At 38.6% G+C, this 57,671-nt stretch carries 52 protein-coding genes, 1 other RNA gene and 2 pseudogenes (1 of these 55 running past the window's edge); 16 read left to right on the top strand and 39 right to left on the bottom strand.

Annotation, left to right across the window (positions count from 1 at the left end; genetic code table 11):
• The 5 genes from ABDV70_RS10910 to ABDV70_RS10890 all read right to left on the bottom strand — a co-directional run.
• Positions 1 to 854: the 5' portion of a hypothetical protein gene (locus tag ABDV70_RS10910; protein WP_343597721.1), read on the bottom strand. 13 nt of this gene lie to the left of the window's left edge; only the first 854 of its 867 coding nucleotides appear in the window; the start codon lies at positions 852 to 854; its stop codon lies beyond the left edge, outside the window.
• 9 nt (positions 855 to 863) lie between these two features.
• Entirely contained in the window at positions 864 to 2,081 is a 1,218-nt protein-coding gene (locus ABDV70_RS10905; protein WP_343597719.1) for a hypothetical protein, read from the bottom strand.
• Positions 2,082 to 2,095: 14 nt separating this feature from the next.
• On the bottom strand, positions 2,096 to 2,734 hold the full coding sequence (locus ABDV70_RS10900; protein ID WP_335957024.1) for a hypothetical protein: 639 nt from the start codon (positions 2,732 to 2,734) through the stop codon (positions 2,096 to 2,098).
• Positions 2,727 to 6,452, bottom strand: a complete 3,726-nt coding sequence (locus ABDV70_RS10895; protein ID WP_343597718.1) for an ATP-binding protein — start codon at positions 6,450 to 6,452, stop codon at positions 2,727 to 2,729. Before ABDV70_RS10895 ends, ABDV70_RS10900 begins: the two co-directional genes overlap by 8 nt.
• Positions 6,453 to 6,978: 526 nt before the next feature.
• A protein-coding gene (locus tag ABDV70_RS10890; RefSeq protein ID WP_343597717.1) for an IS5 family transposase occupies positions 6,979 to 7,792 on the bottom strand; the annotation gives its coding sequence in 2 pieces (ribosomal slippage) (positions 6,979 to 7,414 and positions 7,413 to 7,792; 816 coding nt in all).
• A 102-nt stretch (positions 7,793 to 7,894) separates the two neighbouring features.
• Here ABDV70_RS10890 and ABDV70_RS10885 point away from each other — a divergent pair.
• Genes ABDV70_RS10885 through ABDV70_RS10865 form a run of 5 tightly spaced genes read left to right on the top strand, consistent with a single transcriptional unit; the run spans position 7,895 to position 10,672 of the window.
• Positions 7,895 to 8,884 (top strand): hypothetical protein, encoded by a 990-nt coding sequence (locus ABDV70_RS10885; protein WP_343597715.1) that lies wholly within the window; start codon positions 7,895 to 7,897, stop codon positions 8,882 to 8,884.
• A complete protein-coding gene (locus ABDV70_RS10880) occupies positions 8,881 to 9,294 on the top strand; it encodes a hypothetical protein (protein ID WP_343597713.1) in 414 nt (137 codons plus the stop codon). Before ABDV70_RS10885 ends, ABDV70_RS10880 begins: the two co-directional genes overlap by 4 nt.
• A gap of 27 nt (positions 9,295 to 9,321) precedes the next feature.
• Positions 9,322 to 9,510 (top strand): hypothetical protein, encoded by a 189-nt coding sequence (locus ABDV70_RS10875; protein ID WP_343597711.1) that lies wholly within the window; start codon positions 9,322 to 9,324, stop codon positions 9,508 to 9,510.
• Complete coding sequence (locus ABDV70_RS10870; protein WP_343597709.1) at positions 9,494 to 9,973, top strand: hypothetical protein; 480 nt, start codon at positions 9,494 to 9,496, stop codon at positions 9,971 to 9,973. Before ABDV70_RS10875 ends, ABDV70_RS10870 begins: the two co-directional genes overlap by 17 nt.
• Before the next feature lie 6 nt (positions 9,974 to 9,979).
• Complete coding sequence (locus ABDV70_RS10865) at positions 9,980 to 10,672, top strand: hypothetical protein (RefSeq protein ID WP_343597707.1); 693 nt, start codon at positions 9,980 to 9,982, stop codon at positions 10,670 to 10,672.
• On the opposite strand, the pseudogene ABDV70_RS10860 reads toward ABDV70_RS10865, so the two are convergent.
• Positions 10,634 to 10,783, bottom strand: a pseudogene (locus tag ABDV70_RS10860) (XRE family transcriptional regulator); the annotation flags it as partial. The gene ABDV70_RS10865 and the pseudogene ABDV70_RS10860 overlap by 39 nt on opposite strands.
• Before the next feature lie 26 nt (positions 10,784 to 10,809).
• Positions 10,810 to 12,027, bottom strand: coding sequence for a GGDEF domain-containing protein (locus ABDV70_RS10855; RefSeq protein ID WP_343597705.1), 1,218 nt, complete (start codon positions 12,025 to 12,027; stop codon positions 10,810 to 10,812).
• Positions 12,028 to 12,342: 315 nt separating this feature from the next.
• Here ABDV70_RS10855 and ABDV70_RS10850 point away from each other — a divergent pair, with 315 nt between their 5' ends.
• Positions 12,343 to 13,098, top strand: coding sequence for an iron-containing redox enzyme family protein (locus ABDV70_RS10850; protein WP_343597704.1), 756 nt, complete (start codon positions 12,343 to 12,345; stop codon positions 13,096 to 13,098).
• A gap of 79 nt (positions 13,099 to 13,177) precedes the next feature.
• Here ABDV70_RS10850 and mprF read toward each other — a convergent pair whose 3' ends face one another.
• The 13 genes and pseudogenes from mprF to ABDV70_RS10785 form a co-directional block, all read right to left on the bottom strand.
• The gene (mprF, locus tag ABDV70_RS10845) at positions 13,178 to 15,748 is read right to left on the bottom strand and encodes a bifunctional lysylphosphatidylglycerol flippase/synthetase MprF (RefSeq protein WP_343597702.1); all 2,571 of its coding nucleotides are present in this window, start codon (positions 15,746 to 15,748) and stop codon (positions 13,178 to 13,180) included.
• 77 nt (positions 15,749 to 15,825) lie between these two features.
• Positions 15,826 to 16,245 (bottom strand): NUDIX domain-containing protein, encoded by a 420-nt coding sequence (locus ABDV70_RS10840; RefSeq protein ID WP_343597700.1) that lies wholly within the window; start codon positions 16,243 to 16,245, stop codon positions 15,826 to 15,828.
• Positions 16,246 to 16,421: 176 nt separating this feature from the next.
• Positions 16,422 to 16,733, bottom strand: coding sequence for a hypothetical protein (locus ABDV70_RS10835; RefSeq protein WP_343597698.1), 312 nt, complete (start codon positions 16,731 to 16,733; stop codon positions 16,422 to 16,424).
• A 74-nt stretch (positions 16,734 to 16,807) separates the two neighbouring features.
• A complete protein-coding gene (locus tag ABDV70_RS10830) occupies positions 16,808 to 18,856 on the bottom strand; it encodes a TonB-dependent copper receptor (RefSeq protein WP_343597696.1) in 2,049 nt (682 codons plus the stop codon).
• Between the two features lie 81 nt (positions 18,857 to 18,937).
• Positions 18,938 to 19,408 (bottom strand): DUF2946 family protein, encoded by a 471-nt coding sequence (locus ABDV70_RS10825; RefSeq protein ID WP_343597694.1) that lies wholly within the window; start codon positions 19,406 to 19,408, stop codon positions 18,938 to 18,940.
• A gap of 47 nt (positions 19,409 to 19,455) precedes the next feature.
• Positions 19,456 to 19,998, bottom strand: a complete 543-nt coding sequence (locus tag ABDV70_RS10820) for a transglycosylase SLT domain-containing protein (protein WP_343597692.1) — start codon at positions 19,996 to 19,998, stop codon at positions 19,456 to 19,458.
• A 323-nt stretch (positions 19,999 to 20,321) separates the two neighbouring features.
• On the bottom strand, positions 20,322 to 21,446 hold the full coding sequence (locus ABDV70_RS10815) for a Fic family protein (RefSeq protein WP_343597691.1): 1,125 nt from the start codon (positions 21,444 to 21,446) through the stop codon (positions 20,322 to 20,324).
• 469 nt (positions 21,447 to 21,915) lie between these two features.
• Positions 21,916 to 22,293 (bottom strand): annotated as a pseudogene (locus tag ABDV70_RS10810) (Arm DNA-binding domain-containing protein); the annotation flags it as partial.
• Between the two features lie 362 nt (positions 22,294 to 22,655).
• Positions 22,656 to 23,462 (bottom strand): hypothetical protein, encoded by an 807-nt coding sequence (locus ABDV70_RS10805; protein ID WP_343597689.1) that lies wholly within the window; start codon positions 23,460 to 23,462, stop codon positions 22,656 to 22,658.
• A 269-nt stretch (positions 23,463 to 23,731) separates the two neighbouring features.
• Positions 23,732 to 24,325: a hypothetical protein gene (locus ABDV70_RS10800; RefSeq protein WP_343597687.1), complete on the bottom strand. Its 594-nt coding sequence runs from the start codon at positions 24,323 to 24,325 to the stop codon at positions 23,732 to 23,734.
• Entirely contained in the window at positions 24,309 to 24,485 is a 177-nt protein-coding gene (locus tag ABDV70_RS10795; RefSeq protein WP_343597685.1) for a hypothetical protein, read from the bottom strand. The genes ABDV70_RS10800 and ABDV70_RS10795 overlap by 17 nt, the downstream gene beginning before the upstream one ends.
• A 3-nt stretch (positions 24,486 to 24,488) precedes the next feature.
• Entirely contained in the window at positions 24,489 to 24,734 is a 246-nt protein-coding gene (locus tag ABDV70_RS10790; protein ID WP_343597683.1) for a hypothetical protein, read from the bottom strand.
• A 207-nt stretch (positions 24,735 to 24,941) separates the two neighbouring features.
• Positions 24,942 to 25,625 carry a helix-turn-helix transcriptional regulator gene (locus tag ABDV70_RS10785; RefSeq protein WP_343597682.1) on the bottom strand — a complete coding sequence of 228 codons (684 nt, stop codon included), beginning with the start codon at positions 25,623 to 25,625 and terminating at the stop codon, positions 24,942 to 24,944.
• A gap of 276 nt (positions 25,626 to 25,901) precedes the next feature.
• On the opposite strand from ABDV70_RS10785, the gene ABDV70_RS10780 reads away from it, so the two are divergent.
• Positions 25,902 to 26,624, top strand: a complete 723-nt coding sequence (locus ABDV70_RS10780) for a hypothetical protein (protein WP_343597681.1) — start codon at positions 25,902 to 25,904, stop codon at positions 26,622 to 26,624.
• A gap of 31 nt (positions 26,625 to 26,655) precedes the next feature.
• Here ABDV70_RS10780 and ABDV70_RS10775 read toward each other — a convergent pair whose 3' ends face one another.
• The 12 genes from ABDV70_RS10775 to ssrA all read right to left on the bottom strand — a co-directional run bounded on the left by ABDV70_RS10775 (position 26,656) and on the right by ssrA (position 37,637).
• Entirely contained in the window at positions 26,656 to 28,722 is a 2,067-nt protein-coding gene (locus tag ABDV70_RS10775; RefSeq protein WP_343597679.1) for a hypothetical protein, read from the bottom strand.
• Between the two features lie 335 nt (positions 28,723 to 29,057).
• On the bottom strand, positions 29,058 to 29,873 hold the full coding sequence (locus ABDV70_RS10770; protein ID WP_343597678.1) for a hypothetical protein: 816 nt from the start codon (positions 29,871 to 29,873) through the stop codon (positions 29,058 to 29,060).
• Between the two features lie 449 nt (positions 29,874 to 30,322).
• A complete protein-coding gene (locus ABDV70_RS10765) occupies positions 30,323 to 32,746 on the bottom strand; it encodes a DUF927 domain-containing protein (RefSeq protein WP_343597676.1) in 2,424 nt (807 codons plus the stop codon).
• Complete coding sequence (locus tag ABDV70_RS10760; protein WP_343597674.1) at positions 32,743 to 33,093, bottom strand: hypothetical protein; 351 nt, start codon at positions 33,091 to 33,093, stop codon at positions 32,743 to 32,745. Before ABDV70_RS10760 ends, ABDV70_RS10765 begins: the two co-directional genes overlap by 4 nt.
• Positions 33,094 to 33,095: 2 nt before the next feature.
• Complete coding sequence (locus ABDV70_RS10755; protein WP_343597740.1) at positions 33,096 to 33,440, bottom strand: hypothetical protein; 345 nt, start codon at positions 33,438 to 33,440, stop codon at positions 33,096 to 33,098.
• A 149-nt stretch (positions 33,441 to 33,589) separates the two neighbouring features.
• Positions 33,590 to 34,297, bottom strand: a complete 708-nt coding sequence (locus ABDV70_RS10750) for a Rha family transcriptional regulator (protein WP_343597673.1) — start codon at positions 34,295 to 34,297, stop codon at positions 33,590 to 33,592.
• A 9-nt stretch (positions 34,298 to 34,306) separates the two neighbouring features.
• Positions 34,307 to 34,675: a hypothetical protein gene (locus ABDV70_RS10745; RefSeq protein ID WP_343597671.1), complete on the bottom strand. Its 369-nt coding sequence runs from the start codon at positions 34,673 to 34,675 to the stop codon at positions 34,307 to 34,309.
• Positions 34,668 to 35,177, bottom strand: a complete 510-nt coding sequence (locus tag ABDV70_RS10740; RefSeq protein ID WP_343597670.1) for a BRO family protein — start codon at positions 35,175 to 35,177, stop codon at positions 34,668 to 34,670. The genes ABDV70_RS10745 and ABDV70_RS10740 overlap by 8 nt, the downstream gene beginning before the upstream one ends.
• A complete protein-coding gene (locus ABDV70_RS10735) occupies positions 35,174 to 35,389 on the bottom strand; it encodes a helix-turn-helix domain-containing protein (RefSeq protein ID WP_343597739.1) in 216 nt (71 codons plus the stop codon). Before ABDV70_RS10735 ends, ABDV70_RS10740 begins: the two co-directional genes overlap by 4 nt.
• Positions 35,390 to 35,391: 2 nt before the next feature.
• Positions 35,392 to 35,601: a transcriptional regulator gene (locus ABDV70_RS10730; RefSeq protein WP_343597668.1), complete on the bottom strand. Its 210-nt coding sequence runs from the start codon at positions 35,599 to 35,601 to the stop codon at positions 35,392 to 35,394.
• A gap of 270 nt (positions 35,602 to 35,871) precedes the next feature.
• Complete coding sequence (locus tag ABDV70_RS10725; protein WP_343597667.1) at positions 35,872 to 37,098, bottom strand: tyrosine-type recombinase/integrase; 1,227 nt, start codon at positions 37,096 to 37,098, stop codon at positions 35,872 to 35,874.
• A 179-nt stretch (positions 37,099 to 37,277) separates the two neighbouring features.
• Positions 37,278 to 37,637: a transfer-messenger RNA gene (gene ssrA / locus ABDV70_RS10720) on the bottom strand.
• 129 nt (positions 37,638 to 37,766) lie between these two features.
• On the opposite strand from ssrA, the gene glpK reads away from it, so the two are divergent.
• Positions 37,767 to 39,257, top strand: a complete 1,491-nt coding sequence (gene glpK, locus ABDV70_RS10715) for a glycerol kinase GlpK (RefSeq protein WP_343597666.1) — start codon at positions 37,767 to 37,769, stop codon at positions 39,255 to 39,257.
• A 38-nt stretch (positions 39,258 to 39,295) separates the two neighbouring features.
• On the opposite strand, the gene ABDV70_RS10710 is transcribed toward glpK, so the two are convergent.
• The 3 genes from ABDV70_RS10710 to ABDV70_RS10700 form a co-directional block, all read right to left on the bottom strand.
• Positions 39,296 to 40,828 (bottom strand): DHA2 family efflux MFS transporter permease subunit, encoded by a 1,533-nt coding sequence (locus ABDV70_RS10710; RefSeq protein ID WP_343597665.1) that lies wholly within the window; start codon positions 40,826 to 40,828, stop codon positions 39,296 to 39,298.
• 1 nt (position 40,829) lies between these two features.
• Entirely contained in the window at positions 40,830 to 41,975 is a 1,146-nt protein-coding gene (locus ABDV70_RS10705; protein WP_343597664.1) for an HlyD family efflux transporter periplasmic adaptor subunit, read from the bottom strand.
• A gap of 263 nt (positions 41,976 to 42,238) precedes the next feature.
• On the bottom strand, positions 42,239 to 42,736 hold the full coding sequence (locus ABDV70_RS10700) for a thioesterase family protein (RefSeq protein ID WP_343597663.1): 498 nt from the start codon (positions 42,734 to 42,736) through the stop codon (positions 42,239 to 42,241).
• Between the two features lie 100 nt (positions 42,737 to 42,836).
• Here ABDV70_RS10700 and hemB point away from each other — a divergent pair, with 100 nt between their 5' ends.
• Positions 42,837 to 43,847 (top strand): porphobilinogen synthase, encoded by a 1,011-nt coding sequence (gene hemB, locus ABDV70_RS10695; RefSeq protein ID WP_343597661.1) that lies wholly within the window; start codon positions 42,837 to 42,839, stop codon positions 43,845 to 43,847.
• A 30-nt stretch (positions 43,848 to 43,877) separates the two neighbouring features.
• The gene (thiO, locus tag ABDV70_RS10690) at positions 43,878 to 45,005 is read left to right on the top strand and encodes a glycine oxidase ThiO (RefSeq protein ID WP_343597659.1); all 1,128 of its coding nucleotides are present in this window, start codon (positions 43,878 to 43,880) and stop codon (positions 45,003 to 45,005) included.
• 39 nt (positions 45,006 to 45,044) lie between these two features.
• Here thiO and ABDV70_RS10685 read toward each other — a convergent pair whose 3' ends face one another.
• Positions 45,045 to 45,506, bottom strand: coding sequence for an ABZJ_00895 family protein (locus ABDV70_RS10685; RefSeq protein ID WP_343597657.1), 462 nt, complete (start codon positions 45,504 to 45,506; stop codon positions 45,045 to 45,047).
• A 940-nt stretch (positions 45,507 to 46,446) separates the two neighbouring features.
• On the opposite strand from ABDV70_RS10685, the gene ABDV70_RS10680 reads away from it, so the two are divergent.
• The 3 genes from ABDV70_RS10680 (at position 46,447) to ABDV70_RS10670 (ending at position 51,710) form a co-directional block, all read left to right on the top strand.
• Complete coding sequence (locus tag ABDV70_RS10680; protein ID WP_343597655.1) at positions 46,447 to 46,749, top strand: hypothetical protein; 303 nt, start codon at positions 46,447 to 46,449, stop codon at positions 46,747 to 46,749.
• A 156-nt stretch (positions 46,750 to 46,905) separates the two neighbouring features.
• The gene (locus ABDV70_RS10675) at positions 46,906 to 48,159 is read left to right on the top strand and encodes an exonuclease SbcCD subunit D C-terminal domain-containing protein (RefSeq protein ID WP_343597654.1); all 1,254 of its coding nucleotides are present in this window, start codon (positions 46,906 to 46,908) and stop codon (positions 48,157 to 48,159) included.
• Between the two features lie 5 nt (positions 48,160 to 48,164).
• Complete coding sequence (locus ABDV70_RS10670) at positions 48,165 to 51,710, top strand: AAA family ATPase (protein WP_343597653.1); 3,546 nt, start codon at positions 48,165 to 48,167, stop codon at positions 51,708 to 51,710.
• A 39-nt stretch (positions 51,711 to 51,749) separates the two neighbouring features.
• Here the strand turns inward: ABDV70_RS10670 and ABDV70_RS10665 are convergent, their stop codons facing one another.
• The gene (locus tag ABDV70_RS10665; protein ID WP_343597652.1) at positions 51,750 to 52,166 is read right to left on the bottom strand and encodes an acyl-CoA thioesterase; all 417 of its coding nucleotides are present in this window, start codon (positions 52,164 to 52,166) and stop codon (positions 51,750 to 51,752) included.
• Between the two features lie 9 nt (positions 52,167 to 52,175).
• Positions 52,176 to 52,601, bottom strand: a complete 426-nt coding sequence (gene trxC / locus ABDV70_RS10660) for a thioredoxin TrxC (protein WP_343597650.1) — start codon at positions 52,599 to 52,601, stop codon at positions 52,176 to 52,178.
• Between the two features lie 221 nt (positions 52,602 to 52,822).
• Between trxC and ABDV70_RS10655 the strand changes: the two genes are divergently transcribed.
• The 3 genes from ABDV70_RS10655 (at position 52,823) to ABDV70_RS10645 (ending at position 56,267) form a co-directional block, all read left to right on the top strand.
• Positions 52,823 to 53,158: a TIGR01244 family sulfur transferase gene (locus ABDV70_RS10655; protein WP_343597648.1), complete on the top strand. Its 336-nt coding sequence runs from the start codon at positions 52,823 to 52,825 to the stop codon at positions 53,156 to 53,158.
• Between the two features lie 504 nt (positions 53,159 to 53,662).
• Positions 53,663 to 55,042: a dihydrolipoyl dehydrogenase gene (locus tag ABDV70_RS10650; protein WP_343597647.1), complete on the top strand. Its 1,380-nt coding sequence runs from the start codon at positions 53,663 to 53,665 to the stop codon at positions 55,040 to 55,042.
• A 172-nt stretch (positions 55,043 to 55,214) separates the two neighbouring features.
• Positions 55,215 to 56,267 carry a 5'-methylthioadenosine/S-adenosylhomocysteine nucleosidase gene (locus ABDV70_RS10645; protein ID WP_343597645.1) on the top strand — a complete coding sequence of 351 codons (1,053 nt, stop codon included), beginning with the start codon at positions 55,215 to 55,217 and terminating at the stop codon, positions 56,265 to 56,267.
• Between the two features lie 76 nt (positions 56,268 to 56,343).
• On the opposite strand, the gene ABDV70_RS10640 is transcribed toward ABDV70_RS10645, so the two are convergent.
• Positions 56,344 to 57,276 (bottom strand): sensor domain-containing diguanylate cyclase, encoded by a 933-nt coding sequence (locus ABDV70_RS10640; protein ID WP_343597643.1) that lies wholly within the window; start codon positions 57,274 to 57,276, stop codon positions 56,344 to 56,346.
• Positions 57,277 to 57,671 lie beyond the last annotated feature (395 nt).

The following is a 57,671-nucleotide window of genomic DNA, read 5'->3' as shown; positions in this document are numbered from 1 at the left end:
ATGATATCCAAGCCATTCATTAGATGGACGTTCTCCTGCATGATCGCCAATTTCTTTTTTTTCATATGCTGAAAAATATCATTTAAAATAGTATACTTAGCAAAAGTTTCATCAAAATTTATAGATTGTGATATCTGCTTAAGATAAATTTGCAATCCATTTGATGAATGTTCCTCATCTAAGTTTTGCCAATCCTTTGGCACGACGATGTATATATCACGGCTTGAGATGTAATTTAAAACTATCAAAAGCCCACTAGGATCGAAATCAGAGTAAACTGCAATTTTAGCTGTATCAGCTAATCTTTCTAACAGCTCATTAACCAACTTAATATTCTTTCCTTGTCCGCGATATAGAAAGAGGCTACCCTGCCATTGCTCTGGCAAATACTGGTGCCATTTATATAAGTGGACCATCATGTCGCCATTTTCTACAATAACCAGTTGTTTAATAGCACTAGTATCTACTTCGTTAATATCTATTGTGGCTAGAAACTTCGGATGTGATATATCTAACATACCACTTTTCAGAGGTAATGCCGCATTGACAGATGCAAAGACTAGATAATCTGAAAAAACAGATTTATTAGTGTCCTTTTCATTAATACTGTATTTAACATGTTCAAATCGAGATAATCCCTTTGGAATGTTAATATCAGCTTCAACTTTCCTATATTGCTTATAAATCTGATCTAACCTCACAAAGTCTAAATCATCTAGATGCAAATCACGGCCTCTAACCCTGCCAATTGCCTCAGAGTCATGTAGCATTCGCCACGTATTATTCAACGATACTTTTTTCGTTCTATTGAGCAATGCCTGTTGAATAACATTTAATTGAGTACCAGTAATCATGACAACCTGTTAAATACGTTTAATTACGACATCTTGAACTAACCAGTTGCCGTTATAATTAGGAATGATATTTTCGATAAAATGCATATCTAATACCCCAGCATAATATTCATAATTATCACGATACGAACTGACAAGATGCAATACCCAAGAATTGATTTCAACTTCTGGCTTTAAGTCTTGATAACATTGTACAGCAGTGAGCTCAACTGGCCCTTGAGGATGCATCAACGCCTCAAAGAAATGGTTTGATGCAACCTCTAGCGCTGAGGGTTCTACCAGAACTTCTGCATCTAACTGTATTTCTACCTCAACAATTTCTTTTTCAGCTTCTTTTGTTGTCTTCTCTCTATTTTCACTCGCTTTTCGTGCGATTAGCTCCAATGTTTCCTGTGCTCTGTATGAACCTAAATCAGCATAGGCCGTGAATTGTGGTTTATAAACTCGAAAAAAAGGGCTAGGTGCAGTGCTTTGATCTAATATAGAATTTAGCTGTTTACCAGCCAAAAAACTATGTACAGCATCAATCATGGAATTACGTTTCTGAATTTCTAAATCTTTCTTCCATCGGAGTAGATATTCATTCAATACATGCCCTGCATTAATCAGTTCTTTATGGCACTTAAAAACGATCGGTGTTAACCGTTTGGTAATCAGACGTTCAATCTCTTTGTCTCCAACACCAAGTTGAGCCAGTTTGTCTGGTGACAGCTGAACCATGATATCGCTTAATGGCTTTAAATCCTGAATTGCTTTTTCATTAGCTCTAATGCGGACTTCCAGATCACTAATAATCAATAATTTTTCATGAACTTGGCTAGAAAAATGAACATAGTCTTCAACAAGTACATTAGACAGCTCTAGGAGCGCATCGATTAATTCTCCTTGGTCATATTTTGCATCTTCATAGTTTCTCTGTTTAGAAAAAGCATACGAGTGTGCGCATTCCTCTATTCGGATTATGAGCGATGCAATCTGACCAGGACTATTCTTAATACGTCCTCTGCGATCAAAATGAGATACAAACCGTAATACGTTACTTTGAATGATAAAACCATCAAGATCACGATAGCCTAATCCAGCTTTAGCTAACGACTCAATTTTATTTTCAATATCATAAGTACAGTCGATGATGCCATGTTGGTGTTTAATGGCATGTCCTATTAAATCAATATTATTTGTTAATAAACGACATGGCACTAACGCTGGATGATTTTGATCTGACATAATTCAATCCTGTATTATAAAAGAGCATCTTGCTTTAGTTGACTATCTGAGTCTGACTTAATTTGTTCACATGCTGCAATATACTCTAACTGTTCATAGAACAAAGACCATTTAGCCGTAGCGACATAAACTGAACCAGTGTCACTACCAGTATTAAATAAATAATTTTCAGCGGTCAGATATTTCAGCACGCTCTCCAAGTGCTCTTGAGATGAACTAGCAGTATTGGAACGTCCTAGTTTTTTAATAATTTCTTTCAAACGACTTTGTAGATACTCTGATTGCTCAATCGCTGAGAGTAAATGGCCTTTAGTTATAATATCGTTATAAGCAAGAGGTTTACTTTCTGAGTGCAGAGAGCGGCACAAGCGTACCCATTCTACAAGCGGTTCAATTTTGCTGACGAAAGCATTAAAATGTGACTCTATGCTATCTTGAACCTTACGCTGTTGGACATTCAGATATACTGCATAAAACCCATATCCATCATGAGTTTTTACACATTTACGGTCAATCTTGTGCAGAAAATCATTCATCTCATCAAAAAAGACATTATCTAGCAGCCGTTGATAATGTAGCGTAAAGCAAAGGTTATCTATAACTTCACCACTAATGAGTAGGTGAACAATCTCGGAAAAAGCTTCGTTATTCATCAGCGATCTCCATGATTTGAGTATTAATTTTATTGCTAGATTGATGCTGATTTAATAATGGATTATCTTGAACAATTGACCTAGCAATGTAGTGTCGGACACCCATTTTTTTATCTATGTCATTCTTACAAGTGAAATATTTCCCTAAAATATCGTCCATTTTGGGTTGAGCGCAAACCAAATTAATGTTTCGCTCACGCATGAAATCTAGCAATTTACCGCAATTTACCGTGTCAATCTGACCCAACTCATCGATTGGTAAATGAATAATAACATCTGGATCAGGACATAACTTTCTTGCTAAGGCGGTAAAAATCACCAAAATAGCTAAACGTGAGATGCCCGTACTACTAGAGTTTTCAAAGTCATTATCATTTCTTACCTCAACATATCGATCATTTTCAGTGAAGTTAATATTTAACTCAACCAAAGAGCCAATATCATTCGTTATGGACTTAGAACTATCTAACACACGTAACGCCCTATCAAACGAATCAAGAAGTGAGTCATCTGGCAGGGCATTAAAGTTATCTGCTGACGGTTCCCACTCCATCACAAATTGTTTTAAATCGCTGTTAAAACCACATCTATCAATCTTTGGTTCCAGTTTAATGTTAATTTCGTCCAAAAAAGTAAATGGGTTAGTACCGTTAATTTGATTGCTTAGCTCACGTGATACTGTTTCCACCTTATTTTTAAACTGGCGTAAAGACTGATAATAGCTGACAAAGGAATTTGAGATCACTTCAAATACATGGATGACTACTTCTACTTTCTGAGGAATATCATAATGGTACATTTCCTCAACTTCACTCATTGCACTCAGATAATACGGAGCACTGTCTACTCTAAAAGCATATTTCGACATTCGATTTAGCCACTGTTGTTCAAGTTCACTACCTGTGGCCGCTTTTAATGCTTTCAATACAGCATAATAAGCATCTTTGAGCGCTTTCAATTGCAGCTTAAAACCATCCAACTTTTCATGAGTGTTATCAATAAACCATTCAAAATCTAAAGGTAGGTTGTCATGTATCGCTTTAAATTCTGGAAAATCATCCAGTTTCTCGGAGATTAATTTAACCAAATTCGACAGTTTTTTCTGGTTAGTATCTATTTGAACAAGTTTATTATTGATTGTGGTAATTTCTAAGCCAGCCTTTTCTTCTATGTCCTTTAGTTTCTGGTCAATTGCACCCACCCGAACAACCAGACGCTTTAATTCAGTTTCAAATTCAAATTTATTAGTTTCTAAGTCATTTTTTTGAGAAAACTCAGTTTCCAACCACTTTTTATATTCAGTAATTTTAGCGGCATATGACATTATCAAATCGACTTTTTTATGCGCAGCAATTTGCCTATTTTCCGCATTCTGAATAGCATCTGTATCTGCTGATTCAGTTTTCAATGCACGTTTTTTAGCTTGTTCCAATTCTTTAATTTGTTGTTCTTTATTCGTCTCTATACTGATTATTTGAGTTTGTAGGATAGCTAGATTATTGTCATTGGCCATATTCAGATTGTCAAAAGATACTTTTAAATGCTCCAATTGTTTCTTATGGCTAAACTCCAGTTCTGCTTTTGCATTTTTGTGGTCGTTACGCATCAGCTTTTCATTTTCTTGTTCTTGTTTTAATGCTTTGCGCGATTCTCTACTTCTTAATGTGCATTGACTGAGTATGGATTCCTGTAAAGTTTTAACTGCTTGTTCAGCCTCATCAACGCGACTTTTCCTACGTTGTAATTCAGTACTAGCCTCTGTCAACTCTGTATCTAGAGCAGTCTTTTCCTTATATCTGGCTTTAGCAATAGCTTCACTATCATCTCTAGTTTTCTTAGCAATTTGGGTGATTTCGATCTGACGATTTAAACGTATCTTCAACTCATCAATTGACTCAGCCTGTTGAGGAATAGGAAGTAAACTAGTATCCAAATTTAGACCATAAAAAGAATCATTTAAACCATTTATCACCCACTCGGGTTTTAGATCTTTACGCGCCAATAATTCAGGCGAAATAACCTTTGCAATAGTATGTTTCCAGTTCTGATCTTCACTGTCTCGTAGGAAGCTAATTAAAGTGTTCTCCGAATTAATTTCTTTACGTAATTCCTCTATTTTAATTTCATGTTGTTTATAAACCCGTTCAGCAATTTCAAAGTCCTTTTGTGTTAAAGTCACAGCTCTTCCTGTTGCTTCAACTTGCTCAGTTAATTTCTGGTGTTTGGATTGTTGTTCCAAATATTCAATTGAACGTTGCTGCGCTAACATTTTAGAATTGGTAATTTGCTGGGCTTCTTCATCAGTTGACTTCTGATTAGACTCAATCTCATCAAAGAGTTTATTTATTCGCTCTAAAACTGTTTCCAGTGCCAATTCTTGCACATTTTCTAACTTCTTTAACTCTCCAGCATTCAAGTCGCGGCGCTCATCAAGTGCAGCATCACGTTGACGAATTACCTCCTCCTTTTTGTCCTTCAAATCATCAACTTTAAGACGAATAGCTTTTATCGAAGTGATGCTATTCTGAAGCACTGTACTTTTGTTGCTTTCAAAGTTATTGATAATTTGTTGATGCGACTCCTGCAAGTGCTGTAAATGTGTTTTGGCCTCTCTCAACTCTTGTTCATATACTTGCAGTGAGTCATATTCGGTTATTTTTTGGAGAATATTGATCCGTTGATATTCATCTTGTTGTTCTTCAAGTAAAATTAAATTCCTCGAGCAACTAGTTAACTTACCACTTAAATCAGCGGTCATTGAACTAATCCTATTTTTCTCCTGCAACAATTGTTGAGATTCTTCATCTGCCCTCTGCTTGATGACTGTGATTTGTTGTTCTTTATCAGAATATTCTTCAGCGAATTGAACTTGCATTTGTTGTGATTGAGCTCGAGCCGTGGCCAAATCACTTAAAGTTGTTCTGATAACATGCTGCTGTTTTATGCCATCTTCTAGTTTTACTTTTTCTTTGTTGAATGCATTTAAACTCCTAATATCACGGATAATTGTTATATTTTTTTCATGTTCTGGTTTTTTTGTTATTGAAACATCATCACTTAAAAAGGATTCGACAAGCATGTTCTTAAAACTGACGATCAACTGTCCCTTATTAACTGGAACACGAGAGAACTCGCCAAGAAACTTTAACTCATGTTTCGTATCACAAATCGAAAAGTCAGCAGCAGCGACTCGTAAGCTTCGGTCCCTTCGCAGACGCTCTTTATCATTATGCAAGATTGCAGCGTAATCCAAACTATTATCGAATTGATTACTGACTTTAATTCCATCAGCTCTAATCGTATTCAAAATCGTTGATGCATCAGCACCCGCAGTAAACAAAACATTATATTTTTCGGAAAATAAAGTTTCGTCTAATCCTCCCTGCACAATGCGATAACAATGCTTCTCACTACTATGTCTATACATAACAACACAACACAGACCTGATTTACGCAAATACTCAAACACAATCATGCTTTGATAATTAGGTAAGTAATAATCCAGGAAATTACTTTTGCCAGCACTCCTGCTGACCATTTGATTTGGTTTTGCTCCGTTAAAGATTGGAATTAGGTGCAGCAGTGAGGTTTTACCAGCACCATTAGCACCGGTAATGTTTGTGTGACCATCACACTTAACCAATGAACGCTTACTTCTGATGTAAGAGTTATGCAACACAATGTTTTTTAAGCCATAATTATTGATATTGCTCTGCATAAAAATATCCGTTTAGCTAAGTGATCGCCATTCTAAACATTATCAGAAATAATTAGATATATGACTATTAACCATCAATTAACGCGACATAGCACGTCGTGTTAATTGATGGTTAATCAGGGTGTTATCTCCCTACTAACTATAGGATCCATCCTGTTTACGAACATATACTAACGATATATAGCGATCATCTTTTAGCATTAAACTGAAACGCTTCCTAAGTTACTTATGAAAGAACAGCTTTTTATAAAATGACAGCTTATGTGTCGCAAAACTCTGAAAATGACAACATATGTGTCGTGTGACGTTACGTCACGCCGTCACGCGACACATGAGTTGTCATTGAGAAAACCGCCATTCATGGCGGTTTTTTATCAACAAGATTATTTTATTCTCTTATAAATTAAATAATACTTATATTCTTATCAGACATTTAAATTTTGATAGTTTTATCTAAAAATTTCTTTTAATATTTTATTTTAGAAACATAAACATCAAATAGATCATATTAGGTCTTTTTCATAAATCATTTTTCACTCAACTCTCTATTATAAATTCCCGCAATTAAATTAAATCTCAACCCCAGTCTTTTTCCTCGGTTTCGATAACGTCCAACAAGAATCTTAAAGGTTTTGAGCCTGCCAAATACATGCTCAATTCCAATTCTTCTTTTATTGATTTCTCGGTTGTAAATTTTGAGTTCAGGATTCAGTTTACAGCGCTTTTTCGCTTTTAAAGGGAACAGGCTATTCGGATACAATTTATAAATTCCCTGATAACCTTTATCTGTAAGGAGAAAAGCTCCAACTGGTATATGATTTAAGTTACGTTTGAATAGCTCAAAATCATGCATAGCACCATGACAACCACATAAACTCAGAATTTTCCGAGTTTTGTAGTGAATTATCATCTGTACTTTAAAGGTGTGTGCCTTTTTCTTGCCACTATAACTTTTCTTCTGTTTTTTTAGGCCTTTGGATTGGAATTTCTGTGGCATCTACAATCACCACATTCCAGTCTATCCCTTCACCATCAGGTAATTCTTTTGGTAAATTAAATAGTCTAGACTGAATCAGGCAATCTTCAACATGACGTACAATTCGGGAAGCCGTCGGCTCTGAAACACCATAACTTGTGGCAACGTGAAATAAAGTGCGATATTCCCGCCAATAGCTGAGACAAAGTAAAACCTGATCTTCAATGCCAAGCTTGGTTGGTCTACCTTTCATTGGGATCTGCTTTTTCATGTATTCCACGATTAAATCAAAGGTTGACCATGAGATGCCTGTGTATCGCTTAAACTGAGTTTCAGGAAGCTTTTTAAAGTCGAGATATTTCATGGGGCGATTATGCTTCAAAATCTGAAACTTTGCAGAATGATTTTTTAATCTAAAAGTTGGGTGTTTTTTGATTTATGAAAGAGGTCTATTTAAGGAAAAATAATGGCCGAAACCGAAAAAATAGCTCAAATGGCAGAAATTCTATCAAATGATCTATTTTCTGAATTTCTGTGGAATAGAACAGGAACTACAAATCATAATTGGCCATGTGAAAATCCAGAAGTACATGGAAATAAAACCCATCCATCTGATGTAGTTTTTTATTATGATGAGCCCTATTCTCAATCAAGAACTTATATTAATTGCGATTTGAAAAGTTATGCCAAGGGAACGATTAAGGGAACTACTATAAAAGATGCAATTGTTAGTTTAGCCAAGCAAGTTTCATGCGCTGAGAAAAGTTCTGAATGGCATGAGTTATACATTCATGATCATGTTACACCTGAAATTTGCGGACTACTTTTTGTATATAATCATGATGGAGAATACGATAAAGATTTTTCTAATATTCTTTCAAGCATTAAAGTCGAGGATTTAGATATTCCAAAAGGCTCTAAAATTTTTGTTTTAGGTCCTCAAGATATTTTTTGGTTAGATAATATTCGACATGACTTATGCATTTTAAGAGGGAAATCAGGACCTGATAAAATACCTAACAATGATCTCTGTAGATTTTTCTACCCCCAACTAGTAAGAAAAACGAATGTACAACCAGAAAAAGCAAAAGCAGCAAGATTAGAAATGCTTAGTGGACCTTGGATTATCTTAGAATTCAAAAAAGATAAATACCGTAAAGGGTTTATAATCTATTACAGAAGAAAAGGTGAAAAAACTGATGAATTCATCTACTTAATTGATTACTTAAGGCACTACCAAGTTCTATCTGAAGATACCGATATTCAGATTCGTACATTAGATTCTTCTCCTACTGCTTCAGCAATTTTTGGAAAAGCCGTAGATCGCTATATTGAGGAAATGACCGAAAGTAATCAAGATAGCGACTTTGCTAAGCTAGTTAGAGACATCAAGTTTTCTTCAATGCCACAAGTTAAGAGTACATTTTCAGAAATTGAGATAGGAATGAATCTATGAGCAAACAATCTTTTCAACAACTATGTGCCACTGACCATGATATCTTTTCTTTGTTAACTTCTGGAAAACAACGGTTAACTGATGTCACTTTGAATGAATTAGCTAGAGATAGAGGAATTTTTTTCTCTCCCAAATCGACCCGTAATGATCTAATTGAAGAGCTTTCGATATGGACACATGACTATTATGACATCACAGGATTAATCGAAAAGAGAGATTATAAAAAGCGTAATGAAAAAATGACCTCTGTTATCTTACCTATTGAACTTTCTGTAGATGAAATGAAAGATATAGTAAAGGAATATAAAGAGGATACGCACAATAATGATAATGTAACATCTCATCAAAAAGGTAATGATGCTGTTGTAATAAATACTGAATACGATTATTCAAAAACCCGACTTATTTAAAGACAGCGTAAAGATGCAAGTATCCATATGGAAAGTAAAAATGGACAAACAGTAATACGCATGCCCGCATCAGAAAAGGCATTGAATATAGTTGAGCTTATTAAAGACAAAGTCGAAACTTTTAAAAAAATTGAAATTCCTATTAAGAAAATTGAAGTTGAGAATCTTCTAAATCCTGAAGAAAGAAATCGTTTTTTTTTTGAAATTGATCTCTGATATTAAAGACTTTGAATTATTGACAGTAACTAATTTAAAAGTAGATAAATTTGAAGATGAAGATACTCCAGATGAAGATGATGATGAAAATTTAGAAATTAAACAAAATATGATTGGTGTTATTGAAAGTGCTGTATTCAGTGGCCAAAATTTAGTTGCATCCGAACAATATGTGCAACTTATTGAAGATGGTTTCTTTATCACCTCTATAACTTGGCGTGCAAAGCAAATAAAAGATCCTTATCATTTAGTTCAATTTGAGACATCTTTTGAAAATGGTAGACAAGGTACTGGATTTAAATATAGTGCTAAATATTCAAATCGAATAGCGAACTCCACTGACTACACTAAAAACTTTAAACCTACTGATGGCGACTTGAAATTTTACCTTTTAAACTTAATTGAAGTTTCTGCACGAAAATCACTAGAAGACTTATCTCCAACGCCCTTAGATGGAGAGTAATTAAAGATGAGTAGATATCAATGGTTTAAAACCAAATGGCCTCTTTCAATGTCAGAGCTGGCACAAAAATTAAAAAAATTCTCGTTTGATAAAAATCAAACTAGTGGATTTATACTGGATAGAGTAAGAGAAAGTTATATTGAAGCAAGATATATAGAAAAATTAGAAATTAATGAAACAATTAAAGATCCTTTTGGTAAAGAGCTATTTTACAATAAGATTCTATATAAAGAATGCTTGTTACGAATATCAGATGATACGCCAATTGGATTGGAATTTTTAAATCCTCCTAAAGGTATACAAGGTTTAATCAGTAAACTATCTCAAGCATCAGATTTCAAACTTACTATCACTCCTTTAAAAATTGATTTACTAAAATGGATTGATGCTTTAGATATTCTTATTGAAGAAAAAGCCAATATTAAGTCAATAGAGATATCTGGCTTAGATTTAGGCTCTGGAGTATCCGCAAAAACAGTTATTAAAGGCCCAAACAATGTATTAAATGCAACTAATTCATTAACTATAGATAGGAGCTATAAACTAGAGAAGATTCAAGCAGCATATAAAAATTTTGGTAATATCATTATTACAATTAATGGTTGTGCAAAAATTGACAAAGATATTTATCATGGAAATATTCAAATCATTAGAAATTCTTTATCTTCTATGATCGTTGAGCCCTTTGATAAAAATTGAAATATCCATTTCTAAGAAATGCAACCAATCTATTAACTCAATCGCATCAAGCCTCCTTTCCAATATTTCTACTTTAGATACATAAGACTGAGGCTTCCCCAAATGCTGAGCTGGACTGTTCCCAGTATCACAGGACATTAAACATTTTCCTTTTTAACAATCATTTTATATTGGTTACGCCCATTAATCTTTGCAATATAAAGCGCGTTATCTGCCTCTGTAAGTAACTCATCAATACTATTTTTCTCACTCGGAACAGTAACCGCAATCCCAACACTAATCGTAACATGATCCGAAATATCACTATCTGGATGAGGAATATGACTATCTCGAACGGAAGTAATTAAACGATCAACCAATATTTGTGCCTGTTTCTCATTTGTCGATGGAAACAATAAAAAGAACTCTTCCCCACCATAACGTGCAGCCAACTCCCCCGCACGACACGCCATTGATGAAATTATAGTGGCGGTTTTTTTTAAGCACTTATCGCCTTCTATATGTCCTAAGCTATCGTTATAGCGTTTAAAAAAATCAATATCGACCATCATGATACAAATCAAATTATGCGTTCTTAATGCTCGGTTCCATTCCAGATGCAAAACTTCATCTAAATAACGCCGATTGGCAAGCCCAGTTAGCGCATCTTCACGGGACAAAATTGCCAGATGTTCTGCCTGTGCCGTTAATTCAAGATTATTTAAAGCAATAATACAGTTTTGAATATAACTTTCACGATGTTGTCTGTCTGTCGCATAGGCAACAGCCATACCTAAAATACTGCTAAACGTATAGGTTCGGTTGAGGAAAGTCCATTCAATAGCATCTTTAAAGAATAATGTAATCAATATAGCAAACAGACCGCCAAACCAGCCTGCAATTGAAATCGTATAAAATCGTAGACCAACGAAAGTATATGTAATCAAAACTGCATACATCATAGCAGCATGAAAAAGGACATTATTCTGGCCATTTGGCGTCGTCGTGATCAAAATAAAAGTAATCGCAATCGCTAAGGCCGAGCCAATACCCACATATAAGTCAAAATATTCTTCTAGCTTTTTACTAAAAGATAAGCCCCATGCGATGATGATCACCACACCAACCCAACCATAATAGGCAATCCAGTTTCCTATTTGTTCATCGGGTAGTACCTGACCAATACCAACACATAAAAAGAGATACAAAATCAGGATAATAGGAGCACGATAGCGAAACTCATATGTAGCCGCTTTTCGATATTTTTTTTGGTAATCTTGTTCTAGAGGGGTTGGAAATCGGACATAGTTCAACCAACGATTCTTATTTTGAGCTATATATTGTTTATCAAATATCGTGGTTCCATCTAACTTCATCTATACCCAAACCTTGTCTAGACCGACCTTTCTATACTTTGCTTATTCATTATTTCTCTATGACAAAGTAAAGAATGTCTCTTATAGGACTTGATAATAAAGTTAAAACATCAAAATTTAAAAGTACTTTTTCAATAAAAAACTCTTTAACTCTCAAAGATTCACCAATCCTTACAGAAACAGAAAAATTTATTGAAAAAGGCTTGTACGCACTCAAAAACAGATATATTTTTTGGTGAAAAAGCTCTAATTTTAATGCGCCCCAAATATCCCTTGTTGCTATGGACAATTTAAACTGATTAGGACGGTAGATTCATGAATGCGAAACAAAAAGTATATGATCTAGAGCTGCAATTAACGCCCCATACAGAATGGTCACAAAAATTTTGGGATGATTTAACACCCGCCAAAGACCGTGTGAGTCATCATCCTCTCTTTATCGAGATGGCAAATGGAAAACTGAGTTTAGAGTGCTTTCGCTACACTCTGCTTAATTTTTATCCATTAGTGGCACATTTCCCTTCTTATATGTCGATGTCTTTGGCAAAAGCAACTGGTTTTGCTGAACAAGGGGTGACTGAAGCGCGCAACTGGCTCATTCAAAATATTAAAGTTGAAGAACGCCATTTAGAATGGTACAGAGACTGGGCGGGTGGTTTCGGTTTATCGGTTGAAACGCTTGATGCTGTACGTCCACCAGCAGCAATGAATGCAGTCAATCATTTCTTATGGGATATTAATTATCGTGGTAGCCTTGCCGAAGGAATTGCAGCAACCAATCTGGCAATTGAATGGGCAACTGGCGACTGGAGTATTCAGGTTTATAAAGGCATTGGAGCCTATACCCATCATCCTGAAGTGCATCTTGGAAAACGGACAATTGCATGGTTGCGTGCACATGCTCATTATGATGATTTGCATCCGCATGAAGCAATGGAGCTGATCAAACGGATTTGTGATGGTAAACCCGATTTACAGCAAAAAGCCTTTTACGCAGCACAAGAAGGTTTGGCATATTATGAATTGGCATTGGATGAGTGTTATAAACTGCAAAAGAAGGCTTGCGCATAAAATATTTGATGTTTGTTGAAACCAAATTAGAAACAATGACAATATCAATCCCGCCATTGTTTCTAATTTTTTGGTTCTGCTATTTGCCAATAATGCCTTTCCAACCACCCGCAATGAGCTGTGTTATGGCTAAAAGTACAAATGGTGCAGATAATCCTGCGGGGCTTGCCAAATAGCGTGACTGCCATTCGGGGTCAAATTTAGCTTTATATTCATACAGCCCTTCAAAATTATAAAATTCTTCGCCCAAATCAAAAATGGTTGTTCCAATTTTATGCCACAGCGGTGCAAGCGGATGTCGTTCTAATCCTGAAAGTGGTGCCATACCTAAATTAAACCATTGATAGCCCTGATCTTTCGCCCAGAGCATTAAACTTGAAAACACAAAGTCCATAATGCCATTCGGTGCAGTTGGATCATAGCGCATTAAATCAATCGATAGCTCTTCCTTATGTTGCGTTTCCCATACGTTGGCAAATGCCATAATTTCATTGTCAGCAGAAATAGCGACAGCCACTCGTGTTCTTTGGATATAGTTTTCATCAAAAAATCCTAAAGAAAATCTTTTTTCACGTACATTTTTCTGTTTTAACCATGCGTCTGAAATCTGCTTTAAACGTGGTAATGCCGCTTCAACTTCCGAATATTCTAAAATTTTAAACTGGTATCCTTGTTTGAACAGGCGGTTTCTTGCGGTGCGTAAATTATTACGTTTGCGTCCATCTAAGCTAAATGAAATTAATGGTACTCGTGCTTCTTGTCCTAGTTTAAGTAAAGTTAAACCGAGGTCTAAATAGAGTGGCAAATCGTTTTCACCCACTTGATAAAATGCAATTTTGGCGCCAAATCGGTCTGCCTGCTCCTTAAACTCCCACAATAATTGTTCATAATCCTCCTGATTTCCAACAGGATCTCCCATTACAATCCAATATTTTGGCGTTACGGCATAGGCTAAAAAGGCAGTCTGCCCTTCACTCCAAAACAACTGTTTATCGCCCAATAAAGCCAAATAACCTTGGGTTCCCTGACATTTAGAAACCAGTTCTGCCGCTTTTTGCAAATCGTGTGAATGGGTCTGATTCAATGCTTTAGGCTTGGCAACTTTTAATAATTGCCAAATCAGTACCACCAAAACCACCACACCAATCACAATCAGTGACCTTAGAAAACGAGAGGCATTGTCTTTATAAGAAAACTGCCACCATAATTGACTGGAATACTCAATATGCCGATAAGAAAACAACCCAAACCAAACAGTTCCGATCAATACCATCACAATCATGCCGAACCAGACTGGATCGTATGAGATCTGCAACAGCGATGATTTTCGATAAAAATAACGATGTGAAAATAACATCACAATGAATAGAACACTGAGAGCCAATATCTCGAACCAGTCAAAACCACGCAATGCCGACGTCAATATGCCAAGACTCAGTAAAATCAACACTCCATACCATGCTGCATCAAGTTTCATATGAATCCCACGTGCTAAAAACAGCAGTAAAATTCCAATCAATGATCCTGTTAAATGCGAAAATTCCACCAGTGACAAAGGGATAAATCGATGCAACCAACGTATTTTTTCAGGCAAAATTGGCAATGAACCTGAAAAAAGCAGATATGCGCCTGTAATAAAAAATAGAATAGAAAGAATTTGAGGCAATGTAGATGGAATCACACGTGCAAGGAACTTTTCCACCTTGGATAATTCTGCTCGATGTCGTCGTACACCTTGGATAAGCAATACCAAGCCTGCAAGCAGTAAAGGCAGAAAATAGTAAATGCTACGATATAAAATCAGTGCAATTGCAATTTCAGAGCGATTTGAAGCGACAAAAAGACCCGATAAACCTAAAAATGTTCCTTCGAATACGCCAATACCGCCCGGTACTTGAGAGATTAGCCCAAGAAATTGCGATAAAATAAAGATTATCAAGAAAATTTCGAAGGTCATTGCAGGGAGATCCTGCACAAATACCCACAAAACCAAAGCAGCAAGTAACAGGTCAGCACATGCCAAAAGTGTTTGTAATATGGCGACTTTCACACTTGGAACAGCAATTGAAATGCCCTTGATCTGGAATGGTTTTTTCCGAAAAATCACCATGCCCCAATAGGCTATCAAAAAGGCAGAACAGAGCACAATCAACAGATAAAACCATGCCATATGCTGAATCATGTTCAATATAGAGCTAGGTGCCAGTGAAATAGCAATCAGTCCTAAACTCACTACGCCAATAAAAAAAGTAACGCTCAGAAATAATGAAATTTTGGCAATATCCCAGCCTTGTACGCCATTTTCACTATAAAACCGATAACGAACCGAACCACCCGCAGCCCATGCATGACCTGTATTATTACTAATGGCGAAGCTGATAAATGAAGTCAGTAAAATATTTGGATAGGAAATTTCTTTATATCCTAATGACCTTAATGCCAATAAATCATAAAAGGACAAAAGAAAATAACTCAACAGCGTCAATAACATCGCGCAGGCCGTTACTGACCACGGCACACTGTTCCAGAGATGAATAAAATGAGGTAAAGCATGATGTTCTAACTGACGATGAATAATAAAAACTGCTATACCAAATAAAACCACAGGCAGCAGAACTATTATTTTTTTAAAAAATTTATTATTAATCATAATATTATCCATTTACGAAAATAGATATGAGAAAACCACCTCACTATTTTTAAATTTAAACCAAATAAATAGCATTTCTAACGGATGCGACCATCATTGAAGCCATCAGCATTTTGTCTAAGCCACGGGAAAATAAAGTCTCGGGTTAACGGGGCTAAAGGAATGTCCTGCGTTTGCTGTGGATCTACCCAACAAATTTCAGCTAACTCTGCTGAAGCATGCGGGACATCATGCAATTTAACCTGAAACACATAGGCATAAAGTTCTGTGCCCGCTTCATTGGCAGCCATGGTTTTAACAAGACCCAAATCCTTTACAATTTCAGCCGTTACCCCTATTTCTTCCTGAATTTCTCGGAGTAATCCATCTCGTGGTTGTTCATCTTTCTCTAACTTGCCACCAACTTGCATAAAATAACGTGTGCCCTGCTTGCGTGCCAATAAGGCTTGCCCCTGATCATTGACAATGATTGCAGCAGCAACCGTAATAATATCCATACATTATCCTTTAGAGCTGATATTTAAAGATTACTTTTTTTGATTCTAACAGGATCTCATTCGAATCCAAAAATCCAGATTCTTCACCTTATTTTTTATGATTTCAAAACTCAAAAATCATTTTTGACTGACAATCAAGCCATGCGTGATGTTCCACGCATGGCTTGATTTTTAAGTTATTGTTTTTTGTGCTGCATATCAGACATGTCCATGTGCTGCATTTCTGATGCTGGCATATCATGCTGGCTCATGTTCGACATATCCATATTTTTCATATCTGAATCATGCATGTCGCCATGCTGCATATCCATTGGCATAGAGGCTTCTTTATCACCTGTTGATCGCCATTGTTTCGCATACTGGTTAATATCTTTGTTGTCAGAATTAACGCTGTACGCCAATAAACCCAAAAACGCAACACCAAGAAGAATCGCGATGATGACCCACATCCAGCCTTTGTTTTTCGATGGTTGTTGATTTGTCGCCATAAGGCACTCCCACTGTTCAATAATTCGATTAACTATCGTTTAGAAGAGACAATTTTTGCCTCTATGATAAATGATTAAAATTTAAAACTCATACGCGCCCAATAATTGCGCCCGATACTATTAAATTGTGTATCTGCTGCATAGCCAAATATGCTAGCCCCAGCTTTATTGAGATGCTCAGCATAGGCCTTATCGAACAGGTTATCTACACCGACTGAAATATCAACACCTTGGGTTAAATGGTAAGTTCCATTTAAAGCCACGGTGGTAAATGCTTTGCTTGGTCCCATGTCGTATCCGACAATATTACCTTCATCAAGACTATAACGATTTTGTTTCGCAACACTTCGAACCAAAAGCCCCAATGTATATTTATCCTGAATATAACGTAAATTGAAACGTCCTTCTAAAGGTGCAATTTGTGGGAGTGGTCTATGGTCTGTCGTATTTTCACCCCAAGCATACATTGTGCTCAAATCTGCCTGAATATGGTCGGTAAATTTATACCCCACGCCTGCTTCTGCACCAGCAATCACGGCATTCACATTACGTGCTGTTGGGTAGGACTGTGATACATTTGGATTTGTATATTTCATTAAAATAAAATCTTGGACCACGCCTGTATATGCAGAAATCCATGCAGTTAAAGCACGACCAGTGTCAAACTGTGTACCAATATCAAGCTGCGTAGTTTTTTCATTTTTTAAACCATTCATCTGATTAATGGTGTATGTTCCAGAGGGCAATTTCGTACTGAATAATTCCCAGAAGTCAGGCACACGTTCAACATAACCAATACCGACATAGTTCTTTAAACCATATTGTGACTGAGCGTTTTCAAACCGTACAAATGTACTCGGAGTGATTTGATTTCGGCTGACTGGATTTGTAATGACATTGGTTTTTGAGGTTTCCATATTGACATGGTCTAAACGCAATCCCGTTACAATCTGGTTTTGACTATTTATATGATAGGTAAACTCACTAAATGCACCATAAGACTGATACGTCATATTACGTGTATATGGCTTGTAAGAATGCATCATGGGACTATCCATACGCATGTCACCACCATGATTCCAGTGCTGAGAATCTACACCACTCACAATATCCCATTTCCCCCATTGCGTCGTCACAGCCAGACGAGAATTTAATGTCTGTCTTGCTAATTCCATCGAGCTCTTTATAGCGATGTTTGGACGATAGGTATAGTTATCCATGATATGGTCATTGTCTGTATAGTCGACCTGCACTTCAATTTTCTTGACATGCTCACTCAAATTTCTTTTTTCAGCATGTAAACCCAAACTTTGACGTTTAAATTGAGCGCCATCCATAGACCGCCCTGCATAAAGCGAGTGTCCATCTCCTTTTCCTGCCGTCACTTCTACCCACGTATCCGCATCGGGTGTCCATCCCATTGCCACATCAGCACTCCAACGCTCCCATGCCGAAGGTACGCTTTGACCCCGCCCATCTTTATAGCTATTTGAAGTTGAACGACTGGCAATCAAGCGTAGATATTTTGTGTCATCTCCAATTGCACCATCAAAATTATGATCTAGTCGACCATAAGACCCCACAAGCACACTAGCATTTCCTTCATCGTTTTTGTCGGCACTTAGTTTAGGAGGAGTCCGATCAAAAATGACGGTCGCTGCTGAACCAGGTGTTGGATAGAGTACCGTTTCAGGCCCTTTGACGACCTTAATTTGATCATAAGTTTCGGGAGAAATATAAGATGTCGGTGCATCCATACGTGCAGGACAAGCACCTAGTTTTTCACTGCCATCCGTCAATACTTTAACACGTGATCCGAACATGCCACGAAACGTAATATCTCCATTGGTTCCACCACTAGAAATCTGGTTAAAACCTAAAATACTTTTTAAATAGGCAGCACCATCTGTTGCAGGGACAGGCTGAATAGGTTGTTTAGGGTCTGCAACCACAACCAGTCCATTTGACTGATTACCTTTTTCAGCAGTTACCACAATTGGGGCAAGTTGTGTTATGAACGGTGATTGATTATCCGTTTCGGTGATGTCCTCTGCATAGCCCAATTGCGTCACGCACGACATTGCCACTGCAAATGCAGATAATGAAAATTTAGGGTAAGACATGATGCTTTACTCTTTTTATAAATGTCATAAATCTCACTCGAAGTCAGTTCACTGCTTCAAGTTCGTTAAAAGTAAAAAGATTTATGCAAAAAGAGGTGGAGCTCTGCCCTGAGGGGTTAAAAAGAGACGCTGAAGAACAAAATAGACATGTTTAAACGCTTGGCGAAAAGCCAATAATCGGATCTGAATACGATCTAAAACTTGCTTAATTTCAAAATCAAGCATCGCAACAACATGACCATAAACCGTACAGTAAATACACTCATGAGAAGGATCGTGCTGTTGGTGATCATGTTGTGTAGAAGACATTGCCGAGTGGTGCATTGACATATCTGACATGTCCATGGATGACATGCTATGCCGAGATTTTTGCTCTAAATGCAAAGCACTGGCAATCGTTTCACACACTGGAGAAATTTGAAATTTTTCTGGTAATAATGGCTGTAGAAATACAGCAATTTGTAAAAATATTGCTGCCCATGCCAAAATAAAAGCAGGCCGAAACAATACAAAAACACCACAGCGTTGTTTAAAGTTGCCAAATTCTAGCATAGGACGCCACAATTTTTAACCTGATTTATCTCGCTTTTTGGATACCGTTAAAGTTCTTTCGCCAATGCTTTTTTGTTTCGCATTACAGCACGTGCATATTTTTTTGCTTTATGTCGTGTCCAGAAACTCGACTTATAACCTGTAGGCCCGACATTATAATAAGCAACTGCCTTGAACCAACTGCCTGCCTGTTGATGATAGTTATTTAAAATTTTGGCATTGCATTGAATATTAGTTGCTTCATCCATTAAGTTCCCCCCACAAGTTTGTTGCCAGTAACTCGGGATAATCTGGGTCAGCCCGACAGCTCCCGTTGGCGACACAGCATAGCTGTTATAACCTGACTCTTGTTTAATCATGGCAGCAATCAGTAATGGTGGAATTGTATATTGATCTGCATTTTGAATAATCATTGGAGATAACCGCTGTGCCTGATCGGGTGACACTCTGTAAGCTTTTTGCAGCCCCGATGACAGTTTTGCTGAACGCGATGCAACCGAACCACTATGCGGCCCAAGCGTTGTACACCCTGTGAACATTGACAGTACTGAGGTGAATAATATGACCTGATATTTGATTTTTATTTGCACATCTTGCCCATTGTAATGATCAAAAGTGGCATTAGTCTAACAAAACCTGTTTTTTAAAATTGTTTTATTTTTTGATTGAATTTTGGGTTTAAAGTGATCAGGTATGTTCAATAATTTGACTTTATTTTGTCTACTCTTCATAGCATTACAATAGTGCAAAATAACGTATAAATTCGGTGCAAAATAAAGTCTAAAAAAGTGCAAAATGAGCCGAAAACTTACATGTATGCTTCATTTTCTTGTATCCCTTTGGTTTCAATAAAAGTGCAATGATACAAGGAGTGATACAAATTACTTGCTGCTAGGCGGTTTTACAGTAATGCTCATTCTGTATGCTCAATATGGTATGGCTCAAATTGATGCTCATCATTGGTCAGTAATGCCAAAAGCTTTGGATGCAAAAATAACTTTTCTTTACCTACATTAATTTCTTCCAACACACCTATTTCAACCAACTTTTTAAGATAGGTTGAAGCTGCTTGGCGTTTTGCTACACCTTTATCGACCAAGTTAGAAATACGGCTATAGGGTTGCTCAAAAATCACATCAACCAACTCCCTAGAGTAGATTTTCTCAGCATGGGTTTTGATGTACTCAATCGTATGTTCTTGTAATTGTCGGATGCTGTTGATTTTGGCAATCGTCCATTCACTGGTATTCTTTACCGCCTGCAACATGAATAAAATCCAGTCTTGCCAGTTCCCTTGTGTAGTGACGTTTAATAAAAATTCATAGTATTTCGCCTTATTCAGAATAATAAAGCGACTTAGGTACAAAATAGGCAAGGTGAGAAGCTTTACATCCATCAGGTAAAGGATATTTAAAATACGTCCTGTACGTCCATTACCATCAATAAAAGGGTGAATCGCTTCAAATTGATAATGAGCAATCGCCATCTTAACTAGTGGGTCGATATCCTCGTGGTAATGCAAAAATGTTTCCCAATTCGCCAATAGCCCACGTATTACATCCTCACCGACTGGTGGCGTATATATCACTTCATTGGTATAACTATTCTTTAATGCCGTGCCTGTAGTTGCTCGAATACCTAAATCTACCCCTCTAATGGTCTGGCATATTTCAATGGCTGTGCCTGTACTTAATGGGCGTTGCTGAATTGCATTAACACCTTGATATAACGCCGTGCGGTAACGTAAGGCTTCTTTGGTTGCATGGTCGGCTTGTTCTTCGTTGCCTTGTGCATGTTGAAAAAGTTTATCTGTTGTCGTGACAATATTCTCAATTTCAGAACTGTCTTTTGCTTCAAGCAAGGGAATAATATTAATTAAAATCGTTTGGTTCGGAATTAACTCGCCTGCCTGCTTTAACTCGGCCAATGCAGAACGTGCCTCAATACAGGCTTTTAAGACAAGCTTACTTTCCACATCTTGAGAAGGTGGCAGAATCGGCAAATTATTATAGGGTTCGCTTGCTTTCCATGTGGTCATGTTTATAAAACACTAAAAAATCGACATGACAATGATGATATGTCGATAACGTAAACATGAGAAGCCCCTCATGTCGATAAAACTGTAAAAAATCGACATGACACTAGCCACGTGTCGATACCATAAACATAAGGTTCAGATTTGGAACCTCACCCTAACCACAACCTAAATCATTAGGAAAATATACCAACATAAAAACAGATAAAACTACTTCTAAGCCTTGTATAATAAGAGTTATAGCATATTTTAAAACCACCTAACTTTTATAGTAAAAATCAGGCTTAAACATGTCAGAAAAGATAAAAAATTGCCTAGATTCACTTCGTCTATGGCAAGTCATACCATGCAAAAGCAAGGTATCTTTGTAGAGGATACAAGTGGCAATTATTACTGGTCAAACATACGAACAAAGGAACAAAGGAACAAAGGAACAGGTAGCATCAGTAAAATATGAGTACAAGAATAGTCAGCTTACCCATCTATTTTGTTTTGTGTCTAACCACTCTCTAGCCAGTACCTCAAAGGTTGCATTGTTATCTCCCAACTCTTTGGCTTTTCGCTCTTGCCTGATGATAATGGGGTTCTCACCTTTGCCGATATCTCCAATAAGCTCTTGGGCTTTTTTACGTGCCAATTGTCCGCCTATTTCAGGATAACCACCTATCCCCAACCATGACCATTTGCCATTAGGCTTTTTATATCGTAACTGCCATGATTTATTGCCATCAGGTTTGACACGGAAATATAAGCCATTGCCGTCTAGCTCTCTATATTCGGTTGGCTCTGCCTCTAGGTTGGCAAGGACGGTATCAGACAATGGACGGCGTTTAATCTCTGTACGCTTCATTTCTTTGTATCCCTTCGGTTTCAATTTTTATTCAAGGATACACGATGAGCAATACTATAAAGTTATGTTTCGGTATATATAGGCAAGAAAAAAGGCTTAATCCCTTTAGAATCAAGCCTTTTGTCTTTAAAACTTGGCATATTTCGCCATGTTTTGGAAGGTATTTGGGATGGCGACAATTGAACTCAACATACAAGCTATTGAATTATATTAAATTTACTACATACCAATTTTAAAGGGATACAAATAGGGATACAAATTACTTGCTGCTAGGAATATTTGACTTCATTTAATCGGGTATTTGTGCCGTTATGGTATTGCTTCCAACTGTTTAATAAAACCTACAATGAACAAATTTTCTCTTACTTATAAAGCTGGATCACATCGCCCCTATCCCACGCTGTTAATGTAATCAGGTTAATCTGGATCTGAGCCGATATGCGATTTCCATTACTATCAACTGGACAATTTAAGGGAGCTTGAACACTTTCAACTATTAACGGTGTATAAGTCTTACCATGCAAAGTTAAGGAAACATAAGGCGGAATAACACTAGGGAATAATCCCTCTAAACCATGATTTATGACATTTTGGCTAAGGGAGTCTTTAGAAAGTGTTTGAGGTAAGGCCCATTGCTGTAATAGGGATATTTGGTTTTCCACCTCAATCTTAGCATCTGCATAGGCAGCAAAATACAAAGTTAAATTTAATCTCAAAGATTGGGTACTTAAAAATATCTGCCGGGTGTTTACTTTCGTTAGGTTTGTTTTACCTTTTAATGAACTCGCCTGATCTTTCAATGTAGATAACAATGGATCTACAAGATCCGCTGCTGTATCGCTAAAATCCTTAATGGCTTTTGATACTGTTCCAAGTGAATCGACCATCTGTCCAGATTGGATGCTTGCCATCAGTGTTGGCAGCTTATGTTCAGGATTAGAGTTTTCAAACGGCGTTTGCCAACTACTCTCAAAATTCTGATCACCATCAACAAAAATACCATATACAGTTGACTCATTAGGAATATCATTCCCCTCATCATCACAAGGCCTAATGAGTGCGACTAAATGTGGTGAAATATTTTCATAAATAATACTTAATCCATCTGTAGGTAATGTCACTGTTGGGGCATTGGCTGCCCTAGCTGTGGCAATTGCTGTATTACCCATGCGATTTTCCTTGCTTAAAATTCAGATACTAAAAGGTAGCTATTTCTCTCGCTACATAAGAACAAAATCACACTGAAAATATGGAAAATTTAACTACCGCTAAAAATCACACTACTATTCGTATTTTTTTTGGTAAAAAATTTCCTTTTGAATCATCATTAATATATGATTTTTATATACTTTCACCGCTAAAAAGTATCGCTAAATTTTCACTTTTAGCGATACCTTTAGCGAAAAATTTAGCGGTACTCTCCAACTTTTAGTTCTTTTCAAACATCCAAATCATATAAAACACGTAATTTAATGTCTTGAGCTTCAGTATAAATTTTCTTCTTACGGCGTTCTAATTCTATATATTTTTCAGAATTTTTATTCAGATCATCTTTGACCTGTTCTTCATTAAAGTTTGCCTGATCAATATCTAAAACAGTCTTAATCTGCTCATCAGTAAAATCCTTTTTCTTTAATGCTTCTATTTTGTGAACGGTATTCTTATGAAAGGATTCAATATCCAAAGTAAGCTTTCTCATCAATGAATGACTTTCTACTGTCCCAAATTTAATAGTTTCTAATTCGTCCTTGTGTTCGGCAAGGTGAAGGTCATAAGATTCCAGTGCTAGCTCACGGCGAACACGCATTTCTCTAAGTTCATCCTCTAACTCACCCATAATCAGGCTAAAAGCTTCCGAAATACTTACATTTTTAGTTGTAGATACTTCAATAATCTTACTAGAAATAAGATTGTTTGAACCATTTCTAGCAAGTTCTGCCATTTTGAGGGCCAAGTGGTAACTAAAGTTAATTGCATTCGCATGGGCAATTACATCTTTATCAGTTGTTAAATTTTCAATCGTTTGAAACATTTTTTGAATCCTGTAATCTTTTTTCAAAAGGTTTAAGTGCATTTTTGCTAACAGTTGCTTTACCTTCAGCTGTACGTGCACCTGTACTTTTATCAAAGGGGCGATTCTTTAAAATCCTTTCCCTTTGTAACTGTCTTGATTCTTCCGTCCAGCGTGGCATAAATCACCCTTTTAACATCGTCTGGCTAATCTGTACTAGGGCTGGCCCTGAAATAACGATAACATCATCGAGCTCTCTATTATCCCGCTTCATTGCTTTCACGATTGAAGAAACACGATTAATCTCATTTGGAGAAATTATTACCCTTCGCTGCACTACAATTTTTACGGATTTACCCAAAGCACTAATCGAGGGAATCACTTCATCAGGTGTATACTGAACGCCTAATACAGCATAATTAATCTTCATGATTAGTTTGTTTCTCCAATATTGCCGAAAACAAACTAATCATAATCTGCCTAATTTAAAGAAAATGACGCACGTACCAAGAATAGAACTCAATGATATTTTCTTAGATTATTTTGGATTTAAAAGGCCCTACGATCATCGTAACTCTATTCTTCTCACCACTAAAAACACCGTTAAATTTCCATTTTTAGTGACACTCGTAAAGTTTTAATCCTTTTTAGGAATGCTAAATACTTCTAAGTGCATTCGTTCACGATAGCTATCACGTTTAGCAATAGAAACCTCTTGTGATTTAATGATCATCTCATTGACATTTGACTCATCACGCTCACACAGATCATCTAAATGGCTATAGAACTTCACTGTACTTTTTGCTAAAAAAACATCGCATTCACGAACTGTATTCATTAATGTAATTAGGGATTCATCACTTACATTTCCCTGTTGTATTTCAGTGATAATTGCTTTCGCATCATGAATAAGTGCCAAAACCCCTGAATTAGGTAAGCTTGCAAGATACTGTGCACCCGCTTCAGAGAATGCATCGCTAATATTTCCGATGATCTTCTCTACCAACGGCGATAATGCATGTGCCATACCGTTATACAACAGCCCCACTCGACTTGCCGTTAGGTCAATCTCTGGTTCAGCAGTAAAACCAAGTATCCAGTCAGCGGATATACCGTACAACAAACAAAGCTCTTGTAATATTTCAGAACTAAGAATAACCCTACCGCTTTCAATTTCGCTGATACGATTTTTCTGACTTGGATTACGTACATTAAAAACTTTAACCATTACCTCTGACTGGGTCATATTAGCTAGATTTCTTGCTGTACAAAGATTTTTTCCAATTTGTACCCATTTATCTTTATTAGATTGAAATGCCATATATACCCTTTATAGATAATCACCAAACTATTTGTCGTTTCATCATCACCTATAGAGCTTGCTAGCTTTACATCACGTACCATTTAATGGCATATGGAACCATATGTTTTATTGCACCTATACTGTGAGATGCTAGTTCTGTTGGCCGATAGCCATATTATCGTCACCTCTTTGGGGAAATAACCCAGGGAGGTTTTTTTATTTGGAATTTTAAATTTTTGAAAAAAATATTAATGCAAAAATCACAACTATTGTCATAATTTAAATGGTTTATGAATGTCTATCTTTGATGATAATAAAGACTATGCCTACCAGTTACCAGATCTAAAATTTTCTTCCGATTCATCAGGTAACGGCGTATGGGGTGGATTTAAAGCAGGAGATGCAAAGAATCTTTTACTAAAATCACTATACCCAATGGGAACAATGAGTATTGCCCATTTTGGTGTGCAGCTCGAACCACTTGAATCTAGTTCACGACTTAATAAAGAAAAAATAGAACTATTTGATCCTTCTTACTTAAACAATCTCTTAAAAGATCCCAGAGAAAGCATAATGGAGCGACATATTCCACTTTTTGATGAATCCTTTAAATTACCGTGGTTGGCCCAAAGTGTTGATTTGTCCATCCTTGATGCTGAAATAGACAGTATTAAAGCGGGTGCATTCAACTTAAATCAGATTACAGGAAATTCTTCAGGTGAAATACAAGTCAATTTCATTGAAACAAGAAATGCAACCATTTTAAATAGTGCCAAATCCATCAAAAATATTATGTTTAATAATGGAGATGGAACACTGGCCTTACCTAAAGATTATTTAATGCGGATTACTATATTTTGTTATGACCGTCATAGCTATAAAACGAAGGTTTTTGAACAGTCGCATATTGTTGCTTTACAGGCTGCTAGCGTTCCTCTCGATGCAACTAGCCAAAACGGAATTGCGATTGTTCCACTAACCTTCATCAAAATGTTCCCTATGTTGGACAATATGTGAAAAAGCCCTTTAACGGGCATTTTATTTAAATTTAAGCCTGCCCAATGCCACCAGAAAACACCATAGCAAAATATGGATTACTTACATCCTGCATAATATCTTTTGTAGCAGAATTGACCACAACGACACCCTCAGGGCCTTTAGAAGATACTCGTGCTATCGCCGTTTCTATCTTTGGTGATTCTGCCTTAGGAATATTTATAGCCTGTGCATTTGTCGTGGACATTGCATCCCTTGCAGGTTTAACGGCAATTTTAGCTTGTCTTGCTTTAGTAGCAGGCTTTTTCGTAATCTCTTCACTAATTGCATTTTGTATAGCACTGGAGGATATTCCAGCATGGTTAATGCCATCATTGTCATAATTCCCCCGACCACTTGAATTTTTAAGAGATGCCCAACGAGGAGACAGCACATTATTCTGAAATTGTTTTACTGTTGCTTTGCCTGCTTTTACTGCATCTAAACCATATTTCCCTTTTCTCATCATGGCATCTGCCATTTTATTTTGATTTTCCGCAGAAAAAACATCGTTATCTGTTAATCCTGCTGCCCGTATATAATCATCAAAACCTGTACGTATAAATTGGTACCGCCCTGCTGCTGAAGAACGCTTTTTAGCGGAAATACCTCGGCTTTTCTGTTCTTTCAAACTTGCTTCTTGTAATTTTTTGACCTCACCAATCGTTAATTGAGAAAGTGGTTTACCGTACATGCTTTCGGCAGTGATTCTTGAGCCTCTAAACATCTTGTCGTAACCTTCCATTCCAGTCGTCCCCACCTCTCCTTTAGCAATTAAATCTAAAAGCGGACTAGCTCCCCCTGAAATGTAATTGACTGCACTTTTGACACCATTTTCTACAGTATCAATTACTTGCTTCCCTTTTTTCTTTGTTTTGTCCCAAGCATCTGAAGCTTTATTCTTAACTCTTTCCCATGCCTCCCCAAACCACTTTGTCACAATCGAAACAAAGGAGTCCCATTTATCCAGGATATTTTTGGCAATATCTGATTTTTCTAATGACTCTACCCACGATTTAAAATACGGCGCAACCGTTGAACCAAGCTTGTCACCAATCCATGAGCCGACCATACCGCCGACAACTGTACCAACAGGGCCAACAATACTGCCAACAAATGCACCAACGCCACCACCTACCAATGAACCTACTGTTCCGCCTTTTTCCGCCGTTGATTGCCCTTTCCAGTCCGAAAATGACAATGCAGCCAATGCAGCACCAAGTAAGGGGACACCACGACCAAATTTAAGAAATTTACCTAACTTTTTAAACCGACCAAGCTTTCCGCCAACACGACCACCTTTGCCTTTGCCCCTACCACGACCTAATCCACCCAGCAGGCGACCAAGTGGGGTGCGACCAAGCAATTTACCAATGCCACTCCCCCCATTTTGTCCTGCATGGTCTGCAATTTGATTCAGTAGTTTAATTTCTTTCTTGTTATGCTCTGACTGTTCCCGCGGTAATGGTTCAGAACGCTTACGCATTTTGGCTAGACCTGTTAGGGGTCTAAAGGCCAGACTCGCAACACGCTTAACAGGACTTAACGCTGTGCTCAATTCATGCAATGCATCTACTGTCGGATCAATACCGCGTGTATCTGCCCCAAATCCTGATACAGTATTGCCAAACCTCCCTACAACATCACTAAATTTAGCTACTGTCGTCACTTCTCCTGCAACAAAACGTCCTTTACTCTTTTTATTAGGTGTAGGTTTTTCGTCTATCTGTTGTGACTGCCCAGCAATAGCCCGTCCTCGATAGTCCTTTTTCTGGTCTTGGTTTTGTTTCTGAACTGGTTCACTATTTATACTAGGTTTTGTTTCTAAACCAATATCATGCTCTTTTAATGTTTGATTTCGCTTTTTAAGTGCATTCGTTTGGGATTGGCTACCTGAATGTAAGTTTTGCACTGCCTGATTCATCAGATCTTCAAAGTTTTTGGCATGTCTTGCTTCATTCATTGCACGTTGTAGCCGACTTACTTCAAAACGGCGTGTTTGTGCTGCTGTTTCTTGCTGTAATAGCCTCAATATCTCTAGGACGTTGCTATCTATAGTCCCTATAGCTTTTGGTGGCATATCTCCTATTAGAAAACCCCTATGATCATAGTTCAAACCACTTTTACCGATAGCCATAAAAAACCCATCAACCCTTAATTTGTAGTACAAAGTACAGGCTTAGGCTAGATGAAACGGTTAAGCGTTCCAAAAGTAAAAAAGTCACATCCCTTCAGACCAAATGGCTCAGTAAAATAACTTACCTACCCAAGATGGAGGATGTGACTTTCAGCTAAGGATTATATATCTAAAAAATGCTGAATGTGAAAATTCCTATAAATCTACTGTAACACTTCCCTTGGAGGGAAATGGTTAATCACAAAATCATAGCTATTTTTAAGAGTAAAAAGGTCAATTCAATGTGTGTTAGTCTTTACTCTAGATCGAATAGTCTTGATAAACTCACTACCCTTGAGTTCAGAAAGATCAAGGCCTAGAGAGCAATTAACTAAAGTAGCAAGACTACTATCTGTTAAATTAAAATCATTTGGTATATGTCCGTAATTTACAGATCTATTATCATTTATTACTTCATAGAATGCTTCCACAAAGTGCGTTAATGTTCCCGCCTTAGTTTTGCTTATCTGGGCTTCAACAATGGAGTCACTGGATTCAACATGTGAATTAACTATATCATTTGCTAATACATCAAGACACTCACTGAGCCTTGGCCAATACTTTGAGTCATATTGTCCTTCTAGCTGTTGAAGTTTATCTCTAACAAAAGTATTAAAATGACCATTGATATTTGAGGCATTCATTATTAATTTCAATACGCTAGAATCTCCGCTACACGAAAACCCTCCTTGCTCTTTCAATGCATTTTTTCGCTGAAGCAATGATGAGAGCAGTCTAGCTGTCTTTTCAATTTTTTTATTTAAGTTTTCAATATTCTTTTTTTTCTCTCTTTCTTGTCCAATTTGTTCTGGGCTAAAAGATGCTGCTAAATGTATCAACCCTTCAAGTAGTGCTTTCAAAGCATTAGGATGATTATTCAACTTCTCATGCAATTCTGAATATGCTTTTTTTAAATCAACACTATTATTAACTAAAAGTCTATTAATAACCTTATCCCAAGTCGAATATATATCATTGTCATTGTTATAGGCTTGAATCTCTAAGAGTATTTCATGGCAACTTTCAACAGCATCATTTGCAGGGTTCAAAGTCATTACGACTCTCCTTGAATATCGATTTGGTAAAGTCTAATCGGTATCATTTAACATGTAGGTATCTGTTCTAAAAAAAATTCACTCCCATTGAGATACCGCTAACACTCATTTAAACCTTTATCCGACTGTAGGAATGTTTACCCTATTATGTGTGTGATTTGAGGTGGACATGGTGGACAAAGTGGACATACCAATATATCTATATGATTTTTAATATCTAATTGTGTCCACTACACGATGAAACAAGACACAAAAAAAGTGGACATACAAAATAAATAAGGTGGACATGATAAATAAGGCTAAAACCACGACCACCTTGTCCACTATATGTCCACCTATTTAAATATCAATATATACAGTAGGTGGACATAAAATAATTAATAAATAACAGCAACTTACTATTAAGTATTCAATCCATGTCCACCTTGTCCACCACATAAACTAATGTTTTAAGTTTCGTTGTCCGTGTTCTGCATTGCTTCAATGCTAAAGTGCATCATGCGTGGGCGTGTTCCATCAGGTAGGGTATTACTAACTTTCTTGGCATACAGTTTTTTATCACCTTCAACCGCCCCTTTAATCCAACCATGTTGAAATAGGATTTTCTTAGCATTGGCTTCATTTATCCCAATGCACATCTCTTGCTTAAACATGGTGCTAGATACAAGGTAAATGCCTTCATCAGCATCATAGTAACCAACACGGTTATGGATCCGTGGCCGTACCACTTCACCGTCAGGCTGCTGAACTACAGTTAAGCGTTCAAAACGACTTGTACCATGTGCTTCAAAGAAGCCTTTGAAATGCTCCAATATCGCCGTTTCTTCAAGGTTTTCACCATTACCTAGTGTGGCAAGCCAAGTATTAAAACATTGGCCTACCGCCTCAAATGCACGTCCCTGTTGCCATGTGGTGATGCCTGCTTGTGTTGCCAATTCGCCTGCAACGGCCACCAATGCAAAACGGCGCAATACTCGTGCTGCTTGGCTGTTTTTGGTGGTGTGTTGGGAAATAAAGTCATCAAGCATGGTTTGTGCCTGTAACATCACTTCGTCTTTATTGGCGGTAAGGTATTCAAGCCATAAAACGCCTGCATAACCGTAGTGCTTGGATGATAATTCATTAATACGGTTGCCCACATCGCTTGAACTGTTGCCGTAATTAATCGTTTCAAATACACCAAACCCTTTACCTGCATCACTGGGGATATGAGCAAAACGCAGTAACAAGCCTGCATCCATTTCAATGCCACCACGGCGTAAATGATTCTCTAGGGTAATCTCGCCAGTAGAGGTATACATCAAGTTAAATTGCTTGGTTTCTCGGTTCTTGCCCGATTTACTGCCTCGTGCTTTACCTTGTGCACCTGTCAGCATATAGACAATATCCGATACCGCTTTAGGAACGGCTTGCCGTAATTCATCAAGGTTTAGAAAATTATCGTTTCTAAGTTCAGCATCATTTTCTAAAGCGTTGTCGGTGGTGCGCCATGACTTGGATACGTCTTTAGGTTTGCCCCATACGCTACAAGCAGCCTTTGTAATGGTACTTTTCCCATCGGTGGACGTACCATAAATATGAAAGCCACCGCTTTCCATGTCCAGTGGTGTGACCAATTGACCTGAAAAGGCACAGGCAAAGGACAATACCGCCAGTGCATGAGGTTCAATTAATCGGCTGAGTTCTTGCCATCCTGCCAAACTGCCCATCGTGCTATAGGGGTCTTTCATTTCACTGTTAAATAGCAGTTGTTCATCTTCATGGTCGCCATAGGTTTTATGGGTAGTCACAAAGGCGTTGCCATACCATCCAGTACGGTCTACACATCGAAAGCGTTGCTCAATCGGGTAGTCTTGAAGGTAATGGATAAACACGTTCTTTTTATGGGTTTGGCGTGGTGGCATTAAGCCATGACTGGCAATTAGCTTCAATGCGTCTTGTGCCTCACCCATAAAATGCTCATAGGGAATAATCAACGTGTGTAGGGTGTTGTCTTTGTCATGAAATTGAATAACACGCTTCCAATTGTCATTTTTAAGGCTGCGAGCCTCACCCAGAATGATTAAAGACTTGGAAATGGCAATTTTAATCTGCTTAGTTTCACCGTTCTCGTCCTGTTTTTCTTTAATTTGATAAAGCCCAGTATCAAGAATATGCAACCATGAACCATCATCCATTTTAAATGGTTTGGCGATATGGCCTTTAGGATGTGCTTGTGCATCCGCCAAGCATTGCTCAAGCATTCCATCCAATTCAACTTGATCCATGACAATAGATGGTGGCTCAGATAAGAACAGCATTGGAATATCCAACTCTCTAAAACGGCGTTGAATGTCATCCTTTTCATGCAAAGCTGCTACGAAATAGAGTTTTTCACACTGCACCGATAATGCCTTGAGCATAGAGGCAGTGATTTTCTTGGCTTGATAGACTGGATATGCCGTTTTGAATGCAAAAACTAAATCCTCTGTAACCAGTAAAGGGGATTGATTCAATTTATCCCGATTAAAGAAATTACCGCCATATCCAAAACACACATCCTTTTCATTCAATGCAGTCGGATTGGTAAAAATACAGCCTGAATATTCAAGATGTTCGTTAAATGTATCCCATACAGCCAAGCCATAAAGTGCATTGTCTGCTGCTTCACCGTACTGGATAGCATTTTCTATTTCAGAACGGCGTATTTCAGGCGGACAACCACCAAACACGGTAAACATTGCTTTTTTTAAATGGCTATTGTTTAATAAGAAACCTGTCTTGTTCTCTAATTCTTCTATTATTGAACTATCTGCAACATTGCCCACGTCCTGTAGTGGGCTTTGTTGTTTTTGGGTAGTGATTAAAGTATCTAAAGAATGCTTAATATTCATGCTACACCCTCCAATTTTTCAATAATTGCTTGTGTTATACCCATTAATCCATTCAAACAATTACACACTTCACTTTCGGCAAGTTGAGTAAATTTAAGGTGTTCTAACGCCGTTAAAATTGCTTCTGTTAATACAATCTCAGGCGAGATTTGTAAGCCGTACTGTTCCATCTGATCTATAGCTAATTGAGTTAGTGACTCACATAGCATCAAAATATTTTCAAATTGATCATCTTCAAGGCGTGTTTGTTCTAATGTCGAGTGCCCTAAAAGCAACATTGAATTTAAGCTTTCAAGGTGGGCACATGCTGTATCTAATTTTTTTAAAGATGTGTTTTGATTAGGCATGATTAATGCGCTCCTTTTACTAAGTTGGGAGCTTTACCATTCACGACCAAATGAGGGTGGCAAAGCTGAAAAGGGTTGGTCGACAGGCGTAAAAGGAAACCTGCACACTCGAAAGTGTCCCTCTCCAGCTTCACCATAACATGCGAACGCATAGAGAAATAACGCATAAAAAAAGCCCTGAGCGGACTATATGCGCCTTTTACAATATAGCCGACCAAAGCTAACTTTGAGATTTTGCTCAAAGCGAGATTACTATAACGGCGATGGTTCAGCCTTGCAAGTAATAATAAATCAAGAACACAGATTTCTTGCACTTGATTTGAGGATAGGAAATAGGCTTTCCCCATTGAGGGAGGCGTTATAGCACTCGTTTCCTCAACTTGAGGAGGCGTTATAGCACTCCTTTCCTCAACTTGAGGAGAAGTTGCAGCACTGGCTATAAATGTTCGTCCATCCTCAAATTGAGAATATCTGACAGGCATCCATAATGCTGTATTCAATTGCATGCCATGCCTCCAAATAATGCCGATAGATCCACGTTATAAACATCCATCCATGCTTGAGATGGATAAGTATTTACTTTGCCATAACGGGAATCATGCACCTTTGATGGCTTCACACCGTGGGCTTTACACCATTTATTGAGTGGCTGCCATGTGTAGGTATGACCTGTTAAACGCTCTACGGCCAAAACAGTCGCATTCTTTTTGCTCTGCCCCAGTTGGTCTTTTAAGCGTGTATTTTCCTGCACGGCGTTACTGGCTGTTGCCATTGCCGTAGCGGTCTTTTTATCACTGATATGAGCTTTAGTCTTGATTGCGATTTCACGTTCAAGCTGTACCTGTTGGAGTTGCTCGTGGGTATCTGCCAATGCACGTAATGCGGTTGGTAGATCTTGGGGTAAATTAAAGGTAGGGGCTAATTGCTGCTCCAGCTCTTGCCATCTATCCACTAAATGCGCCGTGAACTCAGGTGATAAACGAGCAACAACAACAAAACTATCTCGTTTATTAAGCAAGAAATGCTTATAGGTATTTCCCCGATGCATATAATCTAACTCCTGAATTTCAGGGGTTAAAATATCGGCTGTTATTAAATCTCGAATGACAGCCATAACATTGTCGTGTCTTTTTCCTGTCAATTCAGCAATCAGACGGCTAGACATGGTTAACGCTTGGTTTTGTGTTGTACTTAATACTTGCATGTCATCACCTCACTGCACACGATTTATATTGGTATTGGAGTTAATCAAAATTCCGTCATTGGAAAGTCCGACCTGTTGGCGGTTATCTAGCATCCTTAAAAGACTTTGTTCTGCTTCCTCAACTGAAATGCCAAAGTGTTTGGCAATATCATCAAGGCAGTACATTGGTTCGCCGTCATCGGTGTAACCACTTGGTTTAGGCAGTAAATTGAGTTCCTTAGCCTTTTGGTGCATCTCTTCTTTGATGTGTTCAGGCGTATAGTGCATCGTTAGAAATAACGCTTGTTCTGTTACTGGGTGGTCATTGCCGTATTGCTTCACCATGTTTTTATAGTGGTCAAAGGCTCTAAAAAATTCGGGGTTTACATGTTTATTCATTGGATAACCCCTTAAATGTAAGTTGTAGATTGTTTTTACATGTGGCAATTCTTAGGTTTAAATCTCGCATGACATAACGATGATTGGCTAATCCTGTGCCGTGAAATGAACCTTTTTCCTTTTGGGTATTTGCCTGCATACATAACCGATTCAATTCATCAAAGGCGGTCTGTCGGGCTGAATAGCTGCCAGTCTTGCGGATGGTTGGCAGTACCTCAGCAAATACCCAGTCTTGAAAGTTCAGGGCTTCGGGTTTATTTGAACGGAATATGATTCGGTATAAGTTCGGCTCATTTATAAATTTGAGTTTCTGAGTACCGCCATTGGTAGGGATGTGGCAATCTGCCATACCCTTTTCATCCAATGCACGTAGTAACCGTGATGTACGGCTCACAGATAAAATATGGCATACGTCTGTCAAACAAAATAACGGCTCATTGTTGGCATCAAAAGCAATACGAACCGAATGACATTTAAAATCGAAATGGGTTACCTGGTTCATGCTTCAAACTCCTTCAACTCATAACGTGCATGAGTACCTTTGCCATTTAAATTGGCTTCGTTGTGGGTCAGGATGTTAAATCCCTGCTTGCGTAGACGGTCTATAACGGCACTAAGGCGATAGCAGTCGCATAGGGCTATAGCTTCGGCTTGAGAAATGGTCTTACCTTGCTTGAGGTGGCTTAGGACGGAGTTTAATTGTGTAATATCCATCATTAAGCCCCTACAACTGCATAAATGGCTTTTTGTTTTTGATGCCATTCCAATAGGTCGGCATAGTCGAAGTAAACAGGTGATTGGCGGTTATTACCATATTTAATTGGACGTGGAAAAGTTGGATCTTGTTGTACCAGTAAACGTAAAGCATCACGAGAAATGCTTAAAAGTTCACATGTTTGATTGTAGGTAACCCGGATAGGTTGCATGAATGCCTCTATATGAATGAATATGCACGAACAAGCATATTCATTAACAAAATTGGCATTTACGATAGGTTCCAAAAATTGAAATTTTGAGCCTTTTAGCGAACAAAACCTATTGATAACTTTTTAATATACTGATTTTAAAAAACTAACTTTGAACTTATAATTTTATTAAAATGTGGATAAGTCGGCTTTATATTGGCAAAATATTACATTTATTCAAAGCTATCTTTTACCAAATAGAAAGTAATAGAAAATGCAATAAAAATATTTTTATGCCTTCTTAAATTGAATGACCGTATCGTCTGCCAACTTCTCTAAATGGTCGGCGTACCACTGCATCATGTATTTACGGTCATTTAAGTATTGAGCCTTGTTATATACACCTGCCACGCCATCCTTAACGTGTGCCAATGCAGCCTCAATATGTCTTTCATCAAAACCTTTGTTATTGAGTAAGGTACTGGCGATATGTCTAAAGCCGTGTGGAGTCTGTCTACCCTCATAACCTAAACGCCGTAATGCCATAATAAAAACGGTGTCTGATTTAGGCTTTTGACTGTTAGATCGACTAGGAAACAAATATTCTGACTCAGTACGAATGGACCTTAATTCATTGAGTAAATGAATTGCTTGGGTTGGTAAAGGAATAATATGCTCACGGCGTTTTTTCATACGCTCTTCGGGGATATTCCAAAACCCTTCTTCTAAATCAAACTCTGCCCATGTCGCTTCTCTTAATTCAGTAGGACGGCAAAATAGCATTGTTAAAAGTTTTAGGCCGATACGAATATCAGGGGTTGGATAGCTATCAATTGCTCTAAGTAGTGGTGGTAAGTCTTTTTCATCCACATGAGCCATGTTTTCCTTTTTCCCTTGCTCTAAGAACTTATGCAGTCCCTCAAGTGGGTTGTATTCAATACGTCCAGTAACTTTGGCAAAGTCATAAATGTCACGGCACATAGCACGAATACGATTTACTTGCTCATAAATCTTATGTTCTTGTTGTATCCCTTTTAAGTGATTCATCCACTCAATAGGACGAATAGAGGTATAAAGTCGCCTTCCTAGAACTGGAAAGATATGCTTTTCCAATGCCCCTTTATTTCGGGTCATGGTATCGGCTACCCATCTATTTTGTTTTGTGTCTAACCACTCTCTAGCCAACACCTCAAAGGTTGCATTGTTATCTTCCAACTCTTTGGCCTTTCGCTCTTGCTTGGTGATAATGGGGTTCTCACCTTTGCCGATATCTGCAATAAGCTCTTGGGCCTTTTTACGTGCCAATTGTCCGCCTATTTCAGGATAGCCACCTATCCCCAACCATGACCATTTGCCATTGGGCTTTTTATATCGTAACTGCCATGATTTATTGCCATCAGGTTTGACACGGAAATATAAGCCATTGCCGTCTAGCTCTCTATATTCGGTTGGCTCTGCCTCTAGGTTGGCAAGGACGGTATCAGACAATGGACGGCGTTTAATCTCTGTACGCTTCATTTCCTTGTATCCCTTCGGTTTCAATTTTTATTTAAGGATACACGTTGGGATACACGATGAGCAATACTATATTAAGTTATGTTTCGGTATATATAGGCAAGAAAAAAGGCTTAATCCCTTTAGAATCAAGCCTTTTGGTCTTATATATCGTTATGTAACGGCATATAAATTTAAGGATTTGGTGGAGATGGCGGGAGTTGAACCCGCGTCCGCCAGCACTACACTCGAGAATACTACATGCTTAGATATCGTCTATTGTTTTAACCCCTTGTGACCCGACGAACAGGGTACAAGACGCGATCCTTTAAGTTTGGTATAAAGCCCCAAGGCTTGACTTTATACGGACTTGTGTGCGTGCGCTTCGGTCGGGTTCCCAGACCACAAGTATTCTAGGAAGCGGACAAGCTGCCCTTAGGCAGCTAGAGCGTAAGTTTCGTCGTTTGCGACTATAAAAATGCAAATTTGATTTACGAGAGAAAATGCGCTCTCGACATGCATCTATGAGCTTCATCACCAGCGTCGAAGCCAATAACATCCCCATATAGAAACATCATAACACAACTTTTGAAAAAATCTGTGTGTTTTCTCAACAATCCCGTTTAGCCAATGTATTTCTCATAATGATTACGCTAGTATTTTGTTTTTCAAGTTCGATAAATCAAAAAATTATGCGTTACTTACTGGCGCTTGATCAGGGCACAACCTCTAGCCGAGCGATTATTTTTGATGAAAATGGCAAGCTCCATGCAACAGCCCAACGTGAAATTCAGATTCAAACACCCCAATCAGGTTGGGTCGAACAAGATGCAAATGAAATCTGGTCTACTCAAATTGCCGTTGTACAGCAGGCGCTCGCATCAGCACATCTTCTTGCCAAGGATATTCTAGCATTAGGTCTAACCAATCAACGTGAAACCACCGTTGTATGGGACAAACGGACAGGACAACCACTCGCTCCTGCCCTCGTCTGGCAAGACCGTCGCGCTGCTTCATGGTGCAATCAACTGATTCAACAAGGCTATGTCGATAAAATTCACCACAAAACAGGTCTCAGAATCGATCCTTATTTTAGTGCAGGGAAACTGGTTTGGTTGCTTGATAATATTCTAAACCTTCGCACACTTGCCGAACAAGGGCACGTTGCTTTCGGAACGATTGATAGCTGGTTAATCTGGAATCTAACGCAAGGTGCAGAGCACGTTATTGAAGTCAGTAATGCCTCTCGTACCATGCTCATGAATTTAGAGCAGCAACAATGGGATCAGGAACTGCTTGATCTATTTAATATTCCAGATAAATTGCTACCCCAGATTATCCATTCAGATGAATATATTGCAGACACTGCCCAAGGTTTATTGGGGAGTACCATCCCTATTGCTGGGGTTTTGGGTGACCAGCAGGCCGCATTATTTGGTCAAGCATGTTTTGAAGCAGGCACGGCCAAAAATACCTATGGTACAGGCTGCTTTATGCTGTTTAACACAGGTACAGAAATTCAATATAGTAAAAACCAGCTTCTGACAACTTTAGCGTGGAATGCCCAGCAACAAACCCATTATGCACTTGAAGGCAGTGTCTTTATGGCGGGTGCTATTGTGCAATGGTTACGAGATGGTTTAGGCATCATCAAACATAGTCAGGAAATCGAAAAACTCGCAAATCAGGTTACAGATACTGAAGGTGTCGTCCTCGTCCCTGCATTTACAGGGTTGGGAGCTCCGTATTGGGACAGTGATGCCCGCGCATTACTGTGTGGCATGTCACGAGGGACAAATAAGGCGCATATTGCCCGTGCAGCCTTAGAAGCGATTGCCTTTCAGGTTGCCGATGTTTTAACAGCGATGCAGTCTGACCTTTCTCAGCCACTTAAACAACTTCGGGTCGATGGTGGTGCAAGTCGAAATGATATGCTCATGCAGTTCCAAGCTAATATTTTAAATGTGCCTGTGTTACGTCCCAAAATGCATGAATCTACTGCATGGGGCGCAGCAGCAATGGCAGGATTAAAAATAGGTGTGTTTAACCATTTAGATGAAATTGCAAAAACTTGGCAATTAGATCGCGAATTTGAACCGAATATGTCCGATGATCAGAGGCAGCAATACCTCGAAAAATGGCATAATGCGTTAATACGTGCCAAGTCAAGTTTAACGGTATAAAGGCAAAAGCCACAATTCATATATTGTGGCTTTTATTGTTAATGAACGGTTTGCCCTGCTGCGGCATTTTTCCTTGGCTTTGGACTCAACCAAATAATCAATCCACCCACAACAAAGATGATACTAAATAACAAAAACACATGGTTTACCGACAATGTTGTCGATTCTTTGTTGACCAGATTTGCAATTGTTGCTAAAGCCTCGCCACTGCTAAATCCATTTTGTGTCAATGCCTGTTCTGTTGGAATGGCATTGAGTTTCGAGACGATTTCACTATGGGAAATCTTGGCATGATCATCCCAAATCGTCACTGCTAAAGAAGTCCCGATTGCTCCGGCCATGGTTCGCATAAAGTTCATCAGACCAGCAGCAGAGGCAATTTCTTGGGGTAAAACCGAACTCAGTGCAATATTTGACAGTGGAATAAAGAAGAAAGGAACTGCAAATCCTTGTAAAATTTGTGGCCATGCTAAGGCCATAAAGTCGGCTTCATTGTTCCAAAAGGCTCGCATTAAAGTCACAACCGCCATCAGGAAAAAACCGAACGAGGTCAATGCCCGTTCATCCACTTTGGTCGCAAGCTTTGCCACGATTGGTGACATGGTTAAACTTCCTAACCCCATCGTTGCAGTCAAATAGCCCGCCCATGTCGCGGTATATCCCATATTGGTTTGTAGCCATTGAGGAATAATCACGATACTGCCAAAGAACGCTGCAAAACCAAATGCCAATGCCGTAACAGAAATGGTAAAACCGCGATGTCTAAATATCCGAATATCCACTACGGGATGCCGTTCTGTATATTCCCAAATCAAAAAGCAAATAAAGCCAATAGCAGCCGTTAAACCCAAGCCCAAAATAAAGGTGTTATTGAACCAGTCACGGTCATGCCCTAAATCGAGCATGAGCTGCAATGCCCCAATCCATAGCACCAATAATCCTAAACCGACACTATCAATTTTGATTTGCTGTGTTGGTGTTTCAGCAGGTGATAACAGCCGAATTGCCGCCAACACACAAATAATACCAACAGGAATATTAATAAAGAAAATCCAGTGCCAAGATAAATTATCGCTAATCCATCCACCTAAAATTGGGCCTAAAATTGGACCAACAACGGTTGTCATCGCCCATAAACCCATAGCTTGTGCATGTTTTTCTGGCGGGAAAATCCGCATTAACAGCGCCTGACTGATTGGCATTAACGGCCCGCCAAACAAGCCCTGTCCAATTCGGCAGAACACCAGCATTTCTAAACTTGTAGAAAGCCCGCATAACAATGAAAATACGGTAAACCCGATCAGGGACATAACAAAAACACGAACTGTCCCAAACCGTCCCGCCAACCATCCAGTAAGCGGTACACAAATTGCTTCCGCAACAGCATAGGAGGTAATAACCCATGTGCCTTGTGAGGTTGATATCGCCAAGTTACCACTAATATGCGGAACAGATACATTGGCAATGGTGGTATCTAGTACCACCATGAAGTTAGACAAGGCGATCACGAAGGCCGCTAATAATAAGCGACCACCCGAAAGCTCAGCAAAAGGAGTACCTTTATTCGTCATATTAATTCTTCGAGGTCAGTTCAACGTCTGCATTCATCGATAGACCGACACGCAATGGATGCTCTACAAGTTCTTTCGGATCAAGTACTATTCGAACAGGTAAGCGTTGTACGACCTTAATCCAGTTACCCGTTGCATTTTGTGCAGGAATCAAGGCAAATGCAGCACCTGTTCCACCCGAAAAACCAACAACCGTACCGTGGAATACCACATGACGACCATATAAGTCTGAAGTCAATGTCGCTTTCTGACCAACTTTGACTTTGGCAAGCTGGCTTTCCTTGAAGTTTGCATCGACATACAGTTGAGAAACTGGAACGACACTCATTACCACAGAACCAGGTGCAACACGCTGACCGATCTGAATATTACGATTGGTCACAACACCATCCACAGGTGCACGAATCACCGTGCGTTCCAAGTCTAAAAGTGCTTGTTGTACTTGAGCTTCAGCAGCCAATACGTCAGGAGTTGAGTTTTCACTTGCCCCCAAGATCAGTGCATTGTTCGCTGCCAAATTACTTTCAGCTGCTTTTCGGCTTGATTGTGCCTGCGCTAATCCAGCCTTTGCTACATCTAACGCGGCACGTGCAGTTTGTGCTGTTGCCTGTGCGGTACTGAATTCTTCTTTAGAAATCGCACCTGTTGCAGCCAAGGCATGACGGCGCGCCAAATCCTGACTTGCTTTATCATAGTCAGCTTGCGCTTTTGCAACTTGTGCCTGAGCACTGTTGATTGCATCTGAACTCACATAAATTTGGGAATTCAATGAGCTACTGTTAGCTGCCGTTTGCTTATATTGACGTTTCGCTTTTGCCAGTGACGCTTCTGCTTGTGCCAAGGCAATTTTTGCATCACGATTATCAATTTCGACTAAGACATCGCCTTTATGCACTTGTTGCGTATCTTGCACTAGCACTTTTGACACTTGCCCACTCACCATAGAGGTGACTTGTGCTGTGTCTGCACCGACATAAGCATTGTCTGTGCTTTCTGTACCACTCAAAAAGAATGCCCAGATTACATATAAAATTGCAGCGATAATCAAAATAACAAAAAAGAAAGAAAATAATTTCTTTCTTTTTTGTTTTAAATTTTGTCCATTTTGATCATCTTGCGGTAGTTGACTGCTTTGAACATCTGTCATACATGTTCCTAATTCTTTGAATATTAAAGAAACTCATGTCTTCAAAATACCTTGATGTACTTTTACATTTTTGCTTCTTTAAATAGATTCTCTAGACTTGAATAATGCACTAAACATCACATGTTGCGACCTAAAATACAAGATTGTTTTTTTTCAAAATTTATGTACAACATCAATTCTGTTTATTTTTTTAGAATAAAAAACAATGTATTAGGAAATTACAAACAGCGATGACCTTCGTTAATTTTTTGTAACATCTATCCTTAATAAACATAAGACGCGATAGCCGTCGCGATCAATATCTGTTCATTATTGAATAAATTCATACGCATGGTACAACTTTTTTTCCCCATTCGAAGGATCTCTGCTTTCGCCCGAAAATACGCTCCTTTCCCTGCAACCAGATAATCAATCCGTAAGTCCAATGTCGCCAAACGGGACATTTTGTGTAAAACATCTTCGGTCTGATACGTCATACGTTTATATAGCTCAGCCATTGCGCAAACACCCCCAACACTGTCCAGCAATGTTGCGGCAACACCGCCATGTAAAATTTGATAAGCCACATTTCCAACCAGAAACGGCTGCATTTCAACATAGCCTTCGATCTGATTTTCTATCACCCGCATGGACATCCGATTATGCCGAAAGAAAGGAGAACCATTAAAAGTTTCACAAAGCTGTTGTAATACAGATTCAACTTCTGTCTGGGCATCTATTTTTAAATGCCCTGTCCATAACGGTTGTTTGGTGTGTGTCATCCCTTGATCTCCTTTTCCATGAAAATTCCATTGACCTGTGCAAATTCATTTTATAGGTCTACAATAGCGCGTAAGTTTAATACTGAACATCGAGATTGTTATGACTTATACGTTCAATCGTCCTGCATTTCCTGCGACTCGCATGCGCCGTATCCGTAGAAATGATCAACTTAGAACGATGGTTAGTGAAACTCACCTTGCCCCACAACATCTTATTTATCCTGTTTTTGTACTGCCTGGTCAAAACCAGACGCAAGATATTCCAAGTATGCCGAATGTACAGCGTCTATCTGCCGACCTTCTTCTAAAAAAGGCAGAAACGCTTTTAGAACTTGGCGTGTCAAAACTGGCATTATTCCCCGTTACTCCACAAGAAGATAAAAGTCTCACAGCAGAAGCCGCTTGGCGTGAAGATGGCGTTGTACAAGCCACATGCCGTTTACTCAAAAAAGAATTGCCCGAAATGGTACTCATCACCGATGGTGCATTAGATCCATACACCACACATGGTCAGGATGGCATTATTGATGACACAGGTTATGTGCTGAATGATGAAACTGTTGAATGTCTTGTCAAACAAGCCTTGAGCCATGCTGAAGCGGGTGCGGATGTTATTGCCCCAAGTGATATGATGGATGGTCGTATTGGCGCAATTCGCCAAGCCCTTGAAGCACATGGATATATTTATACCAATATCATGGCGTACTCTGCAAAATATGCGTCTAGCTTCTATGGCCCATTCCGTGATGCTGTCGGTTCTGCAACGAATTTAAAAGGTGGCAACAAATACACTTACCAAATGGATGTCGGCAACCGTGCCGAAGCCTTACATGAAATCGCGCTAGATATACAAGAAGGTGCAGACATGGTGATTGTAAAACCTGGACTGCCTTATTTAGATGTAGTTCGTGAAGTCAAAGACACCTTTGGCGTACCGACATTTGTCTATCAGGTCAGTGGTGAATATGCCATGTTGGCAGGTGCAATCCAAAATGGCTGGTTATCTGAAAATGTTATCTTAGAATCATTGCTTTGCTGTCGCCGTGCAGGTGCAGATGGGATCTGGACTTACTTCGCTGAAACAGCAGCAAGACAACTCAAAGCTATGTAATTATTTAAAACACAACATAAGAGTGCAGCCATGCAACATATTGCCATTATTGGGGCGGGGGTTTGCGGTCTTTTGACCGCATTAGAACTGATTGAACATGGTTGCACTGTCACCATTTTTGACCAGCAAGCAGCAGGACAAGAAGCCTCTTGGGCAGGTGGCGGGATTCTCTCGCCCATGTACCCTTGGCGTTACCCTGAAGCAGTCAATGCCCTCGCCCAATATGGCAAAACTTTTTATGAAAAGCTCAATAAAAAACTCTACCCTGTCAGTCAAATTGACTTTCAAATTCATCCGACTGGCATGCTGATTTTTGATGAGGAAGATTTTGAAACTGGATTAAAATATGCTGAAAAATATCAAGAACCCATGCAAGTCTGCAAAATAATCCAACAAAATCAAATTTTAAGCATCAACCCACGCGTTTCTTCACAGTTTTCTCAAGCACTGTATTTTCCGCATTTGGCCAATATCCGTAACCCGCGTTTATTACAATCAGTGATTGCCTACTTAAAAAAACAACCCCAAGTTAAATTCATCGAACACTGTCAAATTGACCGACTACACATCCATAATCAACAAATTCAAAGCATCCATACCGCTTCGGGACAAACCTTTTCAGCCGATCAGGTGGTTTTGGCAACAGGCGCATGGAGTCAAACATGGGCAGAACCATTAGGATTAGATATTCCAGTTAAACCCGTTCATGGGCAAATGGCCTTATTTAAAACGCCAAAAAACTGGCTACCGACAATGTGCATGAACAAGGTCATGTATCTGATTCCAAGAGAAGATGGACATATTGTTTGTGGTTCAAGCATGAACTCGTTTGGCTTTGATCACACAACTAAACCAGAAATCCAGCAGAATATTCTTGATGCCGTGACAGAGATGGTGCCTGAATTACGCCAATTTCCTTTGGTGCATCAATGGGCAGGTTTAAGACCTAGTTCTCCAACGGGCGTACCTTATATTGGACAAATCCCTGAAATTAAAAACCTTTGGGCAAACTTTGGGCATTTTCGAAATGGTCTATGTATGGGGCCTGCTTCAGCACAGCTTCTACGGGAATTAATGCTCAATCAACCAACTTTGGTCGATCCAAAAGCCTATTCGCCTTTATCGTTAAAACAGGCTCAGCACAGCGCGTTTGCCTAACATGACATTAGCCAATGCCTGGAACATTGGCTAATTTCGTTATTCAATTTCATGGTCTTCTTGCATTTTATTGACCATACGTCGTGCCTGTTTGCCATAAAACCATAACGTAACCAAATACAATGGCACAGCCAAAAGTAAGAATAATCCTATCGCATAGATAAAAAATCGTGGATGTTGTAAATATGTCCACGCATCATCAAGTACCTGAGGGTTTGCACGAGAAGCCCACAACAGCCCCACGATAAAACCAATTAAGCTATATCCCCAAAAAATTCCCATAAAACCCAAAGAAAGTTTATGTTTTTCTGAAGATGTAGGCGCCCGTTTTTCTTTTTTTAAAAAACGAAATAACACCACAATCATGGCAATTAAATATGGGAAAGCCGTGAGGAAACCACCACTTCCAATGGGCAAAAACAGCCCAATTAAGCCAATAATAAAAGTGATAATCAAACTTAATAGGAAAAACCATAAAAAATAAGGACGTAAAGAAGTCATAGTACAAACCAACTTTTTTCTAAATAATTATCCATACTTTTATCTTACCCTGAATATATCGCAATGTAACATTAGAATTCACAATTCATACTTATATTTAAAAAAACCATTCAAATCATTATCTTATATCATTTAAAAAACTATTGTTATTTCATAAATCGCTTACTTTTCCAACATAAATAAAACAGATAAGACATAGGATACTAGAAATGCGGCGGATCTTTTCAAATTTTATCGCCAAGTTTGAAATCATTTGAGCAACAACCTTTTGAAATTATAGTTTTTACCTTTATTTAAAAAATCAAGTTTAACCTAGCAGGTTTCCCTTCCGCTAAAAATACCACAGCCGAAAAGTGACTAATGATTAGCCGAAATAATAAATTAATCATTTTTTTTAAATTCCTTGTCAACCTTTTACCCAAGGCTGTCGTTATATAGGTATAAGGTCAGTAGCAACCGAGGTTTTTGTTCGGCATCCACAAATGCTTCGGTGACCTTTACTCCAGAGCAATAAATGTAATTCACCTCGGGAACGAAACACAAAAACAACCCGTTGTATGATGTCCTTAGACCAGCGATTTTCTCACTCGAATCGTTGGTCTTTATTTTTTTGGCCTCGTTAAAAATGCACGTCTCTATCAAATATCCATAAAGCCTTTAAATTGTTAGCTATAAGTGTTCATATATGAATCATTGAGATGAATATATTGCAGCAATGTTATCTATTTCATTTCCTTTATTTTAAAATTCGCTTATTAAAAATTTATAACTATTTGTTTTATATAATTATTTAATCAAAACAGATGCTATCTTAATTTTTAATTAATAATACTTATATAAAGATTTGAATATATAAGCACATATAAAACCTTCACAATAAATCCACAACTTAAGGTCATGATAACCCTATCAAATTTAAAACCCAAAAGAGTAAAACATCATGAAAAAATTACTATCTGCATTGTTTGTTGGTTTAACTGCAACAGCGTTTACAGCAACTGCAATGGCTGCTCCAACACAAGCTGACAAACATGCGATGCCTGAAAAACAGCATGTAATGCATGCACCAGCAAAACATGAAGCGGCTAAAGTTGCTGAAAAACACCACGTTGCGAAAAAACCTGTTGCACATAAAAGCAATGTTCATCACCACACAACAGTCACTAAAAAACATGTCGTAAAACATGATGCGAAAAAACCACTTCCACAAAAAACACATCACGTTGCACCTAAAAAAGCATAAGCTTTTCTAGTCTTTCCTCAAGCCATATCATTCAGGATATGGCTTTTTTATTTTTCATTTCACCACAGCAAAATCAGCATTGACCAAAACTCCCGTTTAAAGCGAGAACCTGCTAAAGTAGCCTTATTCTAATTTTTATATGCTTCGCTACTAAATATGGCTGTTCATTTTTTTCATACCTCGGATTGGCATTTAGGGCAATTTTTTTATCATCATTCTCGCCAATATGAACATCAGCAATTTTTGGCATGGCTTATTCAACAAATTCAAGAAAAACAACCTCATGCCCTGCTTATTGCAGGCGATATTTTTGATGTCATCAATCCTGCATCAAGCGCACAAAAACAACTTTACCAATTTTTAGCCGATGCGCATGAGGCTGCTCCACATATGCAAACGCTCATGATTGCGGGAAATCATGACTCAGGTTATCGGATTGAACAGGTTGAACCTTTACTCGAAAAATATAACGCCAAAGCCGTTGGTCTGATTCATTGGAAAGATGATCAGACCTTAGATATTGACCGTTTACTCACCCCAATTTTTGATGCCGAACACAATATTGTGGCGTGGTGTTTAACGCTACCTTTTTTACGCCCTGCTGAAATTACTGGATTTAATGAACAAACACAGGATAGCCAATCTGCGATTGAATATTTACATCAACAATTAATTAAAGAAGCAAAAGCCAGAAAAACTCCAGAGCAAGCACTTATTTTAATGTCACATGCACATTTGCTCGGTGCAGAGGAGTCGGACTCTGAACGACCGATTATCATTGGTCATCAAGAGGCACTTTCAACCCAACTTTTTGGCGATGATATCGACTATGTTGCGCTTGGGCATTTACATAAACCACAACAAATTCAAAAGCCTAATATTCGTTATAGCGGTGCGCCTATTCCACTCTCTTTTAGTGAAACACAGTACAAACATCAGGTGGTTGATGTTCATTTAGACCCGACTGCACCACCCGATCAACAGTTTCAGTTTGAACCATTAATCATCCCGCGCAGTATCAACTTGCATCGGCTGACAGGGGAACTCCAAGAGATATTCCAAAAAATACAACAGCTTGCAACAGGTGAAATTACAGACATTGAACAACGTGATTATGTTGATATTGAATATTTTAGCCTGACACCACCGCCTTTAGATTTACGTCAGCAAATTGAACAGGCTTTACCCGCAAACCGTTATCGACTGGTGCGTATTGTCCGAAAAATGCTACAGCAAGAAGGCGATCAACTCATTGAGTCCAAAATTGATTTAGAACCACCTACCCCTGAAAAATTGTTCCAGCAACTTTGGCAAAATATGGGCTATACCCCTGATACAGAAGTCGAGCGAGACTTTTTATTGCTGTTAGAAGAAGCTCAGAATATTGAAACACCCCACGCTGAAGGATAAGTGCCATGAAAATTTTACGTCTTCGTTTAAATAATCTGGCCTCTTTAGCGGGAGAACATGAGATTGATTTTGAATCTGCACCCTTAGCCAATGCAGGATTAATTGCCATTACAGGTAAAACAGGCGCGGGTAAATCTACTTTATTGGATGCCATGTGTTTGGCACTGTTCGATCAGGTACCACGTCTGACAGGAGCAGCGGGTTCATTGCCTGACCATAGTGGACAAGGGATTGCCATTAAAGACTCAAAAAATATGTTACGGCGTGGCTGTGCCAGTGGTTTTGCCGAACTTGAGTTTATTGCACTGGATCAAAAGCGTTATTTGGCTCGTTGGGAAATTCGTCGGGCACGGAATAAACTCGATGGGAATCTTAAAATTGAACGTGCTGTAATTGCCCTTCCAGAAAAACGTGTACTCACGCAAAAAATCTCAGAATGTACACCCTGTATTCATCAATTAATCGGTTTAAGTTTTGAACAATTTACCCGTGCCGTACTACTGGCACAGTCTGAAGTTGGGGCGTTCTTAAAAGCCAAAGATCAGGAACGTGCCGATTTACTCGAATACCTGACCAATTCCAATATTTTCAGTTTGGTGGGTAAGGCTGCTTTTGAAAAGACCAAAGCCATTCGCCTAGAACGAGAAAATCTAAGCAATATGCTAGGTGGCATCGAGTGTCTAACTGAAACAGAAGTTTCGGAACTCACACAGCAACAGCAGCATTTGGACAGCCAATGTCAGGGGCTTGCATCGGAACAACGCCAATTTGAACAGCAATTACAATGGTATCAACACGAACAACAGTTAATACAGGACTTGCAGCAAAAACAAGCACATGCCCAGCAACAACAGCTGTTATTAGACCAACAACAGCCCGAACAGGAACAGCTCCAGCAGCTTGAAACCTTCGCAAGCATCCGTTCTAGTGTTGAAATATTTCAGCAACAACAACGGCTTCTACAACAAGTAGAACAGGAACTGACACTTACCCAAACGGCATTTACCCAAACAGAATTACAATTTCAGCATGTTCAAACCGCGTATCAAGCTAGTGAACAGCAACTCGCTCAAGAAATTGAGTTTCAGCGCACCATCACACCTCAAATTCAACAAGCCGAAGAACATGCAATTACCCGTGAAACATTAATTGCTCAATATCGGGAACTACAACCTAAAATTTCGTCTTTACAACAGCAGCAACAAGACCACCAACAACAGGTTCAGACACAACAGCAAAAGCTACATCAAATAGACCAACAGTTAAATCATCTGCAACAACAACTGGCGGACAGTGAAGATTTACAGCCTTTTGATCTGGAACCCGAAGCAACACTGCGTCAATTACAGCACATCTTGCAACATAAACAACGAATTGATCAGGTTGCACCCCAACTAGGACATTCCGATCTTTCAAAGATTCAGCAACAGCTTCAACAACTCAATGCAGACGCATCGTTGAGTGGAGATAATGAACTACACATTGCACAGCAACAACGTGAACAACTGTTAGAAAAGCAGTATTTAGCGGAACAAATTGAAGAGCTCATTCAGCAATATCTCAAACACGACCAGTTAAATGAAGAGATCACCCAACAGCTTGCCCAACTCCAACAACAACATGCCCTTGCGGAAAAAGCACAACAGCAGTCTGCTCAACACTACCAACAAAGCAAGCAAGCCCGTGAACATTTACAACAAACCCTGCAACAGCAATGTCTGATTCATTCACAACAGGTCGAACAGCTACGCCAGAACCTACAGGAAAATCAACCTTGTATGGTCTGTGGCAGTACCGAACATCCTTTTTTACAGCACAAACAGTTGCTTGAAAAATCACTGTTTTCAATTCAGCAGCAGCAAGAAAAAATTGCCCTAGAGCAAGAGCAACACGCATTTGATGAATGGCAGCAGCATCAACAGCAGTCTGTCCGTTTAAGTAGTCAGCTTGAACAGCAGCAGACGCAACAGCAGCAGACACAACAGCAGCGACTTACCCTTCAACATCATCTAGAAAACAAAGCCAAAACCCTTGCTTTGACGCTGAATTTTGACCAACAACAGGCTTTAGCAACCCAAATCAAAACAACAAAAGAGAACCTTCAGCAACAACAGGCGCAGTTACAGCAACAAATCGAACGTCAGCAACAACGCCAACAGCTACAGGTTCAACTTGAACTTTTACAACAATGGCACGACCTCATTGAGCCGATCACACAGCATCTGACTGGATCTGATTTTAGCCAGTGGCAGCAAAATCCTGTTTTAACCATTCAAACCTTAACGCAACGTATTCGACAACGTCAGCAATTGCGCCAACAATTTCAGCAACAGCAACAACTGCTGCAAATAGAGCAACAGAAACTACAACCACAAATTCTGAATCTAAATCAAATAGAACAACAATTAGAAAGCCTAAAATTAGAGTCAGATGATATTTTACAACGTGGTGAACAGCTTAAATTGCAAGTGATGGCATTAACACGCCCTTATAGCGACACGCCATTTGAACTTGCAAAACAATGGCTCAGTCATTTAAGAGTGAAAAAACAGCAACTTGAACAAAGCTATCAAACCCAAAAACAACAGTTTGATCAAGCCTATGCGCACTACCAGCAACAGCAGCAGCACATCCAACAACAACAGAACCAGAAACAACATATTCAGCAGCAACAACAGAGTTGTCAGAATAAAATTGATTTGTGGTTAAATGAACATCCAGATTTTGGTCAGGCTCAATTATTTGCTTTAGCCACAATCGACCTTCAAACCGTACATGCAATTCGCCAACGGATACAACAACAGATTCAGGCACTACAACAAGCGCAAATGCGAGTTTCCACCTTACAAGAGCAACATCAACAACATTTGCAGCAACAACCTGCTTTGACACAGCAACAGGTCGAGCAGCAATTACAGCAAACACAGCTAGACCTTCAAAATCTGTCACAACAGCGTGATGCCATTAAACTCAAGTTAGAACTCAATTTACAAAATCTCGCAAGACAACAGCAATTTGAACGCCAAATTGAGGATATTCGGCAAAAAGAGTATCGCTGGAGTAAAATCTCCGACCTAATTGGGAGTGCCGATGGTGGAAAATTCAAAAAAATTGCCCAAGAACATCATTTAGATATTTTAGTTGAATATGCAAATCAGCAATTACAACCACTTGCACCACGCTATCAACTACAACGGATTCCAAATAGCTTAGGGCTTGCCATTATTGACCAAGAAATGAATAGTGAAATTCGCCCTGTAGTTTCATTATCAGGTGGGGAAACCTTTCTGGTATCTTTAGCACTCGCCTTAGCAATTGCCAACATGGCATCAGGCACTATGAAACTTGAATCATTATTCATTGATGAAGGTTTTGGTACGCTCGACCCAGCATCGCTACATATTGTGATGGATGCATTAGATCGCCTGCAAAGTCAGGGACGTAAAGTGGTGTTGATTTCTCATGTTCAGGAAATGCATGAACGTATTCCTGTCCAGATTCAGGTCAAATCTGTGGGGGCTGGTGCAAGCACCATTCATATTATGGGTTAAAAATAAAACCCCAACATGATTCATGTGTTGGGGTTTCGCTTAAAGCTGATTTACAAATTGTTGTTTTACTTCATCGGGGATCTGGCGCTTATGCCCCTGTGTATCTACGGCAACAAAAGTAAAAGTCCCTTGGGTAATACGTTTAGGCTGTCGAGAACTGTCATGACTATCCCAAACTTCAATTTGCATTTGAATTGAAGTATTCCCCACTTTTAAAATTTTGGTGTAACAGCTCACGACATCGCCAACCTTAACAGGGACAAGAAATGTCATTTCATGAATTGAAATGGTTGCACAACGTCCTTTACTAAAACGCTCTGCATGAATGGCACCCGCCAAGTCCATTTGTGACACAATCCAGCCACCAAAAACATCACCACTCCAGTTTGTATCTGCTGGCATGGCAATCGTTTGTAGTGAAAGTATACCTTCTGGTTTTACGCTTGAATCTAACACGTTCATATCCTATTTTTGTAGTTGCTCATCTAACCACTGTTTCAAATCAGGTGCACGTAAAGCACCACTTATACGCGCCACCTCTGTTGTTTTGTTCATCAACACCAATGTTGGAATACTTCTGACATTAAATGCCTGACTCAAACGAGGGTTCTGTTCTGTATCAATTTTTCCAAAAACAACCTGAGGATAGGCTTTCGCAACCTCAGCAAAATGAGGTGCCATCATTTTACATGGCCCACACCAATCTGCCCATAAATCAATCAAAATAGGCAAATCACTATATTGAATAAATTCACTAAAATTTTTCTCATTTAACTCAACTGGAGCCAGACGAATTAAATTCTGATGGCATTGTCCACAATGGGGATTTTCAGTTAATTTTTCCTCAGGCACACGGTTTTTAGCTGTACACGATGGGCAAACGATGATCATCCTTTTTTCCTCAATAACGCTCATGCTCTGGAGTAAATCTTAATCATTTTCTGTATCTAAATACATTGTACATACTCCACTTCGTCCATGTAGAGCATTTTTTTCTGATCATTCACATAATCTCTCATATTCTTGTTAAAAAATATGCTTGTGTCAGAAGCATCTCTAAGGTTAATGATATGATACAGACATCCAAACCCATCATATAAATGGAGAAAACAATGAGTGAGCAAGTTGGCTTCGCTGGACAAATCCTGCCAGAACATATCAGTCAGATTGTTGAACAAGGCTTTAAATCTGTGATTAATAACCGCCCAGATTTAGAAGGTGGTGCAGAACAACCAACAAGTGCACAAATTGAAGCGGCTGCACGTCAGGCTGGGCTAGATTATGTTCATCAACCTGTCGTTGCAGGTCAAATTACAGAACTTGATGTACGTAATTTTGCAAATCATTTCAATGAATTGCCAAAGCCAGTTCTCATGTTCTGTCGTACAGGTAATCGTTCAAACAATTTATATCAGCTTGCAAAGCAAATGGATTTACTTGACGACTAACTTTCGTCAAACAAAATTTTGCACCATAGAGGCTATTCGCATTTCAGCCATACGTTGTGTCATTTATAAAAATATAGAAACCATCAGGTTGCTATCCCCCATGAAATAAAGGAATAAAAATCCATTTTTTCAGATGAAATTGACGTTTATGACCAACGCGACCCTCCCTCTTTGAGGGAATGAAATGTGAACAACCTCTACTTGGCAGGCCTGATACAGATATACACCACAATGAAATATCCCCTCGAAAATATCTCTGTTATCTTCAGATCATCATTTTTAAAACATCTTCTTTCGTTATGATCAGAGTTATTCTTTTTCTTGGTTTATCTAGTCTGATTTTAGGTATAACAGCCTGCAGCACCATGTCTTTACGTCCTACAGCCAGCGTTATGATTGGTGGTTAAAATTAAATCATTATAAAATGTTAAAATTTGCAAAATAGCGTCAAAAGCTAAAAAAATATTCGTTATAGTCAATAAAACTATGCTAAAGAATAACATCATGCTTTACGATATCATTATATTAGGCGCAGGCACAGCAGGAATCAGTGCCTATAAAGAAGCCATCAAATATACACAAAATATTCTTGTCATTAATGAGGGGCCATGGGATACGACCTGTGCCCGTGTCGGTTGTATGCCAAGCAAAGTTTTAATCTCAAGTGCTAATAGACTCTATGATGCGCAACATCTCGATCAGGTTGGAATTGAGGCTAAAATTGTTGCGGATACTTCGCAGATTATGCAACACATACAACAATTACGTGATCGTTTTAGTGCAGCAACCTTAAAAGATGTTGCAAAATGGCCTCAAGAACATAAAATCAATGGCAAAGCCCACTTTGTCAATGCCAACACTGTCGAAGTTAATGGACAACAGTATCAGGCAAAAAGCTTTATTCTCGCTGTCGGTTCAAAACCCAATATCAATTTAGAATGGCAAACCCACATTGGCAATAAACAACTGTCTTCAGACCAAATTTTTGAATTAGAGCAGTTGCCAAAGTCCATTGCAGTCATTGGCAGTGGCGTTATCTCCATTGAACTGGCACAAGCGTTTCATCGTCTAGGTGTAACCACAACCATTTTTGCTCGTAGTAAAAAAGTCGGCAGTTTATCGAGTCCATATTTACAAGAACTGGCTCAAAACCAGTTGAAAAAAGAACTGAATATTTTATTTGAGACCTTACCCGACCAAGTTTCATTACAAGACAATCAAGTCAAAATTGACTACACCGTCAACGGCAAAACTGAATCCATATACGTGGATTATCTTTTAAATGCGACAGGACGTACATCGTTACTTTCTACGCTTCAATTACAAAATATTCATCCCGAATTTCAACAGATTAAAAGTCTTCCAATTCATCCTGACACCAAACAACTGGCAGACTACCCAATTTTTGTTGCAGGCGATGCATTTAGTGCAACCCCAATACAACATGAAGCAGCGCACGAAGGACGTATGGCTGTGCATAATTGTCTAAATTATCCACAGATTAGCTCGATTAAAACTCGCCCAGCTCTAGGCATTATGTTTTCATCTCCAGAAATGGCGACTGCAGGTTCAAGTCATCAGCACCTAACGGAACAAAAAATAGATTTTGTTACAGGACAAAGTTCATTTGAACGTCAAGGCAGAGCCATCGTTTTAGGGAAAAATATGGGGGCAATCGAAGTTTATATTGCCAAAGACTCACGCCAACTTTTAGGCGCAGAATTTTTTGTTGAATCTGCTGAACATATGGTGCACTTGTTGAACTGGATGATTGATGAAGGATGTACAATTGATGAAATCCTTAGCAAACCGTTTTACCATCCAACCCTTGAAGAAGGGCTCAGAAGTGCTTTTAAAAATGCAAAAATCAAATTAGATCAATAAATTATTTTTAATCAACAAAAATAAGGACAATAAACAATCCTTCTACGTTTAGATGATGCTCACCATTGATGAAAGGTCAATGGCTCCTCATTTAAGCTCAGAAAATTGGAATATTTTTTGCTTTTTAATTTATTATTGATCTTAAATTTTATCCTCCCTATAAGAGTGTGCTATGCGTTTATTCAAACTATCCCTATTGCTCGGAGCTGTCGGCTTAACGGCTGGTTTAATTGGCTGTTCAACTGCGACGACGCTTCAAAAAAAACCAACCGCACTAAAACTTAAACAAGACGTTTTGACCGATGCAACACCTCGTTTGGGAATCATTGCCGCGTTCGGACAAGAAGCCGATTTACTGATTCAATCGACTCAAGACAAACATGAATACCTCATTAATGGTCGTAAATTCGTAACAGGTACACTCGAAAATACACCCGTTGTCATCACACTCAGTGGCATCAGCATGACCAATGCAGCAATGACAACTCAATTGATTTCAGACCATTTCAAATTAAAAGGTATCGTATTTAGCGGTATCGCAGGTAGTTTAAACCCAGACTACCATGTTGGTGATGTTGTGATTGCCAAGAGCTGGATTGCACCTAATGAAGTTTATTTTAATAACACAGACAACTTACCCAATGCCTGCGGTAAAGCAGGTGATATTTCCTGCCTAGGCATCAAACTCGCAGACAATATTCCCGCATGGAAAAACCAATTCCTTCGAGAAACAAATGTCATGAATGCAACAAACTATCAACAAGTTGCACTTACCAGTCGTTTTGGGGATACAGATGTTCCTATGGCTTATGGAGAAATGCGAGTCGATTTCCCTGTCGATAGTAAAATGCTCAATATTGTGACAAAAGTACAAAACAATACGCAATCAGCTCTTGAGGCCATCTGTTCAGGTGCAAATTGTTATCATCCAAAAATTGTCGTTGGACAACGAGGCGTATCAGGTGGGGCGTTCTTGGCAAATGCAGAATATCGAGAGTACCTACATAAACACTTGAAAGGTGATTGTGTCGATATGGAAACAGCTGCTGTTGCTCAAGTTGCATACTCAAACAATATTCCTTTTATTGCTTTTCGTAGTCTATCCGACCTTGCCGGAGCAGATCATGATCCAAATGTTGCTGCATTCTTCGGTTCAGGAATCGCTCAACGCAATGCCGCTAAATTAACGATGGCATTCATTAAAGAATGGAATGCTGAACAATAAAATAACGACCTCCTCAATACCAACTGAGGAGGTCTTTTTTAAACTTGAAACATACTTTGATAAAACAGCCTTCTTTTTAAAATCCGACCACTTTATTTCGGCCTTCTTCTTTCGCACAGTACAATCTTTGGTCAATTGTTACCATTAAGCTTTCAGGGTTATCCCCTTCCATTGGAATAATCGATCCAACACCAAAACTAGCAGTCAAAGAAGCAATATAATTATTGAGCTGAATTGAAGTTGCTTCAATACGGCATCGGATACGCTCTGCAATTAACATCGCCTCTTGATGATCGGTCATTGGTAATATAATAATAAACTCCTCACCACCTAATCGTGCGGCAATATCTTGAGTCCTTACTTCAGACTTTAAAATTTGGGCGACCGTTTTCAATGCAGTATCACCTGCACTATGACCATAGGTATCATTAAATTTTTTAAAAAAATCAATATCAATCAAAATAATAGAAATAACTGTTTTAAAATGAACTGCAATATCCCACTCTCGTCGTAAAAATAAATCATATGAACGACGATTTGCGATTTCGGTTAAACTGTCCTGATAAGATAAAGTTTCCAACTCTTTTTGCAATCTAATTAATTCTTCTTCGTTTTTCTTTCTTTCACTGATATCAAACATAAACCCAACAAGGAATTTTGTTTCCCCATTACAGCGGATCACATGTACAACATCACGAACCCATATATAACGACCATCTGCGGTTAAAGCTCGATAATCTGCTTCATGGTCAATACCATCTCTGGACAATGTCACACAATAATTAACAGCCCATTCACGATCCTCAGGATGCATCCTATCCGCCCAATCAGAAACATTATCCCAATGAGACCACCCTAATAACTCCTGAATCTGAGGCCCTATATATGTAAATCTCTGTGCTTTCCAGTCAATTTGCCAAGGGATTGCATTGGTAGATTCTAAAAGAGTTTTATAAAATTCATTATCTAACTCTATATTTTTATTAACAATATCAAAATTTTTATGCATATATTTTTATCCTTCTAGTATAAAATAATTGATGGTGGACGATTGGCTGTTGCCTCAGGGGCAATAAACATATCCTCTCTTTTTCTAAAATAAAGTTAACGCCTTAATACCATTTCTTTCTCTTTAAACTCCCCCAATAGACGTACACCTAATAATGCTTATTATGTTACTCAATATATGCTGATTTTTTGAGAATCTAAATATCTGTTCATCTGATATTGCTCTTTTTTGAGTAATACCTTTAATAATTTCTAAATCCACGAATTACGATTATTTTAATTTTATTATTTCAATTATGATTATTTAACTTCCGCATAAAAATAAACCCCCGACACTTGGTCGGGGGTTTGAATAATGAGCTGGCGATGACTTACTCTCACATGGGTAACCCCACA

The sequence above is a fragment of the Acinetobacter sp. genome, from assembly GCF_039596015.1.
GTDB lineage: Bacteria > Pseudomonadota > Gammaproteobacteria > Pseudomonadales > Moraxellaceae > Acinetobacter.
The sequence above is the reverse complement of the archived record's forward strand: the minus strand, read 5'-3'. Positions and strand labels throughout refer to the sequence as shown.

Bases quoted from the DNA above. Each gene is read 5' to 3' on its own strand.
- ABDV70_RS10685 (WP_343597657.1), bottom strand. From the start codon at position 45,506: ATGACTTCTTTACGTCCTTATTTTTTATGGTTTTTCCTATTAAGTTTG.
- ABDV70_RS10680 (WP_343597655.1), top strand. From the start codon at position 46,447: ATGAAAAAATTACTATCTGCATTGTTTGTTGGTTTAACTGCAACAGCG.
- ABDV70_RS10640 (WP_343597643.1), bottom strand. From the start codon at position 57,276: ATGCATAAAAATTTTGATATTGTTAATAAAAATATAGAGTTAGATAAT.
- ABDV70_RS10655 (WP_343597648.1), top strand. From the start codon at position 52,823: ATGAGTGAGCAAGTTGGCTTCGCTGGACAAATCCTGCCAGAACATATC.
- ABDV70_RS10725 (WP_343597667.1), bottom strand. From the start codon at position 37,098: ATGAAGCGTACAGAGATTAAACGCCGTCCATTGTCTGATACCGTCCTT.
- ABDV70_RS10760 (WP_343597674.1), bottom strand. From the start codon at position 33,093: ATGCCTAATCAAAACACATCTTTAAAAAAATTAGATACAGCATGTGCC.
- ABDV70_RS10880 (WP_343597713.1), top strand. From the start codon at position 8,881: ATGAGCAAACAATCTTTTCAACAACTATGTGCCACTGACCATGATATC.
- ABDV70_RS10750 (WP_343597673.1), bottom strand. From the start codon at position 34,297: ATGCAAGTATTAAGTACAACACAAAACCAAGCGTTAACCATGTCTAGC.
- ABDV70_RS10855 (WP_343597705.1), bottom strand. From the start codon at position 12,027: ATGAAGTTAGATGGAACCACGATATTTGATAAACAATATATAGCTCAA.
- ABDV70_RS10900 (WP_335957024.1), bottom strand. From the start codon at position 2,734: ATGAATAACGAAGCTTTTTCCGAGATTGTTCACCTACTCATTAGTGGT.
- ABDV70_RS10850 (WP_343597704.1), top strand. From the start codon at position 12,343: ATGAATGCGAAACAAAAAGTATATGATCTAGAGCTGCAATTAACGCCC.
- ABDV70_RS10775 (WP_343597679.1), bottom strand. From the start codon at position 28,722: ATGCCACCAAAAGCTATAGGGACTATAGATAGCAACGTCCTAGAGATA.
- glpK (WP_343597666.1), top strand. From the start codon at position 37,767: ATGCGTTACTTACTGGCGCTTGATCAGGGCACAACCTCTAGCCGAGCG.
- ABDV70_RS10730 (WP_343597668.1), bottom strand. From the start codon at position 35,601: ATGCAACCTATCCGGGTTACCTACAATCAAACATGTGAACTTTTAAGC.
- thiO (WP_343597659.1), top strand. From the start codon at position 43,878: ATGCAACATATTGCCATTATTGGGGCGGGGGTTTGCGGTCTTTTGACC.
- ABDV70_RS10780 (WP_343597681.1), top strand. From the start codon at position 25,902: ATGTCTATCTTTGATGATAATAAAGACTATGCCTACCAGTTACCAGAT.
- ABDV70_RS10875 (WP_343597711.1), top strand. From the start codon at position 9,322: ATGGAAAGTAAAAATGGACAAACAGTAATACGCATGCCCGCATCAGAA.
- hemB (WP_343597661.1), top strand. From the start codon at position 42,837: ATGACTTATACGTTCAATCGTCCTGCATTTCCTGCGACTCGCATGCGC.
- ABDV70_RS10825 (WP_343597694.1), bottom strand. From the start codon at position 19,408: ATGCTAGAATTTGGCAACTTTAAACAACGCTGTGGTGTTTTTGTATTG.
- ABDV70_RS10710 (WP_343597665.1), bottom strand. From the start codon at position 40,828: ATGACGAATAAAGGTACTCCTTTTGCTGAGCTTTCGGGTGGTCGCTTA.
- ABDV70_RS10840 (WP_343597700.1), bottom strand. From the start codon at position 16,245: ATGGATATTATTACGGTTGCTGCTGCAATCATTGTCAATGATCAGGGG.
- ABDV70_RS10765 (WP_343597676.1), bottom strand. From the start codon at position 32,746: ATGAATATTAAGCATTCTTTAGATACTTTAATCACTACCCAAAAACAA.
- ABDV70_RS10785 (WP_343597682.1), bottom strand. From the start codon at position 25,625: ATGGCATTTCAATCTAATAAAGATAAATGGGTACAAATTGGAAAAAAT.
- ABDV70_RS10805 (WP_343597689.1), bottom strand. From the start codon at position 23,462: ATGGGTAATACAGCAATTGCCACAGCTAGGGCAGCCAATGCCCCAACA.
- ABDV70_RS10800 (WP_343597687.1), bottom strand. From the start codon at position 24,325: ATGTTTCAAACGATTGAAAATTTAACAACTGATAAAGATGTAATTGCC.
- ABDV70_RS10830 (WP_343597696.1), bottom strand. From the start codon at position 18,856: ATGTCTTACCCTAAATTTTCATTATCTGCATTTGCAGTGGCAATGTCG.
- ABDV70_RS10675 (WP_343597654.1), top strand. From the start codon at position 46,906: ATGGCTGTTCATTTTTTTCATACCTCGGATTGGCATTTAGGGCAATTT.
- ABDV70_RS10885 (WP_343597715.1), top strand. From the start codon at position 7,895: ATGGCCGAAACCGAAAAAATAGCTCAAATGGCAGAAATTCTATCAAAT.
- ABDV70_RS10735 (WP_343597739.1), bottom strand. From the start codon at position 35,389: ATGGATATTACACAATTAAACTCCGTCCTAAGCCACCTCAAGCAAGGT.
- ABDV70_RS10705 (WP_343597664.1), bottom strand. From the start codon at position 41,975: ATGACAGATGTTCAAAGCAGTCAACTACCGCAAGATGATCAAAATGGA.
- ABDV70_RS10740 (WP_343597670.1), bottom strand. From the start codon at position 35,177: ATGAACCAGGTAACCCATTTCGATTTTAAATGTCATTCGGTTCGTATT.
- mprF (WP_343597702.1), bottom strand. From the start codon at position 15,748: ATGATTAATAATAAATTTTTTAAAAAAATAATAGTTCTGCTGCCTGTG.
- ABDV70_RS10795 (WP_343597685.1), bottom strand. From the start codon at position 24,485: ATGCCACGCTGGACGGAAGAATCAAGACAGTTACAAAGGGAAAGGATT.
- ABDV70_RS10650 (WP_343597647.1), top strand. From the start codon at position 53,663: ATGCTTTACGATATCATTATATTAGGCGCAGGCACAGCAGGAATCAGT.
- ABDV70_RS10815 (WP_343597691.1), bottom strand. From the start codon at position 21,446: ATGACCACATGGAAAGCAAGCGAACCCTATAATAATTTGCCGATTCTG.
- ABDV70_RS10745 (WP_343597671.1), bottom strand. From the start codon at position 34,675: ATGAATAAACATGTAAACCCCGAATTTTTTAGAGCCTTTGACCACTAT.
- ABDV70_RS10835 (WP_343597698.1), bottom strand. From the start codon at position 16,733: ATGGCGACAAATCAACAACCATCGAAAAACAAAGGCTGGATGTGGGTC.
- ABDV70_RS10790 (WP_343597683.1), bottom strand. From the start codon at position 24,734: ATGAAGATTAATTATGCTGTATTAGGCGTTCAGTATACACCTGATGAA.
- ABDV70_RS10670 (WP_343597653.1), top strand. From the start codon at position 48,165: ATGAAAATTTTACGTCTTCGTTTAAATAATCTGGCCTCTTTAGCGGGA.
- ABDV70_RS10865 (WP_343597707.1), top strand. From the start codon at position 9,980: ATGAGTAGATATCAATGGTTTAAAACCAAATGGCCTCTTTCAATGTCA.
- ABDV70_RS10770 (WP_343597678.1), bottom strand. From the start codon at position 29,873: ATGACTTTGAACCCTGCAAATGATGCTGTTGAAAGTTGCCATGAAATA.
- ABDV70_RS10700 (WP_343597663.1), bottom strand. From the start codon at position 42,736: ATGACACACACCAAACAACCGTTATGGACAGGGCATTTAAAAATAGAT.
- ABDV70_RS10645 (WP_343597645.1), top strand. From the start codon at position 55,215: ATGCGTTTATTCAAACTATCCCTATTGCTCGGAGCTGTCGGCTTAACG.
- ABDV70_RS10905 (WP_343597719.1), bottom strand. From the start codon at position 2,081: ATGTCAGATCAAAATCATCCAGCGTTAGTGCCATGTCGTTTATTAACA.
- ABDV70_RS10895 (WP_343597718.1), bottom strand. From the start codon at position 6,452: ATGCAGAGCAATATCAATAATTATGGCTTAAAAAACATTGTGTTGCAT.
- trxC (WP_343597650.1), bottom strand. From the start codon at position 52,601: ATGATCATCGTTTGCCCATCGTGTACAGCTAAAAACCGTGTGCCTGAG.
- ABDV70_RS10755 (WP_343597740.1), bottom strand. From the start codon at position 33,440: ATGGGGAAAGCCTATTTCCTATCCTCAAATCAAGTGCAAGAAATCTGT.